The organism is Pseudoxanthomonas sp. J35 (assembly GCF_000513995.1).
Taxonomy (GTDB): domain Bacteria; phylum Pseudomonadota; class Gammaproteobacteria; order Xanthomonadales; family Xanthomonadaceae; genus Pseudoxanthomonas.
Genome location: NZ_AZVB01000009.1, coordinates 1 through 55,468, shown reverse-complemented (window position 1 = coordinate 55,468; position 55,468 = coordinate 1). Strand labels below are relative to the sequence as shown.

Here is a 55,468-nt window from a genome sequence, read left to right as displayed (position 1 = left end):
CCCGTACACGATTCCAACCTCCAGCTCGGCGTGATCGGCAACGGCAGCTTCGGCGCACTGGTCGACGAACGCGGATGCGTGGTGTGGTCGTGCCTGCCGGCCTTCGACGGCGACCCGGCCTTCTGCAGACTGCTGACGCCGGTGCAGGAGGGCGGCGACTACGGCATCGAGCTGGAGGATTTTTCCCGTTCCGAACAGGCCTACGTGCCCAACACCGCGATCCTGCGTACGGTGCTGCACGACAGCCATGGCGGCTCGGTGGAGATCCTCGATTTCGCCCCGCGCTGGCGCCAGAACAGCCGCTTCTACCGGCCGGTCTCGATCATCCGCCGGCTCACCCCGCTGTCCGGCAACCCGCGCATCCGCGTGCGGGTGCGGCCGCTGGCCGACTGGGGCGCGCGCGTGCCCGAACGGACCTGGGGCAGCAACCACATCCGCTGGCTGCTGCCGGAATTCACCCTGCGCCTGACCACCGACATGCCGGTGCGCTTCGTGCGCGACGGCCTGCCGTTCGTGCTCACCCACCCCGTGCACCTGGTGATGGGTCCGGACGAGCCGCTGGCTCGCTCGATCTCCGGCTACGTCACCGAGGCGCTGGCCCAGACCACCGAGTACTGGCGCGAATGGGTGCGCTACCTGTCCATCCCGCTGGACTGGCAGGAAGCGGTGATCCGCAGCGCCATCACCCTCAAGCTGTGCCAGTACGAGGACAGCGGCGCGATCATCGCGGCGATGACCACCTCCATCCCGGAGGCGCCGGGTTCCTCGCGCAACTGGGACTACCGCTACTGCTGGCTGCGCGACGCGGCCTTCGTGGTGCGCGCGCTCAACCGCCTGGGCGCGACGCGGACCATGGAGGAGTTCCTGCGCTACATCTTCAACATCGCCACCCACGACGGCCACCTGCAACCGCTGTACGGCATCGGCTTCGAGGAACGCCTGGAGGAGCACGAGGTGCCCTCGCTGCTCGGCTACCGCGGCATGGGCCCGGTGCGGCGCGGCAACCTGGCGTGGATGCAGAAGCAGCACGACGTCTACGGCAGCGTGGTGCTGGCCTCGACCCAGCTGTTCTTCGACCAGCGCCTGGCCGACCCGGGCGACATCAACACGTTCTCCCGCCTGGAACCGCTGGGCGAGCGCGCCTTCGCCCTGTACGACGTGCCCGATTCGGGCCTGTGGGAGTTCCGCAACCGCGCCGAGGTCCATACCTACACCGCGGCGATGTGCTGGGTCGCCTGCGACCGCCTGGCCAAGATCGCGCTGCGGCTGGGTCTGGAGGACCGCGCGGCATACTGGCGGGAACGCGCCGACATCATCCACGCCGCCACCGTGGAGCGCGCCTGGCGCCCGCAGAGCAACCACTTCAGCGCCTCGTTCCAGAGCGACTACCTGGACGCCTCGCTGCTGCTGCTGGCCAAGTTCGGCTTCCTCGAGGCGAAGGACCCGCGCTACGTAGCCACGGTCGAGGCCATCGGCCGCGAGCTGCGCCACGGCGACGGCATGTTCCGCTACGTCGCACCGGACGACTTCGGCACGCCGGAGACCAGCTTCACCATCTGCACCTTCTGGTACATCGACGCGCTGGCGGCGATCGGCCGCAAGGACGAGGCGCGCGAACTGTTCGAGCGGGTGCTGGCGCGGCGCAACCACCTGGGCCTGCTTTCGGAGGACATGGCCTTCGAGGACGGCGAAGGCTGGGGCAACTTCCCACAGACCTACTCGCACGTGGGCCTGATCATCGCCGCGATGCGCCTGTCGCGCTCCTGGCAGGAGGCTTCATGAGCCGGCTGGTGGTGGTGTCCAACCGCGTCGCCCTGCCCGGCCAGAGCATGGCCGGCGGCCTGGCGGTGGCGCTGCAGGCCGCGCTGCGCGAGCGCGGCGGGCTGTGGTTCGGCTGGAACGGCAAGGCCGTGCGCGGGCCCGGCGGCAACCTGGAGGAGCAGGCCGAAGGCAACATCCGCTATGCCACCGTCGACCTCGGTCGCGCCGACCTGGACGCCTACTACAACGGCTTCTCCAACCGCACGCTGTGGCCGCTGCTGCACTTCCGCCTGGACCTGGTCGACTACGACCGCGCCACCCGCGAGGGCTACCGCCGGGTCAACGCCATGTTCGCCGACCGGCTGGCGCCGATGCTGCGCGATGACGACACGGTCTGGGTGCACGACTACCACCTGATCCCGCTGGCGTCGCTGCTGCGCGAGCGCGGGATTGGTTGCCGGATCGGCTTCTTCCTGCACGTGCCGATGCCCTCGGCCGACCTGCTGATGGCCATGCCCGACCACCAGCGGCTGTTCTCCGGGCTGTACGCCTACGACCTGCTCGGCTTCCAGACCCGCCGCGACAACGACCGCTTCCAGTCGTACGTGCGCCTGTACGGCGGCGGCGAGGTGGTCGGCAAGGACCTGCTGCAGGCGCCGGGCGGACACCGCTTCCGCACCGGCGTGTTCCCGATCAGCATCGATACCGCGCACATCGCGGCGCAGGCCGCCGCCGCGGTCAACAAACCGGCCGTGCGAGGGCTGCGTACCAGCCTGGAGGACCGCCTGCTGGCGATAGGCGTGGACCGCCTCGACTACTCCAAGGGTCTGCCCGAGCGCTTCCACGGCTTCGAGCGCTACCTGCAGCGCCATCCCGACCAGAAGGGCAGCCTGACCTACCTGCAGCTGGCGCCGGTGTCGCGCGGCGAGGTCAACGAATACCAGCTGCTGCGCAACCAGCTCGAGCAGATCGCCGGCCACATCAACGGCGCCCACGCCGAGCCGGACTGGACCCCGCTGCGCTACGTCAACCGCAACTTCCCGCATGCCACCCTCACCGGCTTCTACCGCAGCGCGCGGGTCGGCCTGGTCACGCCGCTGCGCGACGGGATGAACCTGGTGGCCAAGGAATACGTCGCTTCGCAGGACCCGGAGAACCCGGGCGTGCTGGTGCTGTCGCTGCTGGCCGGCGCCGCCGACGAACTGCGCGAGGCGCTGCTGGTCAACCCGCACGACCTGGACGGCGTGGCCGACGCGATCGCCTCGGCGGCGACGATGCCGCTGGCGCGGCGCAAGGAACGCTGGCACGCGATGATGGAACACCTGCGGAAGCACGATATCAACGCGTGGCGCAAGGACTACCTGGCCGCGCTGGAATCGGCCTGACAGGTTCCCCTCAGGCGGGATGTGGATGATGGGCGTCCGCGCGCACCGGTCGGTGCCACGCCCCCCCCCCCGCGGCACGCCGGTACGCGCCTCCATCCGCAAAGAGGCTCCCCCGCATGCAACGCCACTCCACCCTGCTCCTCCTCGCCGCCCTTGTCCCGCTGGGCATCCACGCCCAGGAACTGGCCGAATCCCCCAACGGCTGGACCGGCACCGGCGAGCTCGGCCTGGCCATGACACGCGGCAACTCGCGCTCGGAAAGCCTCAACACCCGCCTGCGCTTCGCCCGCGAGGACGAGCAGTGGAAGAACAGCTTCGGCCTGTCGGCGCTGCGCTCGCGCGCCGAGGTCAGCGGCGACTTCGACGGCGACGGCGTCGAGGAACGCCGCTACGAGACCAGCGCCAACCGCTACGACCTGGCCGGTTCCACCGCCTACCGCTTCAACGAGCGCAACCACCTCTCGGGCAATGCCCGCTACGAACACGACGACTTCTCGTCATTCGACTACCAGGGCACCGTCGCGCTGGGCTACGGCCGCCGCTTCATCGACAGCGAGCGCACCCGGTTCAGCGGCGAGATCGGTCCCGGCTACCGCCGCGCGCGCACCTCGGTCGACCGCGAACTCCAGAGCAGCCTGATCGGCCGCGCCATGCTCGAGCTCCGCCACCAGCTCACCGGCAACACCGAGCTGTCCAACACCCTGCTGGTGGAATCGGGCAAGGACAACACCTTCGCCCAGAACGACCTGGGCGTGTCGGTGGCGATGAACGAGCGCTTCGCGCTGAAGGCCGGCCTGCAGGCGCGGCACAACACCGAGGTCGAGGACCCGGCGACCCGCCGCACCGACACGCTGACCACGGTGAACCTGGTCTACACCTTCCGCTGAAGCCGCCCCTGCCTGCGCCGGCTTCGGCACGCCCCGGCCGGCACGCGCAGCGCGCGCGTCAGCCGCGTGCGCCTTTCGCGGCGCCCGGCGCGATGAACACCAGCGTGGCCATGCGCCCGGTGCGCTGGTCGCGACGGTGCGAATAGAAGCGCGCCGGATCGGAGATCGTGCACAGGCCGCCGCCGTGGATGGCCCGCGGCGCCAGGCCCGCGGCCTGCAGCCGTCGCCGCGCCAGCGCGTACAGGTCCACCTTCCAGTGGCCCGGGCGCGTGGCCACGAAGGCCGATGCCGCTGCTTCGTCGGGACCGACGAAGGCGTCGCGCACTTCCGCGCCGATCTCGTAGGCCTGCGGCCCCGCGGCCGGGCCCAGCCAGGCCTGCAGCCGTGCCGGCGGCGTGCGCATCGCCGCCACCGTCGCTTCCAGCACCCCGCCGGCCAGCCCGCGCCAGCCGGCATGGGCCGCGCCGACCTCCCTGCCGTCGGCCGCGGCGAACACGACCGGCAGGCAGTCGGCGGTGAGGATGGCCAGGACCACGCCTGGGGCGGAGGTCACCGACGCATCGGCTTGCGGTTCCGCGGCCTCGGCGGCCTCGGGCCGCGCCGGCGTATCGAAACCCAGTACGCCGGTGCCGTGCACCTGGCGCAGCCAGTGCGGCGTCGACGGCAGGCCGGCCCGGCGCACCAGTTCGGCGCGGTTGGCCATCGCGGCGGCCGGATCGTCGCCGCTGCGCGTGCCCAGGTTGAACGTCGCGAACGGTGCCGCCGACACGCCCGCGCCGTGGCGCAGGGTGGTGAAGGCGACCACGCCCGGCGGCGACGGCCAGTCCGCCGGCAGCAGGGCCGGATCGGTGGCAAGGTCGTGCGTCGAAGCGGAACCGGCCATGGCCTCGCCCAGGGCGCTCAGCGCCGCTGGCTCTCTTCCCAGGCGCGGGTGTCCTCGCGCAGGACCTGCAGCAGCTGGACCATGTCCGCCGGCAGCGGCGCCGACACCCGCACCGGCTCGCCGATCACCGGGTGGGCGAACTCGAGGACCTCGGCATGCAGCGCCTGGCGCCGGAAGCCGCGCAGCCCGGCGGCCAGCTCCTCGCTGGCGCCGCGAGGCAGTTTCAGCGGGCCGCCGTACAGCGGGTCGCCCACGATCGGGTGGCGCAGGTGCTGCATGTGCACGCGGATCTGGTGCGTGCGCCCGGTCTCCAGGCGGCATTCCAGCGCGGTGTGGGCGCGGAAGCGCTCGCGCAGGCGGAAGTGGGTCACCGCCTCGCGGCCGTCCTCGCGCACGGCCATGCGCAGGCGGTCGCGCGGATGGCGGTCGATCGGCGCGTCGGCGGTGCCGCCGGACACCAGCGAGCCGACCACCACGGCCAGGTACTGGCGGTGCACCTCGCGCGCGGCCAGCTGCGCGACCAGGGCGGTATGCGCCTGCAGGGTGCGCGCGACCACCATGACGCCGCTGGTGTCCTTGTCCAGGCGGTGGACGATGCCGGCGCGCGGCAGCACCGCCAGCCCCGGGTCGCGGTGCAGCAGCGCGTTGACCAGGGTCCCGGCCGGGTTGCCGGCGCCGGGGTGGACGACCAGCCCGGCCGGCTTGTCCAGCACGAACAGGTGCTCGTCCTCGTACAGGATGTCCAGCGGGATGTCCTCGGCCACCGCCTCGGTCTGGACCTCGGCCACCGCGGCCAGGCTGACCGTCTCGCCGCCCTTGACCGGGTCGCGCGGGCGCGCCGCCTGCCCGTCCAGCAGGGCGTCGCCGGACTTGATCCAGGCCGCCAGGCGCGAGCGCGAGTATTCGGGGAAAAGTTCGGCCAGGACCGCGTCGAAGCGGCGGCCGGCGGCCTCGTCGGGAACGATGGCCTGGCGGGGGGCGGGGGTCGGCTGGGGCATGTGAAAGTCGCTGCGGGGGACGGCCGGCGGCTGGAGTCAGTCGCCGGACAGGCCACTAGGCTATCATCGGCCTTCCGTTTATACGTGCCGCAGCCTCCGATGGCCCACCGCTCCCGCTCCATCTTCCCCGCCCCGCTGCGCCTGGCCGCCCTGCTGCTGGCCGTGGTCATCGTCGCCACCGGCTGCGGCCGCAACAGCAAGAAGGACGCCGACGAGGGCCTGCCGGTCACCGAGCTGTACGACAAGGGCCACTCGCAGATGCAGCGCGGCGACTGGGCCGGCGCCGAGAAGACCTTCAAGCGCCTGGTCGCGCAGTACCCGTACGGGCCGCACACCGAGCAGGCGCTGATGGAAACCGCCTACGCCCAGTTCAAGGCCGGCAAGCACGAGGACGCGGTCTCGACCATCGACCGCTTCATCCGCACCTACCCGACCCACCGCAACATCGCCTACTTCTACTACCTGCGCGGCCTGTCCAACTCCAACCGCGACGCGGTGTTCCTGCAGCGCGTCTGGTCGCTGGACCCGGCCCGCCGCGACCTGGCCTCGCCGCAGCAGGCCTACGACGACTTCTCGCGCGTGGTGCAGCGCTACCCGAACAGCCGCTACGCCACCGACGCGCGCCAGCGCATGGTCCAGCTGCGCAACATGTTCGCCCGCCACGAGCTGGACACGGCGCTGTACTACATGCGCCGCGGCGCCTGGCTGTCGGCGATCGCCCGCGCCCAGTACATCCTCGAGACCTACCCGCAGAGCGAGTTCCAGAACGACGCCGTCGCGGTGCTGGCCGTGTCCTACCGCGAACTGGACAACGCAACCCTGGCCGCCGACGCCGAGCGCGTGCTGCGCCTGAACGACCCGTCGCACCCGGCCCTGCAGGGCAAGTGGCCCGACTACCCGTGGGCGATCCGCCGCCTCAACCCGTTCGCCGGCGAGAAGTCGCCGACCGGCGAGCGCAACGCGCAGCGCCAGTAAGCGCCACGCCGCAGCAGGCACGAAGGGCGCGCCGCGAGGCGCGCCCTTTCCGTTTCCGGTGTCCGAAGCAGGACGGCCGGCCGACGGGCGACCGGCCGGGCCGTCAGTGGCGGAAGCCGTTGCTGATCGGATAGCGGCGCTCGCGTCCGAACGCGCGCCGCGAGACCTTCGGCCCCGGCGCGGCCTGGTGGCGCTTCCATTCGCTGGTCCGCACCAGGCGCAGCACCCGGTCCACCACCTCCGGCGCATAGCCGGCGGCGACGATCTCCCCGCGCGACTGTTCCTGGTCCACGTAGCGGTAGAGGATGCCGTCGAGCACGTCATAGGCCGGCAGCGAGTCCTGGTCCAACTGGTTGGCGCGCAACTCGGCCGAGGGCGGCCGCGAGATCACCGCCGGCGGGATCACCGGCGCCCCGCCGACCGTGTTGCGCCACTTGGCCAGGCCGAACACCTCGGTCTTGTACAGGTCCTTCAGCGGCGCGTAGCCGCCGCACATGTCGCCGTAGATGGTGGCGTAACCGACCGCGTACTCGCTCTTGTTGCCGGTGGTCAGCAGCAGCCCGCCGAACTTGTTCGACAGCGCCATCAGGATCGCGCCGCGGCTGCGCGACTGCAGGTTCTCCTCGGTGGTGTCGACCCCGTGGCCGGCGAACAGCGGTTCCAGCGCCTGCAGGAAGCCCTGGAACGCCGGCTCGATCGCCACCGTCTCCAGCCTCACTCCCAGCGCCGCGCACTGCTCGGCGGCCAGGTCGTTGGACAGGTCGGCGGTATAGCGCGAAGGCAGGCGCACCGCGGTGACGTTCTCCGCGCCCAGCGCGTCCACCGCCAGCGCCAGCACCAGCGCCGAGTCGATGCCGCCGGACAGGCCCAGCCAGGCGCGCGAGAAACCGTTCTTGCGGAAGTAGTCCTGGATGCCGCGCACGATGGCGCGCCAGGCCAGCGCGTCCATGCTCTCGTCGCCGTCGTCCATCCACTGCACCGGGACGAAGCGGCGTCCGGCGGTGTCGTAGTCGACCAGCAGCCACTGGTCGGTGAAGGCGGCCGCGGCCGGGTGCACGGTGCCGTCGCCGTCGGCGACCACCGAGGCCCCGTCGAACACCACCGAGTCCTGGCCACCGACCAGGTTGAGGTAGGCCAGCGCCGCGCCGGTCTCGCGGGTGCGTTCGGCCAGCAGCGCATCGCGCTGGGCGTGCTTGCCGCGCTCGAACGGCGAGGCGTTGGGCACCAGGACCAGCTGCGCGCCGGCCTTCACCGTGTCGGCCAGCGGCTCGGGGAACCACAGGTCCTCGCACACCACCACGCCCACCGGCACGCCTTCCACTTCGAACACGCAGGGGCCGCCGTCCGGATCGACCTCGAAGTAGCGGCGCTCGTCGAACACCGCGTAGTTGGGCAGCTCGCGCTTGCGGTAGGTCACCTCGATGCGACCGTCGCGCAGCACGCTGGCGGAGTTGTACAGCACCGGGCCGGCCGACTCCGGCCAGCCCACCACCGCGACGATGCCGTGCACGCCGGCGGCGATGCGCTGCAGCGCCGCCTCGCATTCGGCCAGGAACGACGGCCGCAGCAGCAGGTCCTCCGGCGGGTAGCCGCTGAGCGCCAGCTCCGGGAACAGGACGATGTCGGCGCCGTACTCGTCGCGCGCGTCGACGATCATCTCGGCGATCCGCTCCGCGTTGCCGGCCACCGCGCCGACCGGGAAGTCGAACTGGGCCAGGGCGATGCGCAGGGAATCCTTCATGGCGACTACCGTTCGTGGGGGCGCGGCCATGATACCGGTCGGCCCGGAGGCGGCGCAGTGAACGGTCCTTGATGCCACGCGCCGCCACCCCACCACACTGCACGACAGGGTTAGCGGGACCTGGGCCTAGATGCCGAACCGGAGCATCAGCCCCGACAGGAGCAGCACGTAGAGGTTGTGGAAGCCGTGCATCGAGGCCGAGACCAGGAACGCCCTGCCCCTCCTGATGCGCGCGGCCATCGGCAGCGAGAAGGCAAGGAACGGGAGGAGGGAAATCACCCCCCATCCCCACCACACCACGGCGTGCAGGCCGGCCATCACCAAGGCGCTCGCCAGGGCGGCAGCGAGGGGTTTGAGACCAAGCGACAGCAGGCCGAACAGGCCGAGGAGCAGAAGCGTCTCCAGTAGTGGCACCACGACCACATCGAGGGCAAAGTCGAGGGCCGGACTGGTCCAGAGACGATCCACCAGGTCTTCCGGAATCTCCACACCGGAAAGATACAGAACCCCGGAGACGAGCAGGCCGGCGAGGAAAGTCGCCAGACTCCAGGCCGGAATCGATGGAAAAGGGAACCTGTAATGCCTGAGGAAGCGTACTGCCTCGTCCAGCATATGCACTCCCGATCTTCTTGCAGGTGACGGGCGGGACCCCAACCCCGCCCGCCGTCGCGTACAAGCCAAGCTCATGCCCCGTATACGTTGGAAACGATCGACGGGTCCCCTTGTTCGAACGAGTTTCCCGAGTTGTCTCCGGTCAGGATGTATCTCACCACTGCGCCGCCCACGAGGCGGACAAACGTGCCCAGGCCTCCCTCGACACCGTGGGTCTCATCGGATTCAAGTTCGCGCATTTCCATTGCCTCCTCAGGGTACTTGGCGCGATGCCCTGCGCACCGGGGCCGGAACGCAAGTGTCCCGCGCACCACAATCCCAACGCATGGCTCGCTGGACGTCTATCGGGAAAGTCCGATAACCACTTCGGAAAGGGCCGCGCGAAGGTCAAAAGAAAAGGCCGCCCGGAGGCGGCCTTTCCGTGTGACGCGGTCGGCTGGGTCAGCCGCCCAGGCGGGCCTTCATGGCCGCGCCCAGGTCGCCCGGCGAACGGACGGTGGTGATGCCCGCCGCTTCCATCGCCGCGAACTTGCCCTCGGCCGTGCCCTGGCCGCCCGACGCGATCGCGCCGGCGTGGCCCATGCGCTTGCCCGGAGGGGCCGAAGCGCCGGCGATGAAGCCGACGACCGGCTTCCTGACGTGGTTCTTGATGTACTCGGCGCCTTCTTCCTCGGCGCTGCCGCCGATCTCGCCGACCATGATGATGCCCTCGGTCTGCGGGTCCTCGTTGAACAGCTTGAGGCAGTCGACGAAGTTCAGGCCGTTGATCGGGTCGCCGCCAATACCAATACAGGTCGACTGGCCCAGGCCCGCGTCGGTGGTCTGCTTGACCGCTTCATAGGTCAGCGTGCCCGAACGCGAGACGATGCCGATCTTGCCCGGCTTGTGGATGTGGCCCGGCATGATGCCGATCTTGCACTCGCCCGGGGTGATGATGCCGGGGCAGTTCGGGCCGATCAGGACCACGTCGTCGTAGCCCTTCAGCACGTTCTTCACGCGCAGCATGTCCAGCACCGGGATGCCCTCGGTGATGGCGACGATGACCTTGATGCCGGCCGCGGCCGCTTCCAGGATCGCGTCGGCCGCGAACGGCGGCGGGACGTAGATGACCGAAGCGTCGGCGCCGGTCTCGGCGACCGCGTCGGCGACGGTGTTGAAAACCGGCAGGCCGATGTGTTCCTGGCCGCCCTTGCCCGGGGTGACGCCGCCGACGACCTTGGTCCCGTATTCGACCATCTGCTCGGCGTGGAAGGTGCCCTGCTGGCCGGTGAAGCCCTGCACGATCACCTTCGTATTCTTGTTAACCAGAACGGACATGTTCTTTAGTCCTTAGTAGTTCGTATTGGACGCCGGCTCCGGAGACCGGACATCGGCTGCGCCGATGCCCCGCAGCGTGCCTCCAGATCCCCTATCCCGCCGCTTCGCGGCGGGCCACCCCCTCGACTCAAGGGGGATGGGGTCGGGATTCACGCCATCCGGTCGCCGTCGGGGATCAGGCGGCGACGGCGGCGACGGCCTTCTTGGCGCCGTCGTTGATGTCGTCGGCGGGGATGATGGCCAGGCCGCTTTCCTTCAGCAGCTTCTTGCCCTCTTCCACGTTCGTGCCTTCCAGGCGCACGACCACCGGCACCTTCACGCCCACCTCCTTGACCGCGGCGATGATGCCCTCGGCGATCATGTCGCAGCGGACGATGCCGCCGAAGATGTTCACGAAGATCGCCTTCACCTTGTCCGAGGACAGGATCAGCTTGAACGCGGTGGTGACGCGTTCCTTGGTGGCGCCGCCGCCGACGTCGAGGAAGTTCGCCGGCTCGCCGCCGTTGAGCTTGATCACGTCCATGGTCGCCATCGCCAGGCCGGCGCCGTTGACCATGCAGCCGATGTTGCCGTCCATGGTGACGTAGTTGAGGTCGTGCTGGCTGGCCAGGACCTCGGTCTCGTCCTCCTGGCTCTTGTCGCGCATGGCGACCAGGTCCGGATGGCGGAAGCTGGCGTTGTCGTCGGAGTTGACCTTGCCGTCGAGCGCGTACAGGTCGCCGTTGTCGAGGATGGCCAGCGGGTTCAGTTCGACCAGCGACAGGTCCTTCTCGTTGAACAGCCGGTACAGGCCGGTCATGATCTTGACCAGCTGGTTGACCTGCTTGGCGTTCAGGCCCAGGGCGAAGCCGATGTTGCGCGCATGGTACGGCTGCAGGCCCTCGACGAAGTTCACGTTGAGGGTGTGGATCAGGTGCGGGGTCTCGGCGGCGACCTTCTCGATCTCCACGCCCCCCTCGGACGAGGCGATGTAGGTGATCGACTTGCTGCCGCGGTCCACCAGCACCGACAGGTACAGTTCCTTGGCGATCTCGCCGGCCTCGGTCACCAGCACCTGGTTGACCGGCAGGGCCACGCCGCCGGACTGGTAGGTGGCCATCTTCGTGCCGAGCATGCCGATGGCGGCGTTGAACACGTCGTCGGTGGTCTTGCAGAACTTGACGCCGCCGGCCTTGCCGCGACCGCCCGCATGGATCTGCGCCTTGACCATCCACGGGCCGCTGCCCAGGGCCTTGGCCGCATCGACCGCTTCAGCCGGGGTGGACGCGACTTGCCCGGCCGGGACCGGAATGCCGTAGCCGGCAAACAGTTGTTTCGCCTGGTACTCGTGGAAATTCATGCTTCACCAGTGGAGGAGAGGGACGCCGCCACGCTGGTCCGGCCGGGGCCTTGCGGCCAGGGGGGGGCTGGCGGGCGGGGGCGATATTGTCGCCGACAAGGCCTCGGCGGTGCAAAACGCCCCCGGGAATCCCCGGCTCCCCCGCCCCGCCTGAGCCTATACTGGCCCCGGCCGGGACCGGGGAGATCAGGGCTTGCCGAACGCTTCGCTCATAGATCGCATCGAGTCGATTCCGCGGCGGGAACTCTATTTCTTCGGCCTGTACCGGACCCTGGAAGCCGGGATCATCGCCGCCCTCGTATTCAGCCCGATGGCGGAACTCATTGGTGCTCCACGCAACCCCGGGCTGGCCTCGACGGTGGCCGTGGCCTACCTGGTCGTGGCGGTGGTCCTGCTGGTGCTGGGGCGCAACGAGCGCTGGTTCGCCCAGCTGGTGTTCGGCGGGGCCTGCATCGACATCCTCGCCGCCTCCCTGGCCACCCACGCCCTGCCCACGGTGGCCGCCGGCATCGCGATGATGCTGCTGTTCAACGTGGCCGCCGCCTCCATGCTGCTGCCGCTGCGCCAGGGCCTGGTGGTGGCGCTGCTGGCCAGCGCGGCGCTGGTCGGCGAATACATCCTCAGCAGCCTGGTCGACGGCGGCGCGCCGCGCACCCTGGCCGAGCTGAGCATGTTCGTCACCAGCTACCTGGCCCTGGCCTGGCTGGGCTACCGGATCGGCCAGCGCGCCCGGTCCAGCCAGCAGCTGGCCGAGAAGCGCACCGCCGAAGTCGCCAACCTCGTGGAGATCAACGAGCTGGTGATCCGGCGCATGCGCACCGGCGTGCTGGTGGTCGATGCCGACAACCGGATCACCCTGGCCAACGAGGCCGCCGCGCTGCTGCTGGGCGAAGGCAGCCAGGCCGCGAGCATGGACCTCAACCAGATCGCGCCGGAACTGGCCCGCCGCCTGCAGCGCTGGCGCAACGGCTGGCAGGTGGACGAGACGCCGATGCAGCTGCAGCCGGACCAGCCGGAAGTGCAGCCGCGCTTCGCCCGGCTGCTGGCCGACAGCGACCTGACCCTGGTGTTCCTGGACGACACCACCGTGGTCTCGCGCCGCGCCGAATCGCTGACCCTCGCCGCGCTGGGCCGCTTCTCGGCCAGCCTCGCCCACGAGATCCGCAACCCGCTGGCGGCGATCAACTACGCCGCCCAGTTGCTGGAGGAGTCGCGCAACATCGACGAGGCCGACCGCCGCCTGCTGCAGATCATCCACCAGCAGTGCCAGCGCACCAACGGCATCGTCGAGAGTGTGCTCGGGCTGGCGCGGCGCGAGCGCGCCAACCCGGAGAACCTGGACCTGTGCGCCTTCGTGCGCCGCTTCGTCGACGACTACCGGCTGACCCTGTCGATCGAGACCGACAGCCTGGAGGCGGTGGTCCCGGCGCAGCCGGTGCCGGCCATGGTCGACCCGCGCCACCTGCAGCAGCTGCTGACCGCGCTGGTCCACAACGCGCTCAAGTACGGACGGCTGATGGACGAACCGGCGCGGGTGCGCCTGCGGGTGTTCCAGGACGGCCGCAACGCCTTCGTCGACGTGCTCGACCGCGGCCCAGGCATCGCCGAGGGCGTGGCCGCGCAGCTGTTCCGGCCGTTCTTCACCACCTCCGAGCACGGCACCGGCCTGGGCCTGTACATCGCCCGCGAGCTGTGCCGGGCCAACCAGGCCACGCTCGAGTACGTGCCGGTCCCCGGCGGCGGCGCCTGCTTCCGGGTCGCCATGCAGGGCCCCAATACCATCCTGCCGCCATGACCGGGCCTTCGCGGGCTTGGCCGCGGCGGCCCTGGTCGGCTATCGTTCAGGCATGACGCCCAATCGCAGTGCCCTCATCGTCGATGACGAGCGCGATATCCGCGAACTGCTGGTACTGACGCTCGGGCGGATGGGGTTGCGGGTCGACACCGCGGCCAACCTGACCGAGGCGCGCGAGCTGCTTTCCGGCAACCGCTACGACCTCTGCTTCACCGACATGCGCCTGCCCGACGGCAATGGCATCGAGCTGGTCGGGGAGATCGCCCGCCACCACCCGCAGACGCCGGTGGCGATGATCACCGCCTTCGGCAACATGGACCTGGCGGTGGAAGCGCTGAAGGCCGGCGCCTTCGACTTCGTCAGCAAGCCGGTCGACATCAACGTGCTTCGCGGCCTGGTCCGCCACGCGCTGGAACTCAACAACGCCGAGCGGCCGAAGCCGCCGCCGACCCCGCCGGAGCAGGCCAGCCGCCTGCGCGGCGAGTCGCCGGCGATGGCCACCTTGCGCGCGACCATCGCCAAGGTCGCCCGCAGCCAGGCCCCGGTCTACATCCTCGGCGAGTCCGGCGTGGGCAAGGAGCTGGTCGCCCGCACCATCCACGAGCAGGGGGCGCGCGCGGCCGGGCCGTTCGTGCCGGTCAACTGCGGCGCGATCCCGGCCGAGCTGATGGAAAGCGAGTTCTTCGGCCACAAGAAGGGCAGCTTCACCGGCGCCCATGCCGACAAGCCCGGCCTGTTCCAGGCCGCCAGCGGCGGCACCCTGTTCCTGGACGAAGTCGCCGAGCTGCCGCTGCCGATGCAGGTCAAGCTGCTGCGCGCGATCCAGGAGAAGTCGGTGCGCCCGGTCGGTGCCTCCAGCGAGGTGCCGGTGGACGTGCGCATCCTCTCGGCCACGCACAAGGACCTGTCCGGCCTGGTCGCCGACGGCCGCTTCCGCCACGACCTCTATTACCGGATCAACGTGATCGAGCTGCGCGTGCCGCCCCTGCGCGAACGCACCGCCGACCTGCCGCAGCTGGCCGACGCGATCCTGCAACGCCTGTCCGCCGGGCAGGGCCGCCCCAGCCCCGAACTGACCCCGGCCGCGCTGGCCGCGCTGGCCGGGTACGCCTTCCCGGGCAACGTGCGCGAGCTGGAGAACATCCTCGAGCGCGCCCTGGCCCTGGCCGAGGGCGACAGCATCGACGCACCCGACCTGCACCTCCCGCAGCCGGCGCCGCGCACCGCCGCCGCGACGACCAGCGGCAACCCCGCCGCACCGGTGCAGGCCGAGGCGGTGATCGACCTGGATCCGGGCACCGGCGCCCTGCCCTCCTACATCGAGCAGCTGGAGCGGGCGGCGATCCAGAAGGCGCTGGAAGAGAACCGCTGGAACAAGACCCGCACCGCGGCGCAGCTGGGCATCACCTTCCGTGCCCTGCGCTACAAGCTCAAGAAACTGGGCATGGACTGAGGCGGCCGCGCGCCGCCTTCCCGCACCGGACGGCCCATCGGCTGCGCCACCGCCCCGCCAGCAGTGATAATGGCGCATGACCTCGAACCACACGCCCAAGAAGTCGCTGGGCCAGAACTTCCTGCACGACCGCAGCTACATCGAGCGGATCGTCCAGGCCATCGACCCGCAACCCGGCGACCGGGTGGTCGAGATCGGCCCCGGCCAGGGCGCCCTGACCTTGCCGCTGCTGCGCCGCCACGGCGCGCTGACCGTGATCGAGTTCGACCGCGACCTGGTCGGGCCGCTGGCGGCGATGGCCGAAGGCGTCGGCGAGCTGGCCATCGTCCACCGCGACGTGCTGCAGGTGGACCTGACCGCGCTGGCCGGCGGCGAACGGATCAAGCTGGCCGGCAACCTGCCCTACAACATCTCCTCGCCGATCCTGTTCCATGCCCTGGAGCACGCCGCGGCGATCCGCGACATGGTCTTCATGCTGCAGAAGGAAGTGGTCGACCGCATGGGCGCCGGCCCGGGCAGCAAGGTCTACGGGCGGCTGAGCGTGATGCTGCAGGCCTACTGCACGGTCACGCCGCTGTTCGTGGTGCCGCCCGGTGCGTTCCGCCCGGCGCCGAAGGTGGACTCGGCGGTGGTGCGGCTGGTGCCGCGCGATCCGGCCACCATCGCCATCCGCGACCGCGAGCGCTTCGCCAACGTGGTCCGCGCCGCGTTCGGCCAGCGCCGCAAGACCCTGCGCAACGCGCTGAACGGCGTCTGCGACGCGGCGCAGTTCGACGCCGCCGGTGTCTCCGCCGACGCCCGCGCCGAGCAGATCGACGTGGCCGCCTTCATCCGCCTGGCCAACGCCGGCGCCTGAAACCGCGCCTGCGTCACGCCGCCGGGGCCCTCGCCTCGGCCATCACGCGCTTTTTGCTTACACTGTCGGCCATGCAGCAACCGGTGCCGCCCTACTCGATCGACGTGGAAGTGGAACCGCGCTTCCTCGCGGAGCAGTCCGCGCCGGAAGCCGGCCGCTACGTCTTCGCCTACACGATCCGCATCCACAACCGCGGCCGGGTCGCCGCGCGCCTGCTGGCGCGCCACTGGCAGATCACCGACGGCAACGGCCGCACCGAGGAAGTGCACGGCGACGGCGTGGTCGGCGAACAGCCGTGGCTGGAGCCCGGCGAGGACTACGAATACACCTCCGGCGTGGTGCTGGAGACCGGCGAAGGCGCGATGCAGGGACGCTACGACATGCTCGCCGCAGACGGCACCCGCTTCGACGCGCCCATCGCTCCGTTCCTGCTCACCATCCCGCGCACCCTGCACTGAGGCCACACGATGAGCATCTGGGCCATCGGCGACCTGCAGGGCTGCTACGACGCCACCCAGCGCCTGCTGGAAAAGATCCGCTTCGATCCGGCCGCCGACACGCTGTGGTTCTGCGGCGACCTGGTCAACCGCGGCGGCCAGTCGCTGGAAACGCTGCGCCTGGTCCATTCGCTGCGCGAGCGCAGCGTGGTGGTGCTGGGCAACCACGACCTGTCGCTGCTGGCGATCGGCGAACGCACCCCGGCCGAGCGGCGCAAGGTCAACCCGGACCTGCAGCGGGTGGTGTTCGCCGACGACAGCACCGAGCTGCTGGGCTGGCTGCGCCGGCAGAAGCTGCTGCACGCCGACCGCGAACTGGGCTGGATGATGATCCACGCCGGCCTTGCGCCACAGTGGACCACCCAGCAGGCCGAACAGTACGCCGCCGAAGTCGAGCGCCAGCTGCGCGGCGACGGCTACCGCGGGCTGCTGCGCAACATGTACGGCGACAAGCCGAACTGGTCGCCGGGCCTGCGCGGCCACGACCGCTGGCGCTCGATCATCAACTGGCTCACCCGCGCGCGCTACTGCACGCCGCGCGGGCGCATCGCCATCGACGAGAAGGGCCCACCGGGCACCCAGGCGGCGGGCCTGTATCCCTGGTACGAGGCACCGGGCCGCGCCGGGCGCGACCTGAAGATCGTCTGCGGCCACTGGTCGACCCTGGGCCTGACCATCACCCAGGGCGTGCACGCGATCGACACCGGTGCGGTCTGGGGCGGGCGCCTGACCGCCCTGCAGCTCGACAGCGAGGAACTGCGCGTGCTGCAGGTGCCGGGCCGCGACGTGGCCGCGCTGCCGCCGCACCTGCGCAAGGACAAGGACTGAGGCGGGGCTAGCGGTCGCCGCCGGCGACCCGGTGGTATTCGACGAACTCGAACGCATGCGCATGCCGCGCGTCGGCCGGATGCGCCTCGCGCCACACAGCCTGCCACTGCGCCGGGTCCCATGCCGGGAACCAGGTGTCGGCCGCCTCGACGCGGGTATCGACGTGGGTGAGCTGCAGCACGTCGGCGTGCGGCAGGGTAAGCGCGTAGACCTTGCCGCCGCCGATCACGCACAGCTCGTCCGCGCCTTCGGCGGCGGCGGCCACGATCGCCTCGTCCAGCGAGGCCACCGCGCGCATGCCTTCGAACGGCACGGCGCCACTGGAAGTCAGTACCAGGTTGGTCCGCCCCGGCAGGGCGCGGCCCAGCGACTGGGCGGTGCGCCGGCCCATCAGCACCGGCCGGCCCAGGGTCAGCGCCTTGAAGCGCTTGAGGTCGTCGGGCAGCCGCCACGGCAGGTCGTTGCCGCGGCCGATCGCGCGGTCGCGGTCCAGCGCGGCGACGAGGACCAGGCGCATCGCGCTCAGACCGCCACCGGCGCCTTGATCGCCGGCGCCGGGTCGTAGCCTTCGATGGCGATGTCGTCGAAGCCGAAGGCGAACAGGTCGCCCACTTCCGGGTTGAGCCGCAGCCGCGGCAACGCACGCGGCGTGCGCGACAGCTGCTCGCGCGCCTGCTCGTAGTGGTTCGAATACAGGTGCGCATCGCCCAGGGTGTGGACGAAGTCGCCCGGTTGCAGCCCGGTCACCTGCGCGACCATGTGGGTCAGCAGCGCATAGCTGGCGATGTTGAACGGCACGCCGAGGAAGATGTCGCCGCTGCGCTGGTACAGCTGGCAGCTCAGCTTCCCGCCGGCCACGTAGAACTGGAACATGGTGTGGCACGGCATGAGCGCCATCTTCGGCAGGTCGGCCACGTTCCAGGCGCTGACCACCAGCCGGCGCGAATCCGGGTTGCGGCGGATCTCGTCGACCACCCAGCGGATCTGGTCGATCTCGCTGCCGTCGCTGCCGGTCCAGCGCCGCCACTGCTTGCCGTACACCGGGCCCAGCTCGCCGTCCTCGTCGGCCCACTCGTCCCAGATGCTGACCTTGTTGTCCTTCAGGTAGGCGATGTTGGTCTCGCCCTTCAGGAACCACAGCAGCTCGTGGATGATCGAGCGCAGGTGCAGCTTCTTGGTAGTGACCAGCGGGAAACCTTCGGCCAGGTCGAAGCGCATCTGCCAGCCGAACACGCTGCGCGTGCCTGTGCCGGTGCGGTCGGACTTCTCGGTGCCGTGCTCGAGCACGTGCCCGAGCAGATCCAGATACTGCCTCATCGTGCCTCCTCCACCACCGGCTGCGACTGCAGCACCGGCGCGCCGCGCGACCGCCACAGCAGGAACAGGCCCAGCGCGACCAGCGGCAGGCTCAGCACCTGGCCCATGGTCAGCCAGCCGAAGGCCAGGTAGCCCAGCTGCGCATCCGGCACGCGCACGAACTCCACCGCGAAACGGAACAGCCCGTACAGCAGCGCGAACATCCCCGACACCGCGTAGCGCGGCCGCGGCGTGGACGAGAACCACCACAGCACGCAGAACATCACCAGCCCCTCCAGCACGGCCTGGTACAGCTGCGAAGGATGGCGCGCGTACGCGTCCAGCGCCCCGGCCTCGAACTGCGCGCGCAGCATCGCCGGCTCCATCCCCTGCAGCTCGCGCGGCAACCCGCTGGGGAACACGACGCCCCAGCCGGCCTCGGTGTACTTGCCCCACAACTCGCCGCCGATGTAGTTGCCGATGCGGCCGAAGCCCAGCCCCGGCGGCACCAGTGGCGCGACGAAGTCCATGGTGTCGAAGAAGTGCAGCCGGTGCCTGCGGGACCACAGCCACGAGGCCAGCAGCACGCCGAGCAGGCCGCCGTGGAAGCTCATGCCGCCGTCCCAGACGCGGACGATCATCAGCGGATCGCGGACCAGCTCGCCCAGGCCGTAGAACAGCACCCAGCCCAGGCGTCCGCCCAGGATCACGCCGAGCATCGAATAGAACAGCAGGTCGGCGAAGGCGTCGCCGTCGACGCCCGGCAGGCGCCCGGCGCGGATCCGCAGCCGGCCCAGCCACCAGGCCACCAGGAAGCCGACCGCGTACATCAGTCCGTACCAGTGCACGCGCAGCGGGCCCAGCGAGAACGCGATCGGGTCGATCTGGTGCAGGACGATCATGGTGCCGGGTTCCGGGTCATCGTGGCCTATTGTGCCCGACCCGGCCGCTGCGGCGCGCCGGCCTCACAGCAGCACCGGGCGGTCGGGAAGTTCGTCGCGGTTTTCCGCGCCGGCCGGAAAGTGCGCGGCCAGCAGCGTGGAGATGCGGTGGATGCCGTCGATCACCGCCGCTTCGGCGTCGCCGGCACGCAGCCCGGCCTCCACCGCTTCGCACACCGCCTGCCATTCCCGGGCGACGACGCAGTCGTGCAGGCCGCGGTCGGCGACGATCTCGATGGCGTGGTCGGCCAGCAGCAGGTACAGCAGCACGCCATTGCTGTCGCGCGTGTCCCAGACCCGCAGCCGGGCGAAGACCTCGTGCGCGCGCTCGCGCGGCGTACCGCCGCGCCACAGCTCGCCCGGCGGCAGCCCGGCCTCGACCGCGAACACCACCTCGCCGTCGTGCCGGCGCTCGCCCTCGGCGATCGCCGCGGCGATGCGCTCCAGGCTGGCGGCCGGGAAGCGCCGCGCCGCCGGGGGCGCGGACAGGTGGCGGAGCCAGCGCATCACCAGCGCCCCGACGCGCCGCCGCCGCCGGAGCGACCGCCGCCGCCCGACCAGCCGCCGGCACCACCGAAACCGCCGGAGCGGCGACCACCGCCCATGCCGCGCCCCGCCCCGCGGCCAATGCCGCCCATGCTCCCCATCCCGCCGAAGCCGCCGCCCCAGTCGCCCCAGTCGCTGCCGCCCCGGCCGACGTAGCGGCCGCCGCCGAAGCTGACCATGCCCACCAGCGCGCCGAGCACCGCGCCGGCCAGCCCGGCCAGCACGATCGACGACACCGCCCAGGCCGCTGCGCCCGCGGCGATGGCGCTGAGCAGGCCCCGCAGGCCCAGCGGCAGGCGGCCGAGCAGGCCGCGCGCGACCTGGGCGACGACGAAGGCGACGAACAGCGCCGGCAGGAACAGGGCGCCGCCCGGCGAAGGCCGCGGCGTGTTGCGGCTGACCGGCGCCGGCAACGGTTCGCCATCGACCAGCTTCACCAGCACCGCGGTGGCGTCCTCGATGCCGCCGTCGTAGTCGCCGTCGCGGAACTTCGGCACCAGGTACTCCTGGATCACCCGGTTGGCCACCGCGTCGGGGATCGCGCCCTCCAGGCCGTAGCCGGTCTCGATGCGCACCGCGCGGTCGTCCCTGGCCACCAGCAGCAGCACGCCGTCGTCGACGCCCGCGCGCCCCGGTTTCCAGGCCTCGAACACGCGCACCGCGTACTGCTCGATGCTCTCCGGCCGGGTCGACGCCACGACGAGCACCTGCAGCTGGCTGCCCTTGCGCTGCTGCAGCGCGCGCGCCTGCGCATCGAGGCGCTGCACGGTGGCAGGGTCCAGGGTGCCGGTGGTGTCGACCACGGGCGCGTCCAGCGGCGGGATCGCCGCGGCCGGCGCCTGCGCGAACGCAGGCGCGCTGGCCAGCAGCAGCCACAGCCCGCACAGGCGAAACAGCAGCGGTGCGTGCATCGGGACGGGCGGGCTCAGTTGCCCGGCACGGGCGGCTGCGGCTGCGCCGGCGCGGGCGGCGCCGTGCCGAAGTCGACCGTGGGCGCGCGCGTGATCTGCGCCTCGTTCTCCACGCTGAAGTTCGGCTTGGCCGCGTAGCCAAACACCTTGGCGGTGACCAGCTGCGGGAACGAACGGATGTAGGTGTTGTAGTCCTGCACCGCGGCGATGTAGCGGCCGCGGGCGACGGTGATCCGGTTCTCGGTGCCTTCCAGCTGCGCCTGCAGGTCGCGGAAGGACTGGTCGGCCTTCAACGTCGGGTAGTTCTCGCTGACGACCAGCAGCCGCGACAGGGCCGAGGACAGTTCGCCCTGCGCGGCCTGGAAACGCTGCAGGGACTCGGGATCGTCGGCGTTGACCTGGACCTGGCCGACGCGGGCGCGCGCCTCGGTGACTTCGGCCAGCACCTGGCTCTCGTGCGCGGCGTAGCCCTTGACCGTGTTGACCAGGTTCGGCACCAGGTCGGCGCGGCGCTGGTACTGGTTGAGCACCTCGGACCAGGCGGCCTTGGTCGCCTCGTCCTTCTGCTGGATGTCGTTGTAGCCGCAGCCGGAGAGCAGCACGGCGGCGGCGAGCATGGCCAGGACGGCCAAGGACCTGCGGACGATTCCCTGCATGGCATTGCTCCTGCGCGGCGGACCGCCGCTCCGGGGCATTCCAGCACCGGCCCGGAAGCCACGCAAGCGAGCTGCCGGGCCCGTCTCCACGCCGGGTTCAGGCGGCGATCACCACTCGCCGGCGCCCGGCACGCGCTTCTGCGCGGCGCGGCGGCGCATCAGCAGGTTGAGGACCTCCACCAGCACCGAGAACGCCATGGCGAAGTAGATGTACGGCTTGGGCACGTGCACGTCGAAGCCGTCCAGGATCAGCACCACGCCGATCAGCAGGATGAAGGCCAGCGCCAGCATCTTGATGGTCGGGTTGGCGTCGATGAAGCGGCCCAGCGGGTTGGCCGCCAGCAGCATGATCGCTACCGCCGCCAGGATCGCCACGATCATCACCGGGATGTGCTCGGCGATGCCGACCGCGGTGATCACCGAGTCCAGTGAGAACACGATGTCGATCACCGCGATCTGCGCGATCACGATCCAGAACACCTGCGAGCTCTTGGTGGTGCGCGGGTCCTCGTCCTCGCCGCCGGAGATCATCTCGCGGATCTCCATGATGCCCTTCACCAGCAGGAAAGCGCCGCCGATGACCAGCACCAGGTCGCGCACCGAGATGCCCATGCCGGCGACGGAGAACAGGTCGGTCTGCATCCGCGCCAGGAACGCCAGCGAGACCAGCAGGCAGATGCGGGTGATGCAGGCCACGGCGATGCCGAACTTGCGCGCGAAGGCGCGCTGCTCCGGCGGCAGGCGGCTGACCGCGATCGAGATGAACACCAGGTTGTCGATGCCCAGGACGATCTCCAGGGCACTGAGGGTCACCAGGGTCAGCCAGACGTTCGGGTCGGCCAGGAATTCCAGATTCATCGGGGGGTCAATCCTTCACAGCGGGGTTCAGAGCACGCGCGGGACCAGTACCAGGCCCCACACCAGCAGCACGTTCATCATCAGCACGAACACCGCGGCCGAGCCCATGTCCTTGGCCCGGCCGGCGAGTTCGTGGTGTTCGGCGCCGTAGCGCTCGATCACCGCCTCGATCGCCGAGTTCAGCAGCTCGGCCGACAGCACCAGCAGCATCGAGCCGACCAGCAGCGCGCGTTCGATCCCGTCCCGTCCCAGCCACAGCGCCAGCGGCGCCAGGACCACGAACAGGTAGACCTCCAGGCGGAACGAGGACTCGTGGCGCCAGGCCGCGGCCAGGCCCTTCAAGGACCACTTCAGCGCCTTGAACATCCTGCCCGGACCACGCGGCAGGTGCCCGGTGATGTCAGCCATGGGCCGCGCTCCGCGCACCCGCCGGGGCGTTTTCGGGGAACCGCTGCTGCTGGCTGGGCCAGGCTTGGGGCTGGGACGGCATGCGCGGGTTCGAGGAAACGGAAGCCGCAATTTTGCCACATCCCCTCCGTCGCCACCCTGACAACCCGGCGTCCGGCCGGCCGTCAGCGCGGCGCGCCGGGCGGCTGGTACAGGCTCAGCACGGTGCCGTCGGGGTCCAGGAAGTCCAGGGTCAGGCCGCCGTCGGGAGCCTCGCTCACCGGCACCACGATCTCCATGCCCTGTCCGGCCAGGCGTTCGGCGCAGCGGTCGATGCCGCCATCCAGGCCGAACACCAGCACCGGCGATTCGCCGGCGCGGGCCGGGCGTTGGATGAACACCAGGGTCACCGCGCCGGCGGTGGCCGTGGCGTAGGGGCCCTCGTGGCCTTCGGCGGGCGGGTGACCGCCAGCCCCAGGGTGTCGCGGTAGAAGGCCACGCTGCGGGCGAGGCTGGAAACGAACAGGACCACGGTATCGAGGCGGGACTGCGCGAGCATCGGGACTCTCCCTGGAGGGAACTGGGGACCGGCGCCGGGGCGCCGGACCGGGCGGCCGCATGCCGCCCTGGCCCTGTGTCAGTTGCCGCCGGAGGCGCGGGCGTGACCGCCGCGCAGCACCAGCAGGTGGCCGTCCGGATCGTGCGTGGCCAGGGTGCCCGCGCCCAGTGCCTGGCGCAGCCGCCGGCGCAGGCGGGCGCCGTGGTGGGTCTCCAGCCGGGCCGGCGGCGCGGCGGCGAGGGCTTGTGCCTCCTCGCGCAGGTCCGGCTCCAGCGCGGCCAGGGCGCGCCGCAAGCGCGCGATCCGCTGGCGCAGCGCCGCCGCGTCGAGGCCGAGGACCCAACGGATCTCGGCCGGCTGCAGGCCGTGCAGGGCCAGCACCGCCAGCTGCCGCGAGGCCGGCGACTGGGTACGCAGGAAGCTGGCGTGGCCCGGAAGCGGCGGGGCGCACGCCGTGGCAGCCATGGCACCGGTCTCTGCCGCCAGCGCCTCCCGGCGGCGCCGCCGCCCGTCGCGGCGGAACCGCAGCGCGGCCTGCCGGCGCAGCACCCCGGCCAGCCAGGCGGCGTCCCCGCGCAGACCCAGGCGGCCGTTCTCCACCGCCACCAGCAAGGTGTCCTGGACCAGGTCGCGGGCGTCCTCGGCGTTGCCGGCCGGGCGCCGGGCGTGGGCAAGCAGGGCGCTGTAGGCCTGCCGGTCCACGGTGGGTGGCCTAGCGCCTGGCGCGCAGCGCCTGCTGCTCGGCCAGGGTCAGGGCGACGTTGTCGCGCAGGTAGGCCGGCTCGATCCGTTCCGGGACCACCGCTTCGCCGCGTGCGAACGCGGCCGCGGCCAGCCGGGCCAGCTCGCCCGCGCGCGGCAGCGCCGCGGCATCGATCGGGGCCACGGCGTCGCCGAGGCGCCGGGCCAGCGCCCCGCCGGCGGCGGCGAAGCCGGTGCCCACGCCCTGCCACGGGCCGGCAAGGCCGGCTGGCAGCTCCACGGCCTCGGGCGGCAGCACCCGCTCGGCATCCAGCGCGAACAGCGCCGCGCCTTCGCGCCGGAACGCGGCGGCATAGACCTCGCCCATGCGCGCGTCGATCGCGGCCAGGATGTGCTCCGGGCCGTCCGCGGGCGCGCCGGCGGCGAGTACCTGCAGGGTCGACAGCGCCACCACCGGCCGCTCCAGCGCCAGCGCCACGCCCTGCGCCAGGGCGATGGCCAGGCGCACGCCGGTGAAGGCACCGGGGCCGCGGCCCACGGCGATGGCGTCCAGCTGCGCGCGCGCCACCCCGGCCTCGGCCAGCAGCGCCCCGGCCCAGGGCAGGGCCAGCTCGGCGTGGCGGCGCGGGGCGATGTCGAAGCGCTCGCGCACCTCCCCGTCCAGGTACAGGGCGACCGAACAGGCTTCGGTGGAGGTCTCGAAGGCGAGCAGCTTCATGGCGGGCGGATCACGGCTTGGAGCGGAAGGGTAAACGATGCGGTCCCGGCGGCGCGGATCACGCCCCCGCGAAGAAGGCCTGCACGTCCTCGATGCGGCGGGTCACCGCGAACTTCGGCAGCGAGTGCATGAACACACGGCCGTAGGGCTTGCCGGTGATGCGCGGGTCGCACAGCACCAGCACGCCGCGGTCGGACTCGGTGCGGATCAGCCGGCCCACGCCCTGCTTGAGCGCGATCACCGCCTGCGGCAGCTGCTCGTCGCGGAACGGATTGCCGCCACGGCGGCGCACCGCTTCCAGGCGCGCTTCGAACACCGGGTCGTCCGGCGCGGCGAACGGCAGCTTGTCGATCACCACCACGCTCAGCGCGTCGCCGGCCACGTCCACGCCTTCGCGGAAGGTGGCCGAGCCCAGCAGCACGCCGTTGCCGGATTCGCGGAAGCGACGCAGCAGCTCGGCCTTCGGCGACTCGCCCTGCACGAACAGCGGCCACGGCCCGCCGCGCAGCGCCTCGGCCGCCTCGCGCAGCGCGCGGTGCGAGGCGAACAGCAGGAACGCGCGGCCGCCGGAAGCCTCCAGCACCGGCCGCACCGCGGCCATCATCGCGCCGCCGAACTCGCGGCTGTTCGGTTCGGGCAGGTTGCGCGGCAGGTAGCACAGCGCCTGGCGCTGCCAGTCGAACGGGCTGGGCTCCAGCAGCGTGTCCGGATCGAACAGGCCGAGCTTGCGCGAGACATGGGTGAACCCGCCACCCACCGCCAGCGTGGCCGAGGTGAAGATCCACGCCGCCTGCGAACGCTCGCGGTGCGCGCGCAGCGGCGCGGACACGTCCAGCGGCGTGCGCTGGCAGCGGAAGCCGCGCGCGCTCAGTTCGTACCAGTAGACCTCCCCGCCGCGGGCGGTGACGCGGGCCAGCGCGGTGGCATCCAGCGGCGTGCCGTCGTCGCCCAGCGCCGCCAGCGTGGCCTGCTCTTCCTCCTCCGGCGCCTCGTCGTCGAAGGCATCGGACGCATCGCCGCCGTCGCGCCAGCGGCCCAGCCGTTCGCCGAGGTCGCGCGCCCGCGCCACGCAGGCATCGAAGCCCGGCGAGGTCTGCGCCAGCGGCTCCATCGCATGCTCCAGCGCAGCCAGTGCGTCGGCCAGCACGTCGAAGGCATCGACCACCGCCGGCAGGGTCAGCGCGCGATAGCGGGTGCCGCGCGGCGGCAGCGCTTCCATCGCCGCGCGCAGGCTGCGCAGCGCCTGCTCCAGCTCGCGCACCGGCGCCTGCACCACGGCCAGCGCGCCGGTGGTCTGCTTGCATTCGGCCAGGCAGTCGCGACCCAGTTCCTGGAGCTGGCGCATGCCAAAGCCTTCGCCGAAGAAGCTGGCGGCCAGCTCCGGCAGCTGGTGCGCTTCGTCGATCACGAAGGCCTGCGCCCCGGGCAGGATCTCGCCGAAGCCCTCCTGCTTGAGCGCCAGGTCGGCCAGCAGCAGGTGGTGGTTGACCACCACCAGGTCGGCCGCCTGCGCGCGCTGGCGCGCGGCGACCACGAAGCAGTCCTCGTAGAACGGGCATTCGCTGCCGAGGCAGTTGTCGACCGTGGAGGTGACCAGCGGCAGCAGCGGCGAATCGTCCGGCAGGCTTTCCAGCTCGGCCATGTCGCCGGCACGGGTGCGCCCGGACCAGGCGACGATGCGCTGGAACTGGCTGGCCTGCTCGGGCGTGGCGAAGCGCGCGTCGCCCTTGGCCTGGTTGAGCCGGTAGTGGCACAGGTAGTTGGCGCGGCCCTTGAGCAGGGCGCTGCGCAGGCCCACGCCCAGCGCCTCGCGCACGCGCGGCAGGTCGCGGTGGTAGAGCTGGTCCTGCAGCGCGCGGGTGCCGGTGCTGACGATGGTCTTCAGCCCCGACAGCAGCGCCGGGACCAGATACGCGTAGGTCTTGCCGGTGCCGGTGCCGGCTTCGGCCAGCAGCACTTCGCGCTGCTCGATCGCCTCGGCGACCGCGGCGGTCAGGCGCTGCTGCGCGGGACGGGCGACAAAACCGTCGAGGCGCGAGGCGAGCGCGCCGCCTTCGCTGAGCGCTTCGCGGCTGGCATGGGCAAGGCGTGACATCGGTGCACGCGCGATGGAGGAACCGGGACCGTGACGCGCGCCCCGCGGACCGCCGCTGCGTCCTACATCCGCTTGATGCCCGGCACCGTGCAGGTGCCGATCTGGACGCGCGCGGAAGCGGCGTTCTCGGCCTGCCCGCGCGCCAGCGCGGCCTGCTCGATCGTGGCCCAGTGGCGGCGGCATAGCGGGCCGACCCTGGAGCCGCCCGCATAGGCGCGGCGCGCCAGCTGCTCGGCGGTGGCGTAGTCGGCCTGCAGCAGGGCGATCTCGGCGCGTTCCTGCAGCACCGCCGGATCGTCGGGCACCAGCTGCAGCGCATGGTCCAGCGCCTTCGCCGCGGCGGCGGCATCGCCGGCGGCGCGCGCACGGGCGGCGTGCTCGCGCAGGTCGCCGACCTGCGGATCGCCCAGCGGCTGCACGTCCACCTCGGTGTCGTCGACGCCACCGGCGGCCTCGACCACGGCCAGGCGTTCCAGGGGGGTCGGCCCGGCCGGCAGCGGCGGCGCGGTCGACACCGGCGCGCATGCGGACAGCCACAGGCCCATCGCGGCAATCGCCGCGCAACGGAAGCGGAAGTTCATGCCGGCATTATGGCGCAGGCGGCGTGGCCGGTTGCGAAGGCGGCGGCTCGGCGGGGCGGTCGCGCCCGAACAGGCGCCGCCAGAAACCGCCTTCGCGCTGCCCCTGCCCCTGCTCCTGGCCGGGCTGCGCCTGGCCTTCGCCGCCGACCGCGGGGTCGTAGTACGCCGGCGCGCAGGGCAGGTACCCCGGCGCGGTGCCGGCCACGAACGGCAGGCGGCGCGCACCGGGGCAGTCGGCGTCGGTGATCGCGCTGCCCTGCGGGTGCACCCACTGCCAGTCCAGCCCCTTGCCGGGCACGCGCAGCGGCGAGCTGGGCAGGCGCGCGAACAGCCCCGACCACACCCGCATCGCGCCGGTGGCGCCGTACAGGCCGGTCTGCGCGTTCTGGTCGTTGCCCATCCACACCACCGCCAGGTGGTCGCCGGTGTAGCCGGCGAACCAGCTGTCGCGGCCGTCGTTGCTGGTGCCGGTCTTGCCGGCCGGCTGCAGGCGGCCCAGGCCGTCCGACAGCAGGCGCCGGCCGGTGCCTTCGCTGACCGCGTGCTGCAGGGCCACGGTGACCAGGTTGGCGGCGATCGAATCGCCTTCCTGCGCCGGTGCCGGCGCGGTGTCGTAGCGCTTGAGCAGCCTGCCTTCGGGATCGAGCACGCCGCGCACCGCGCGCAGCGGCTGGACCTGCCCGCCGGAGGCCAGGAACTGGTACAGCTGCGCCATGCCGTACGGGCTCTGGTCGGTGGAGCCGAGGATCAGCGCCGGGTTCGGCTCGGCCTTGAGCCCGGCCAGCACGCGGATCAGCTGGGCGACGCGCTCCGGACCGACCTGCATGCCGATCCGCACCGTGGCCTGGTTGTAGGAATGGGCCAGCGCGTCGACCACGCGCACGGTGCCGTGGCTGGTTCGGTCGGAGTTGTCCGGCGACCAGGTGCGGCCGCGCGACAGCTGCACGGTCACCGGGGTGTCCTCGACCCAGCTGGCCAGCGACCAGCGCTGCGGCTGCGCCAGCGCCAGCAGGTAGACGTAGGGCTTGAGCAGCGAACCGACCGGGCGCCTGGCCTCGACCGCGCGGTTGAAACCGTGGTCGGCCACGTCGCGGCCGCCGACCACCGCCAGCACGTCGCCGCCGTGCACGTCGGTGACCACCACGCCGGCCTGCAGCGGCGGACGCTTGCCGGTCTGCAGCGCCTCGATGGCGCGCACGACGGCGCCTTCGGCATAGGCCTGCGCGGACGGCGACATCCCGGTGAGCACGGTCAGGCCGGCGCCCTGCAGCGCGCTTTCCGGGTAGTCGTTGGCCAGCTGGCGGCGGACCAGGTCGATGTAGGCCGGGAAGCGGTTGGCCGCGGCCACGCCGGGATTCGCGGTCACCCCCAGGGGGGCCTTGCGCGCGCGTTCGTACTCGGCGTCGTCGATCAGGCCGGTGGCGTGGACCATCGACAGGGCGACGTTGCGCCGTTCCAGCGCGCGCTCCGGGTGCTTGCGCGGGTCGTAGTAGGACGGGCCCTTGACCAGGCCCAGCAGCAGCGCCACCTGCTCGGTGCTCAGCTCGCCCAGGTCGCGTCCGAACCAGAACTCGGCGCCGGAGGCGACGCCGTGGATGGCCTGGTTGCCGCGCTGGCCCAGGTAGACCTGGTTGAGGTAGGTCTCCAGGATCGTACGCTTGTCGTAGCGCGCCTCCAGGATCAGCGCGTACAGGATCTCGTTGAACTTGCGGGTCCAGGTCTGTTCCTTGCCGATGCCCAGCAGGCCGCTGCGGGCCAGCTGCTGGGTCAGGGTGCTGGCGCCCTGGCGCTTCTCGCCTGCGAGCAGGTTGACCCAGGCCGCGCGCGCCATGCCCGACAGGTCCACGCCATGGTGGTGGGCGAAGTCGCGGTCCTCGACCGCCTGCAGGCCGGTCACCAGCAGTTCCGGCATCTCCTCGATGCGGACCAGGCGCCGCTCTTCCTGGCGCTGGCCGTAAAGGGTGGCGATGCGCGCCGGGTCGAGCCGGGCCGCCTTCAGCGACTTGCGGGTAGCCGCGTCGCGCAGCGCGCTGACCCGCCCGCCGGACAGGGTGACCTCGATCCGCCGCGCCGGCACCACGCCGTCGACGTCGGTGTAGCCGCGGCTGGCGATGGTGAAGCGGCCGCCGTCGGCGTGGTAGCTGCCGGGACGCTCGCCGGCCTCGTCCTCCTGGTAGCCCGCCGCGGCCAGCTCGGTCTTCAGCGTGCCCGCGTCCATCGCCAGCTGCGGCTTGAGCTCGAGCGGGCGGGCATAGACGCGCGTGGGAATCTGCCACTGCAGGGCGGCGAAGCGCTCGCTGACCTGGTGGTTCAGGTACAGGACGTAGGGGATCAGGAAGCCGGCGGCCAGCGCCGCAGCGGCGAGGACCGCGGTCAGCAGGTGGCGACGCCAGGCCGGCGCGGGCGCGTCGGGGGAGTCCTCGAAATCGTCGATGTCTTCCGGCTCGTGGCGTCGGGGCACGGGGATGCGAGAATGCTGCAGTCGGCCGAGTCTAGCGCACGCACCCGTCCGTGCCGCGCCTCCGCCGCCCCCCCTTCAGTCGGAGTTGCGAAGCGGAATGCCGTCCACGCCACGGTCCCCCGACCGGCTCGCCGTCCCCCGTTACTGGCTGGCCCACCTGCGCGGCCTGCTGCGCCGCGGCCTGTCGAGCCTGCGCAGCCGCGGCTGGCGCGCCACCTGGCAGCGCCTGCTGGTCCACCTGCGCCCGCCCCCGCCGCCGCCGCGAACCCCGCTGTACCTGCCGGAACCGGCGCCGTTCGCCCCGTTCGCGGCGCCGGCCCCGGCCGCCGGCACGACGCCGCGGGCCAGCATCGTCATCCCTGTCTACAACCACTGCGAGGCCACCCTCGCCTGCCTGCGCGCCCTCGCCGCGCATCCGCCGGCCGCCGCCTGCGAGGTGATCGTGGTCGACGACGGCAGCAGCGACGACACCGCCACGTGGATGTCCCAGGTCGAAGGCCTGCGCTACCACCCGCGCGCATCGAATGGCGGTTTCATCGCCGCCTGCAATGACGGTGCCTCGCTGGCGCGCGGCGAATACCTGGTGTTCCTCAACAACGACACCCTCCCGCAGCCGGGCTGGCTGGACGCGCTGCTGGCGACCTTCGCGCATCCGCGCACCGGCATGGCGGTGGCGCAGCTGCTGTACCCGGACGGGCGCCTGCAGGAAGCCGGCGGCGTGGTGTTCGCCGACGGCAGCGCGTGGAGCTACGGCCGCTTCGAATCGGCCGACGACCCGCGCTACGCCTACCTGCGCGACTGCGACTACGGCTCCGGCGCGGCGCTGGCGCTGCCGCGGGAGCTGTTCGTGCGCGCCGGCGGCTTCGACACGCGATACGCGCCGGCCTATTACGAGGACACCGACCTGGCCTTCGCCGTGCGCGCGCTCGGGCATGCGGTGCGCTACCAGCCGGCCGCGCGCGTGGTCCACGACGAAGGCACCACCGCCGGCACCGACACCGGCAGCGGGGTGAAGGCCTACCAGGTGCGCAACCGCGGCGTGTTCGCCGCCAGGTGGGCCGAGGCGCTGCAGGCGCATCCGCCGCCGGGCAGCGTGCCCGGCCCGGCCCTGCTGCACGCGCGGCAGCGGCGCGTGCTGGTGGTCGACGAGGGCGTGCCGCATCCGGACCGCGACTCGGCTTCGCTGCGCCAGTTCAACCTGCTGCGCATGCTGCGCGACGCCGGCGCGCACGTCGCCTTCCTCCCCACCGGCCTGGCCCACGAAGGCGCGGCCACCGTCGCGTTGCAGCAGCTAGGCGTGGAGACCTGGTACGCGCCATTCGCCGGCAGCGCGGCGAGCTGGCTGCGCGCCAACGCTTCGCGCTTCGACGTCATCGTGGTGACCCGCCACCACCTCGCCTCGGCCCTGCTGCCATTGCTGCGCAGGCACGCGCCAGGCGCGCGGCTGGTGTTCGACACCATCGACCTGCATTACGTGCGCGAACGCCGCGGCGCGCAGCTGGCCGGCGACGCGACGGCGCTGCGCACGGCCGATGCCACGCGCGCGTCGGAACTGGCGGCGATGGCGATGGCGGACCTCACCCTGGTGGTCAGCGACGAGGAGCGCACGCAGCTGGCGGTCGACGCGCCGGGCGTGCGCGTGGAAGTGCTGTCCAACCTGCACGAGGTCGCCGGCCCCGGTGCGCCCTTCGAGTCGCGCCGCGACCTGGTTTTCGTCGGCGGCTTCCGCCATCCGCCGAACGTGGACGCGGTGCTGTGGTTCGGGCGCGAGGTGTTCCCCCGCATCCGCCTGCGCCTGCCGGACGTGCGCTTCCACTGCATCGGCGCGGGCCCGACCGCGGAAATCCGCGCCCTGGCGGACATCCCGGGGATCGAGGTGCACGGCCACGTGCCGGACCTCGATCCGTACATGGACCAGGTGCGGATCGCGGTGGCGCCGCTGCGCTTCGGCGCCGGGGTGAAGGGCAAGGTCAACCTGAGCATGGCGCACGGGCAGCCCGTCGTCGCCACCTCGTGCGCGGTGGAAGGCATGCACCTGCACGACGGCGTGGACGTGGCCGTCGCCGATACGCCGGAAGACTTCGCCGAGGCGGTGGTGTCGCTGTACGGCGACCGCGAGCGCTGGGAACGCCAGGCCGCCGCGGGCCTGGACAACGTGGCCCGGCACTTCTCGCTGGACGCGGCGCGGGCCACGGTGCAGCGGGTGTTCTTCGCAGGTTGAGGCCGCGCAGGCTACAGCGGCGTCGCCTGCTGCGCCTGGTCCATCCGCGCGTCGAATTCGGCCAGCCCCGGCGTGGCCGGGTCCAGCCCGCGCGCCGAGGACAGCGCGCGCGCGGCCACGTCGACCTCGCCTGCACGCAGGCGCTCCTCGCCCACCGCCAGCCAGCGCTGGGCCAGGCGCTGGCGTTCCGTGGCCAGGGCCGGATCCGACGGCGCCAGCGCCTGCCAGGCATCCAGGCAGCGCTGCCCCAGGCGCAGGCGGTTGTCGCGCAACGCGGCATCGACGCATTGCGCCGCCGCCCGGCGCATCCGCTTCGCCGCGGCGCGCACGTCCGGATCGGCCGGCGCCAGCGCCTGCGCGGCATGCAGGTGGTCGTAGGCGCTGGCGCCGGGCGGATCGGTCCAGTCGCCGCGCTCCAGCGCCGCATCGAAGGCCCCCAGCGAACGGCGCACCGCGCCGCGCGTGGCGCGCGCCGAGCCCTGCCCCGGCGGCATCCGCGAACGTGCCTGCCACGCCTGTTCGACCGCGCGCGCGGCGGCCTCGACCGCGGCGTTCTCCGGGGCCAGCGCGCGGGCCTGGCCGAGCAGGCTGGCGGCCGCCTCGAAGCGGAACCCGGCCGCCTCGCGCCGGGCCTGCGCCGCCAGCGCCACCGCGGTATCGCGCGCGCCATCCTGCACCACCGGGTTCTCGGGCGCCAGCGGCTGCAACCGCAGGAAGACACCCGCGGCCTGTTCCAGGCGTCCGCGGCGCAGCGCCTCGCCGGCGGCGCGGACCTGCGCGGCCAGCGCCTGGGCATAGGCGTCCTGCAGGTCCGGCAAGGCAATGTAGCCGGGGTCGTAACGCCGCGCCAGCGCCAGCCGTTGCGCGGCGCCGGCCAGGTCGCCGTCGCGCAGCGCCGCGCGCACCGGCTGCAGCAGCAGGGCCAGGGCATCCTCGCGGCCTTCCAGGGCCATGCCGTCGTCGGGCTGCAGCTCCAGCCAGCGCGCGTACAGCGGCAACGCCGCTTCGACGTCGCCGGCGGCCAGCGCGGCGCCGGCGCGCTGGCGCAGCGCGTCCAGGTCGGTGGCGGCGGCCTCGGCCCGGTGCAGCCAGGCGGCCACCGGCTCGACCTGGTTGCGCGGCAGCTGCAGCTCGCGGGCCAGTGTGACCCAGCGCCGCGCCTCGTCCAGATTCCCGGCACGGATCGCGGCGTTGGCGCGCAGCAGGGCGGCACCCCCGACCCGCAGCAGGCCGTCGCGGGCCTCGCCGCGGTCGTTGTCCAGGGCCAGCGCGGCCTCGAACTTCTGCCGCGCGCCGGGACGCTCCTCGGGGCCGTCCAGCCAGCCGGCGGCGAGCGCCGCGTCGGCTTCGGCCAGCAGCCGGTCCAGCCGCGCCTGCGGCCAGAGGCGTTCGGCCAGGGGCTGTCGCACGACGAACAGCAGCGCCGCGCACACCACCAGCGCGCCGAGCAGGCCCTGCCAGTGCCGCCGCCAGGCGGCGGCCATCGCCGGGAATCCGCGCGGGCCTTCGCGTAACCGCATGTGCGCCATCGGGAGGCTGGCCATGGGCGGAGCCTGCTCCCGGCCCCGTGCAGGCGCCGTCAGCCGGCGGTCACGGAAACGCGAACGGCCCGCGCGAGGCGGGCCGTCCGGGGAAGCAGGCAGCGCGGTGGCGCGGCGTCAGTCGTCGCCCTTGGACATGTCCTCGTCGGCGACCACTTCGGCGGCGGCCCATTCCAGGGCTTCGCGCTCGGCACGCTCGCGCTCGGCCTTCTCGACCTCGTCGATCAGGGCGTTGTCGATGGTGCGGGCAGCGATCTCGCGCAGCGCCAGCACGGTCGGCTTGTCGTCGCTCTCGCTGTTGTCCAGGGTGGCCGGCACGCCATTGGCCAGCTGGCGGGCGCGCTTGGCGGCCATCATGACCAGTTCGAAGCGGTTGTTGACCACTTCCAGGCAATCTTCGACGGTGATACGGGCCATAGGGGTTCCAGGCGACTGCGGTCGCCGCTCGTGAAAGGGGGATCGGGCGCGGAGTGTACGCCCTGGCCGGCCGTCCGGGCAAGCCTTCCGGCTGAACGGACCTTTGCAATCAAACGCTTAGGCCGCAGGCAGGGGCCGAGTCCGACCTTGCACGGCGGGCTCAGGCCTCCGGCGCCAGCAGCGCCTCGATCAGCGCGGCATGGCGCTGCTGCTGCTGGGCGCAGCGCAGGCGGCTGGCGGTGAACACCGCGCAGGCCTCGTCCACCGCGGTTTCGAAGACCTCGTTGACGATCACGTAGTCGAAGTCGCTGTAATGCGACATCTCCTCGCGGGCGGCGGCCAGGCGGCGGGCGATGACCTCCTCGGTGTCCTGGCCGCGGGCGCGCATGCGCTGCTCCAGCGCCTCGCGCGACGGCGGCAGGATGAACAGGCTGACCGCGTCCGGCACCTTCTGCCGCACCTGCAGCGCGCCCTGCCAGTCGATCTCCAGCAGCACGTCGTGGCCGGCGGCCAGCTGCGGCTCCACCGACTGCCGCGCCGTGCCCTTCCAGTCGCCGTGCACGCGGGCGTACTCGAAGAAGTCGCCGGCGTCGATCATGCGCTGGAACTCCTCCTCGGACACGAAGTGGTAGTGCTGCGCGTGGCGTTCGCCCGGACGCGGCCCGCGCGAGGTGAACGAGATCGACAGGCGGATCTGCGGATCGCGGGCCAGCACCGCGTTGACGATGCTCGACTTGCCCGCCCCGGAAGGCGCGGCCACGACGAACAGGGTGCCCCGCATCGGGCCGGGATTCGGGATTGGGGATTGGGGACTGGTCACAGCATCACCCTCGCCCACCCGCGCCCCTGCCGTTGCCGTTGCCGTTGCTTTCTCGAATCCCGAATCCCGAATCACGAATCACCAATCCCGGCTGTCATTCAATGTTCTGCGCCTGCTCGCGCACCTGGTCGATCAGCACCTTCAGCTCGACCGCGGCGGCCGAGGTGCGCGCGTCCACCGACTTGGAGCCGAGGGTATTCGCCTCGCGGTTGAATTCCTGGAGCAGGAAGTCGAGGCGGCGGCCGACCGGCTCGCGCTGGGCGAGGACCCGGCGGATCTCGGCGATGTGGCTGCCGAGGCGGTCCAGCTCCTCGTCCACGTCCAGCTTCTGCAGCCACAGCACCAGTTCCTGCTCGGCGCGGCCGGGCTCGACCGGGTGCGGCAGGTCGGCCAGGCGCGCGGCCAGCTTGGCGCGCTGGCCTTCGCGGATCGCCGGGATCAGTTCGCGCACCTGCGCGGCGATGCGCTCGATGCCGTCGACGCGTTCGACGATCGCCGCGGCCAGCTTGGCGCCCTCGCGCTCGCGCGCGGCGACGAAGCCGTCGAGCACCTCGTCCAGCAGCGACAACGCCTCGGCCTGCAGGGCCTCGCTGTCGGCGGCCTGCACCTGCATCACGCCGGGCACCTGCAGCAGCTGGGTGAATTCGACCCGCAGGCCGGGAAACTGGCCGTCGAGCTTCGCCGCCAGCTCGCCAAGCTGGCCGAGCAGCGCTTCGTTCACCACCAGCGAGGCGGCCGACTCCGGCGCGCGCAGGCGCAGCGCCAGGTCGAGCTTGCCGCGCTGGATGCGGGCGGCGACCCGCTCGCGCAGCAGCGGTTCCAGCGCGCGCAGCTCGTCGGACAGGCGCAGGCCGGTCTCGAGGAAGCGATGGTTGACCGAGCGCAGCTCGCAGGCCAGCACGCCCCAGGGAGTAGCGCGTTCGCCGCTGGCGAAGGCGGTCATGCTGCGGATCATGCGGGGTCCTTGTGTCACGGGGCGCAGGCGCGCGGGCGCTGCGGCAAGGCGCGAATGGTAATCTAGCCGGCCCGCCACGGCACCCCGGGCCGCCTGCCCGCGACCGCCCGCGCGCCCGTTGCGCCCCCCCGTACTTCCCGACCGGAACCCCCGAATGACCGTAGTCCGTCCCAGTGGCCGCGCGCCCGACCAGCTGCGCGAAGTGCGCATCCAGCGCGGCTTCACCCGCCACGCCGAAGGCTCGGTGCTGGTGAGCTTCGGCGATACCCGCGTGCTGTGCACCGCCAGCATCGACAACAAGGTGCCGGCGTTCCTGCGTGGCAAGGGCGAGGGCTGGGTGACCGCCGAGTACGGCATGCTGCCGCGCTCCACCCATACCCGCTCCGACCGCGAGGCCTCGCGCGGCAAGCAGGGCGGCCGCACCCTGGAGATCCAGCGCCTGATCGGCCGCACCCTGCGCGCCTGCGTCGACCGCGGCGCCCTCGGCGAGCGCACCATCACCCTGGACTGCGACGTGCTTCAGGCCGACGGCGGCACCCGCACCGCGGCGATCACCGGCGCCTACGTGGCCCTGGTCGACGCGGTGCGCTGGCTGCAGGGCCGTGGCGAGATCAAGCGCGACCCGGTGTTCGGCGCGGTCGCCGCGGTCTCGGTCGGCGTGTACAAGGGCGTGCCGGTGCTGGACCTGGACTACGCCGAGGACAGCGACTGCGACACCGACATGAACGTGGTGATGAACGACGGCGGCGGCTTCATCGAGCTGCAGGGCACGGCCGAGGGCCATGCCTTCCGCCGCGACGAACTGGATGCGCTGCTGGCGCTGGCCGAGAGCGGCATCGGCCAGCTGCTGGAGCTGCAGCGCCAGGCCCTGGCCGGCTGAGGGCGCGGCCGATGAAGCTGGTCCTGGCCTCCTCCAACCGCGGCAAGCTCGAGGAGCTGCACCACCTGCTGGGCGGCAGCGGCATCGAGCTGCTCGCGCAATCCGACCTGGGCGTCGAGGACGCCGAGGAAACCGGGCTGACCTTCATCGAGAATGCGCTGCTCAAGGCGCGCCACGCCAGCCGCGTGACCGGATTGCCGGCGCTGGCCGACGATTCGGGCCTGTGCGTGGACGCGCTCGGCGGCGCACCGGGCCTGTACTCGGCGCGCTACGCCGGTGAGCCGGCCGATCCGCAGCGCAACATCGACAAGCTGCTGGCCGCGCTGGATGGCATCGACGACGCGCGCCGCGGCGCCCACTTCCAGTGCGTGCTGGTGGTGCTGCGCCATGCCGGGGACCCGCAGCCGCTGCTGGTCGAGGGCCAGTGGCGCGGCCGCATCACCCGTGAGCGCCGCGGCGAAGGCGGCCATGGCTACGATCCGGTGTTCCTCGACCCGGAGCACGGGCAGACCGCGGCGGAAATGCCGATGGCGCTGAAGAACCGCATCAGCCACCGCGGCAAGGCGCTGGAACAGCTGCGCGCGCGCCTGCCCGAAGTACTCGGCTGAGCGCCCGGCGCGAGCCAACCATGCCCGACCTGATCCCGCCGCCGCTGTCGCTGTACGTGCACCTGCCCTGGTGCGTGCGCAAATGCCCGTACTGCGACTTCAACTCCCACGGCGCCAGGGGCGAACTGCCGTTCGACGACTACGTCGCCGCGCTGGTGCGCGACCTCGAGCACGACCTGCCGCTGGTCTGGGGCCGCACCGTGCACAGCGTGTTCTTCGGCGGCGGCACGCCGAGCCTGTTCCCGGCCGCGGCGATCGAGTCGATCCTGTCGGCCGCCTCCGCGCGCCTGCGCTTCGCGCCCGATGCCGAGATCACCCTGGAAGCCAATCCCGGCACCGCCGAGCACGACCGCTTCGAGGACTACCGCGCCGCCGGGGTCAACCGGATCAGCTTCGGCATCCAGAGCTTCGACGACGGCTGCCTGCAGCGCCTGGGCCGGATCCACGACAGCGCCGAGGCCGAGGCGGCGGTGAAGCTGGCCCAGGACGCCGGCTTCGACAACCTCAACCTGGACCTGATGTACGCCCTGCCCGGCCAGGACCTGGCCATGGCCGAGCGCGACCTGGAGCGCGCCTTCGCCCTGCAGCCGGCGCATATCAGCCACTACCAGCTGACTCTGGAACCGAACACGGTGTTCTACGCCCGGCCGCCGCAGGGCATCCCGGACGACGACCTCGCCTGGGACATCCAGGAACGTTGCCAGGCCCTGCTGGCCGACGCCGGCTACGGCCACTACGAGACCAGCGCCTACGCCCGCCCGGGCCGGCAGTGCGCGCACAACCTCAACTACTGGCGTTACGGCGACTACCTGGGGATCGGCGCCGGCGCCCACGGCAAGATTACCCTGGGCGCCGAACAGGCGATCCTGCGCCGCTGGAAGCACAAGCACCCGGCCACCTGGATGGCCGCCGCCGGCAGCGACCAGGCGATCGGTGGCGACGACCGCATCGCCCCGGAGCAGCGCCCGTTCGAATACATGCTCAACGCCCTGCGCCTGCACGAGGGCTTCGACCTGGCCGATTTCGAGGTGCGGACCGGGCTGTCCCGGGACAGCATCGCGCCGGCGCTGGAAACGGCACGGCAACGGGAATGGCTGTCGATCGAGGCCAACCGGGTGGCGCCGACCGTGCTGGGACGCCGCTTCGCCAACGACGTCATCGCCCTGTTCCTCTGAGCCCGGGACCCGCTTGCTCCGTTCGGTGGCCGCACCGGGGCAAACGTGCTAAATACCGCGCCACAGGGGGTACCACGGATGCCTGCGACTGATCGGCCTGTTTCCAACGCCGGGGCGCGCCTGCGAACGCTCGCGGGTGCACCGCTGCCGCCGCGCGTCCGCCACGTCCTGGAGGCGGTGAACACCCACGCCGGGCAGGCGCTGACCACCTCGCTCAACCTGGCCCTCGCCGAGTTCGAACGGCAGCTGTTCAAGCAGGCCGACCGCGCGCGCAGCAGCCAGGACCAGTCCGAGCACTTCGCCGAACTGCAGCACCTGCGCAAGCACCGCGCCGACCTGGTACCGCGCTTCCTCGCCGGCCTGGAGGCGGAACTGGCCTGCCTGCGCGATCCGCAGGAACCGGCCGCCGCGCCGGCGACGGCGCCGTCGCTGCAGTTCCAGCACCTGACCCTGGTCGAGGACACCGACCTGGACCGCGACATCGTCCTCAACGAGATCGCGCGCCGCGAGGCGCAGCGCGGCGGCACCCCGCTGCTGCTGCTCGGCCAGCGCTTCGCCGTGCTCGCCGCGCGCCCGGCCTACGATCCGGAAACCCTGCCGATCGGTCCGCATGCGCTGTGCCGGATCCTGCGCGAGTCCGGCGAGGCGCTGGAACTGAGTCTGGATTCGCAGCTGCTGCTGTACCGGGTGTTCGAACGCCAGGTGATGGAGCGCTACGGCGAACTGGTCGAGCGGCTCAACGTGCTGCTGGCCCACGAGGACATCCTCCCCGGGCTGGCCTACATGCCCTACCGCCCGCGCACCGCGGGCGCCAGCCGCGTGCCGCCGCCGGGTACCGGCACGCCGGGCCAGCGCCCGCTGACCGGCTGGCACGGCCAGGCGGCGCCTTCGGCCTGGAGCGGCGCGCTGATGGCCGGGCTGGCCGCGCGCCACGGCGGCGATACCGGCGAAGCCGGATCGCCGGCGGCCACGGGAGCCGGCGCAGGCGGCGCCGCGACCGCCACCGCCGTGGCGCCGGACGAAGCGGGCGCGCACGCCGGCGCCCCCGCCACCGTCGAACTGCCCGAGACGCTGTTCGCGGCGCTGCAGGAACTGCTTTCCGAACGCCGGGCCGCCAGCGGCCAGGCGCCCGCCGCGGCGCCCGCCGGCAACATCCTGCAGTTGGACGCGGTGGTCAACGCGCTGGGCGCGATGCAGGCGGCGCCGCCGCCGAAGCGCGCGCCGGGCCGGCCGCGCCGCACCCTCGACGACCTGCGCCAGGCGATGCTGGCGCGCGCCCGCGAGCAGCATGGCCCGCAGGCCGGGCTGTCGCAGGAGCACAACGACACCTTCGACCTGCTGGGCATGCTGTACCGCGAGATCGGCCGCGAGGTGCACGAGGACGCGCCGGCCCAGGACCTGCTCGAACGCCTGCAGGTCCCGGTGATGCGCGCGGCGGTGCAGGACCGCAGCTTCTTCGTCCGCGACCAGCACCCGGCGCGCGAACTGCTCAACTCGGTGGCCGAGTCCGGCGCGACCTGGCTGGCGGAAGAGGACAACGACCCGCAGCTGGTCCTGCAGCTGGAGCAGGCGGTCGACCGCGTGGTCGAGGAGTACGACGGCGACGAGACCGTGTTCGAGCGCGCCAACCGCGAGGTGCAGGAACACTACCGCGCGCAGGCGCGCAAGGCCGAGATCGCCGAACGCCGCCAGGTCGAGGCCGCGCGCGGCCGCGACCGCCTGGAAACGGCCAAGCGCGCCGCCTCGGTGGCGATCGCCACGCGCCTGGAAGGGCGCAATCCGCCGCAGTTCGTGCGCGCGCTGATCAACCAGGCCTGGGCCGACGCGCTGACCCTGACCGCGCTGCGCCACGGCGAGGACTCGCCGGAATGGCACGAGCGCGACGCGGCCACCGAGCGCATCCTGGAGGTGACCTGCACGCCCGACGCGGCGCCGGATCCGGAGCTGGCCGCGCAGATCGACACCGCCCTGCGCCAGGTCGGCTACCACGAGGACGAGGCCAGCGCGATCGCGCGACGCCTGGCGCGCAGCGACGACGACGAGGCCACCTCGCGCACCGAGCTGACCGCCCGGCTCAAGGCGCGCGCGCGCCTGGGCGAGGGCGAAGGCGAGACCAAGAAGCCGAAGCTGCCGCCGCGCACCGCCGAGGAGCAGTCCTGCTACGAGTACCTGCGCACGCTGCCGTTCGGCACCTGGTTCGAGTTCGTGCACAACCAGCAGGGTCACGTGCACCGCGAACGTCTGTCCTGGTACAGCCCGGTCAGCGACAACGCCCTGTTCGTGAACGCGCGCGGCCACAAGGTCGGCGAACACTCGATGGATTCACTTGCGCGGCTGGTGGCCCGCGGCCAGGCGCGGGTGGTCACCGAGGACCGCGGCCGCCTGATCGACCGGGCCTGGCAGGCCACCTTGCGCGCGCTGCGCGGCCTGGCCGGGATGGGCAACGAAACCACCGGGGGGGCCCGCGCATGATCCACGACACCCGCCGCGCGCCGCGCCGCCACGTCACCACGGTGGTGCCGGTGATCGACACCATGACCGACCAGGTCGTCGGCCAGCTGGGCAACCTCTCCGAGACCGGCATGCTGTTGATCGCCACGGCGCCGCTGGTCGAAGACGCGCTGTACCAGCTGCGCTTCCACCTCGGCGGGCGGCCGCAGCCGCTCAACGTCGGCGTGCACCTGCTGTGGAAGGTCGACGCCAACACCCCCGGCCAGAGCTGGTGCGGCTTCCGCTTCCTGACCATCGCCGACGAACAGCGCCGCCATATCCGCGAATGGGTGCGCGCCGGCGACGAGGCCACGGTGCGCTGATCCTCCCGCGCCGCCCGCGGCGGCGCAGCGTCCCGCGTCGCTGGCCGCGGCACCATGACCGCCGGCCCGTCCCGGTACAGGCCGGATGGGGCAAACTTGCCCCTTTCCGCACCTGCTTCCCGCCATGGACGCCGCCAATCCCGCCCTGCTCTACCCCCAACACCTGGCCGTGCTGAAGGCCCGCGCCGACGAGGCGCTCGCGCGCAGCGGCCACGACCACCTGCTGGTCCCCAGCGGCCGGCGCCACTACCAGCTGTTCGACGACCGCGACTATCCGTTCGCGGTGAACCCGCACTTCAAGCACTGGCTGCCGCTGACCACGGTCACCGACAGCTGGCTGGTGTACACGCCCGGGCAGCGGCCGAAGGTCATCTACCTGCAGCCGTTCGACTACTGGCACGTGGTGCCCGAGGCGCCCGCCGGCTGGTGGGTGGAGCACTGCGAGGTGCACGTGATCCGCACCCCGGAGGAGGCGCTGCCGCTGCTGCCGCCGGCGGCGCGCTGCGCGATCCTCGGCGAGGCCAACAGCACCCTGGGCGACTACGCGCCGAACAACCCGGCCGCGGCGCTGGACTACCTGCACTACCAGCGTTCGTACAAGACCCCGTACGAGCTGGCGCTGATGCGCCTGGCCCAGCGCCGCGCCGCGCACGCGCACCGCGCCGCCGAGCGCGCGTTCCGCGCCGGCGCCAGCGAGTTCGAGATCCACATGGCCTACTGCGCCGCCGCGCAGCAGGACGCGACCGAGGTCCCCTACCAGAACATCGTCGCCCTCAACACCCACGGCGCGGTGCTGCACTACACCGAGCTGGACCGCGACCCGCCGGCCGAATCGCTGAGCTTCCTGATCGACGCCGGCGCCAGCCATTGCGGCTACGCGGCCGACATCACCCGCACCTATGCGGCCGACCGCGGCAGCGAGTTCCAGGCGATGATCGAGGCGGTCGACGCCGCCCAGCAGGACATGTGCGCGGCGGTGCGCGCCGGCGCCGACTACCGCCAGCTGCACCTGGACGCGCATCTGGTGCTGATGGGCATCCTGCGCGACTTCGGCGTGCTCAAGGTCTCGCCGGAGGCGGCGCTGGCCACCGGCGTGAGCGCGGCGTTCTTCCCGCACGGCCTGGGCCACCCGATCGGCCTGCAGGTGCACGACGTGGCCGGCTTCGCCGCCAGCGACCGCGGCGGCACCATCCCGCGCCCGGAGGGGCACCCCTACCTGCGCATGACCCGCGTACTGGAGCCGGGCATGGTCGTGACCATCGAGCCGGGCATCTACTTCATCGACATGCTGCTGGACGAGGTGAAGAAGAACGGCCACGCCGACAGCGTCGACTGGGCGCGCGTGGACCATTTCCGCCCGTACGGCGGCATCCGCATCGAGGACGACGTGGTGTGCACCGACGGCGCGCCGGAGAACCTGACCCGGCCGGCCTTCGCCTGAGCGGCGACGGTGGAAGGCCCCCGCGCCCACGGGGGCCAGGCGTCCCGGCGCGCGGCGCGCCGGGGCGATCCCGGCCTCAGACCGGGATCAGCGTGTTGATCACGTGCTCGAGGTACTCCTCGAACTCCTCGTGGGTCATCTTCGGCTGGTGCGGGCGCAGCTGCAGGAAGCCGACGTACGCCGCATAGGTCAGGCGCGCGCGGTTCACCGCCTCGGTGCGGCCCAGACCGGCCTGGCGGAAAGACGCGGTGAGGTAGTCCAGGCGCCGCTGCGACACGCGCTGGATCACCGGGCCCACCGCCGGATGCTCGAGCGCCTTGAGCAGTTCACTGTAGATCGCGTGCGGCTTGGTCTCGTGGCCGACCAGCTGGAACAGGCGGCGCAGGCGTTCACGCGGATCGGGAACCTCTTCCAGGCTGCCGAAGACCTGTTCCTGCTCGACCTCTTCCCAGCGTTCCAGCGCCGCCTGCAGCAGCGCGTCACGCGACGGGAAGTGCCAGTAGAAGCTGCCCTTGGTGACGCCGAGTCGGCGGGCGAGCGGTTCGACCGCCACGGCGGCGACGCCCTGCTCGGCGATCACGTCGAGGGCCACCTGGGCCCAGTCGGCAGCACTGAGGCGACTGCTGCGCGCGGGAGCGGAAGGCATCGGGGCGGCGGGGCTCGTGTTCATTCCCCGATTTAACCATACGCAGTAGTGCGTTGCAGTACGCGGTTTCTCGGGAAACTGCAGCCAATCACGAACCATACGGCCGATGCTGCACCGCCATACGCCTTCGTATTGACTTTCCGTCGACGCGGTCCATACCATCAGGTATGGATTTGGCTGCCACTACCGTCCCCACGGTCGTCGACCTGCGCCTTGAAGGCGCGGGACTGGCGCTGGCTGCCACCCGCTGCCACGCCGCCGGGCAGGGCCACGAGGCCCCCGCCGTGGTGTACGCGCACGGCTTCGGCCAGACCCGCGGCGCCTGGTCGGCCACCGCCGCCACGCTCGCCGCGCATGGCCTCCCTGGCCTGGCCTACGACGCCCGCGGCCATGGCGGCTCGGACCGCAATGCACCGGGCGAGCCCTACACGGGGCACCAGTTCACCGACGACCTGATCGTGCTGGCCGGCGAACTGCCGCAGCCGCCGGTGCTGGTCGCCGCCTCGATGGGCGGGCTGTTCGGCCTGCTCGCCGAGGCGCGCTGGCCCGGCCTGTTCCGGGCGATGGTGCTGGTCGACATCACCCCGCGCTGGGAAGCGGCCGGGGTCGAGCGCGTGCTCGGCTTCATGACCGCCTTCCCGCACGGCTTCGCCTCGCTGGACGAGGCTGCCGACGCGATCGCCGCCTACCTGCCGCACCGCCGCGGCCGCAAGTCGCCGGGAACCCTGCGCGAACTGCTGCGCCAGGGCGGAGACGGCCGCTGGCGCTGGCACTGGGACCCGCGCCTGGTCGACGAGCTGGCGCGCGACGCCGAACGCCACCAGGACGACATCGCCGCGGCCACCCGCGCGGTGCGCTGCCCGCTGCTGCTGGTCAGCGGCGGCCGCAGCGACCTGGTGTCCGCGCAGACCATCGGGCATTTCCTCGAACTGGCGCCGCACGCGCGCCATGTGCAGCTCGCCGATGCCACGCATATGCTGGCCGGCGACGACAACGACCGCTTTACCGCCACCGTGCTGGAATATCTGGCGGAACTGGACCGGAGCGAAAGTTCCGGGACTTCCACCGCAGACCGGGCTCCAGCGCCCGTCACCGGAGCAGACCCATGAGCATCGCCGCGCCAATCCTGGCATTCATACTGATCAGCGCATTCGCCGCATACCACCGCTGGCGCCTCGCCGCGTGGGCAGCCCTCCTCGCCACCGCCCTGGTCGCCTGCTGGCTGCTCGGCGCCAACCAGACCGCCACCGCGGTCGTGGCCATCGTCGCAGCGGTCATCGCCGTGCCGCTGCTGCTGCCGTTCATCCGCAAGCCGCTGCTGGTGGCGCCGCTGCTGGACGTGTTCCGCAAGATCCTGCCGCCGCTGTCGCAGACCGAGCGCATCGCCCTGGAGACCGGTTCGGTCGGCTTCGAGGGCGAACTGTTCACCGGCGATCCGGACTGGCAGAAGCTGCTGGACTATCCCAAGCCGCAGCTCACCGCCGAAGAGCAGGCCTTCCTCGACGGCCCGGTCGAGGAGCTGTGCAGGATGATCAACGACTGGGAGATCACCCACGTCCACGCGGACCTGCCGCCGGAGCTGTGGGACTTCATCAAGAAGAACAAGTTCTTCGGCATGATCATCCCGAAGGAGTACGGCGGCCTGGGCTTCTCGGCCCTCGCCCACCACAAGGTCATCCAGAAGATCGCCTCGGTCTCCTCGGTGGTCAGCTCCACCGTCGGTGTGCCCAACTCGCTGGGCCCGGGCGAGCTGCTCAACCACTACGGCACCAGGGAGCAGAAGGAGTACTACCTGCCGCGCCTGGCCGTCGGCCAGGAAGTGCCCTGCTTCGGCCTGACCGGCCCGTTCGCCGGCTCCGACGCGACCTCGATCCCGGACTACGGCATCGTCTGCAAGGGAGAGTGGAATGGCGCCAACGTGCTCGGCGTGCGCCTGACCTTCGACAAGCGCTACATCACCCTGGCCCCGGTCGCGACCCTGATCGGCCTGGCCTTCCGCATGTACGACCCGGACGGCCTGCTGGGCGACACCAAGGACATCGGCATCACCCTGGCGCTGCTGCCGCGTGACACCGCCGGCGTGGAGATCGGCCGCCGCCACTTCCCGCTGAACTCCCCGTTCCAGAACGGCCCGATCCGCGGCAAGGACGTGTTCATCCCGCTGAGCCAGTTGATCGGCGGCGCCGAGATGGCCGGCAAGGGCTGGAACATGCTCAACGAGTGCCTGGCCGTGGGCCGCTCGATCACCCTGCCCTCCACCGCTTCCGGCGGTGCCAAGTTCGGCGCCCGCGTGACCGGCGCCTACGCCCGCATCCGCAAGCAGTTCGGCCTGTCGGTCGGCCGCTTCGAGGGCGTCGAGGAAGCGCTGGCCCGCATCGGCGGCAAGGCCTACACCGCCAGCGCGCTGGCCCAGGCCACCGCCGCGGCTGTGGACCGCGGCGACGTGCCGTCGGTGCCGTCGGCGATCGCCAAGTACCACTGCACCACCATGGGCCGCGAAGTGATCACCGACGTGATGGACGTGATCGGCGGCAAGGGCATCATCCTCGGCCCGCGCAACTTCGCCGGCCGCGCCTGGCAGGCTGCGCCGATCGGCGTGACCGTGGAAGGCGCCAACATCATGACCCGCAGCCTGCTGATCTTCGGCCAGGGCGCGATCCTGTGCCATCCGTGGGTGATGAAGGAAATGAAGGCGGCGCAGGACAAGGACCGCAAGGCCGCCGTCGAATCCTTCGATGAGAGCCTGGCCGGCCACGTCCGCTACGGCATCTCCAACGCCGTGCGTTCGTTCTGGATGGGCCTGACCGGCTCCAGGTTCGGCAGCGTCCCGGGCGACGACTACACCCGTCCGTTCTTCCGCAAGCTCGACCGGTACTCGGCCAACCTGGCGTTGATGACCGACCTGTCGATGCTGCTGCTGGGCGGCAAGCTGAAGTTCAAGGAATCGCTGTCCGGCCGCCTGGGCGACGTGCTGAGCCACCTGTACATGGCCGGCGCGGTGCTCAAGCGCTACCACGACGAGGGCTGCCCGGAAGCGGACAAGCCGCTGCTGGCGTGGAGCATGTACAACAGCTTCTACGTGATCGAGAAGGCACTGTCCGACGCGCTGCGCAACTTCCCGATCCGCCCGGTGGGCTGGCTGCTGTGGGCGCTGGTGTTCCCGCTGGGCCGTCGCGCCGAGGCCCCCGGCGACCGCCTGAACCACCGCGTGGCCTCGCTGCTGATGTCGCCGAACGAAGCGCGCGACCGCCTGGGCCAGGGCGTGTTCCTGACCCCGTGCGAGAACAACCCGGGTGGCCGCATCGACAGCTACCTGGCCAAGGCCGTGGCCGCCGAGCCGGTCGAGCGCAAGTTCCTCAAGGCGCTCAAGACCAAGGGCATCGAGGCGCTGGACTTCCCGGCGCAGCTGGACGAGGCCGTGGGCGAGGGCGTGATCACCGCCGAAGAGCGCAAGCAGCTGGAAGAACTGCGCCAGATCACCCTCGAGGCGATCACCGTGGACGACTTCGACGCCCACGAGCTGCGCGCGGCCAGCTACTACGACCAGCACAAGCCGGGTACCCGCGAAGCGGCCTGATCCGCCGCGACACCGGCAGAGCGACACCAACGACGGCGGGCCCCCGGGCCCGCCGTCCGCATATCCGGACCCACGCAACAGGAGCGAACCGATGTCCAACCGCCTGCTCGACACCTGGCGCCGCATGCAGCGCTGGCCGGCCGGAGGCTGGCTGTTCTCGCGCGCGGTCTGCTTCAAGGCGCCCTACTTCGCCACCATCGCCCCGCGCATCACCGTGCTCGAACCGGGCCGCTGCGAGGCGACGATCGGGCACCGCCGCAAGGTCACCAACCACCTCGGCACGGTCCACGCCATCGCGCTGTGCAACCTGGCCGAACTGGTCGCCGGGGTGATGACCGACGCCACCGTGCCGGCTTCGATGCGCTGGATCCCGCGCGGGATGACGGTGGAGTACCTGAAGAAGGCCGTGGGCAGCATCCATGCCACCGCCACCCCGGAAGGCGCGCTGGTCGAGGCCGGCGAGGCCTACGAGCTGCCGGTGGCGGTGGAGGCGCGCAACCCGGCCGGCGAGGTGGTGTTCCGCGCGCGGGTGATGATGTGGATCTCGCCGAAGCCGGCGCGACCGGCCGTCGCGTCCCGCCGGTAACGGGCGGGAGGCTGCCCGTTCAGGCGGCCGCGTCGGCCGCCGGCACCGCCGCGCCGCGCTCGTCGGGCAGCTTCTTCTCCTGGCGCAGCAGCCGCAACGCGGAGAAGGTCATCGCGGCGGCGACCAGCGCGCCGGCGCCGAACACCGCGCTGGAACCGATCAGCGACAGCGGCTTGTGCAGCCAGACGAAGCTCAGGTCGGCGCCGCGGTAGATCACCGTATCGATGGCCGCGCCGGCCTTGTAGCGCCACTCGCGGCCGACCCGGGTATAGATCGTCTCGCGCGCCGGCTTGGCCAGGGAGAACTCGCTGGCGCGGGTCACCACCTGCACCACCGCCACGATCAGCGGCAGCGGCGAGGCGGCCAGCACCGAGAAGCCGACGATGATCGCGCAGCCGGGGATCAGCAGCGCCGGGGCGATGCCGAAGCGCGACATCAGGCCGCGGGTGACCAGCAGCTGCACCACCAGGGTCAGCGCGTTCACCGCCAGGTCCAGGGTCGCGTAGAACGCGGTGGCCGCGGCCGGGTCGCTGTAGGCGCGGCGCACGATCGCCGCCTGCTCGTTGTACAGCAGCGTGCCCACGCCGACGCCGCCGACCACCATCAGCGCCATCCAGCGCAGCAGCGGCTCGCGCAGGACCAGCTTGAGCCCGGCCAGCACCTCGCCGCCCATCGGCACCTCGCCGCTGGCCACGCCGCGCGCCTGCTCGCGGGCCACCGCCCACAGCCGCAGCCGCAGCAGGCAGACCACGCACATGGCCAGGAACCCGGCCGACACCAGCATCAGGTTGGCGATGCCGACCCGCTCGACCAGGCTGCGGGTGAGGATCGGCCCGAGGAAGGCGCCCAGGGTGCCGGCCGCGCCGATGTAGCCGTAGTAGGCGCGCGCCTCGGCGTTGCTGAAAACGTCGGCCATGAAACTCCAGAACACGGCCACCGCGAACAGGTTGAACACCGTGATCCAGAGGAAGAAGGCCATGCCCCGCCCCGGCACGCCGCTGTCGAACAGCACGTAGAAGCCCAGCAGGGTGGCGATGAAGAAGCCGTACACCACCGGCAGGAACACCCGCCGCGGGAAGCGGCTGACCAGCCAGCCGTACACCGGCTGCAGCGCCAGCATGATCAGGAAGGTGCAGGTGAACAGTACCTGCAGGGTGAACTCGCGCAGGGCGATGCCGCGTTCGGCGAAGAAGCCGATCATCGCCGGCGGGAAGATCGCCTCCACGTCGGCCGAGGCGCCCATCGCCTCGCGCACCGGGCGCAGCACGTAGTAGCCGCTGAGCAGGCAGAAGAAGTACACGAACGCCCAGACCAGCGGCGGCGATTCGGACATCGCCGAGCGGAGACGGCCGAGGCGGCTGGGCGCCGTGTCTGCAGGGGTCATGGGCGTTCCCGGGGTGTAGAACCGGCCGGCCCACACGGTCCGTCCTTGGCTCGAAGTATACGATGCAGCGCAACATCGCCAGAGCGCCCCGCGCCGTACGCCCGGGGGCCTTGCGTGCATGCGCCGCCTGCCCACAGCATCCCGGTGCCGCGATGGCGGCGGACGACGGGGGATCCATGTACGACTTCATCGTGATCGGAGCCGGATCGGCCGGCTGCGTGCTGGCCGCACGGCTGAGCAAGGACCCGGCCTGCCGGGTGCTGCTGCTGGAAGCCGGGCCGCGCGACTGGAACCCGATGATCCACATGCCCGCCGGCCTCGGCCGCCTGGCCAACAACCGCACGGTGAACTGGAACTACAGCACCGAGCCGGAGCCGCAGCTGCACGGGCGCCGCCTGTGGTGGCCGCGCGGCAAGGTGCTCGGCGGCTGCAGCTCGATCAACGCGATGTGCTACACCCGCGGCGTCCCCGGCGACTACGACGAATGGGAGCGGGCCGGCGCGGCCGGCTGGAGTTGGGACGCGCTGCTGCCGTACTTCCTGCGCGCCGAAGACAACGCGCGCGGCGCCTCGCCGCTGCACGGCACCGGCGGCCCGCTGCGGGTCTCCGACCTGCGTCACCGCAACCCGCTCTCGGAAGCCTTCGTCGAGGCCGGCGTGCAGGCCGGCTGGGGCCGCAACGACGACTTCAACGGCCCACGCCAGGACGGCTTCGGCTTCTACCAGGTGACCCAGCGCGACGGCGCGCGTTGCTCGGCCGCGGTCGCCTACCTGGCGCCGGCGCGCGCGCGGCCGAACCTGCACGTGGCCACCGGCGCGCTGGTGCGGCGGATCGTGGTCGAACACGGCCGCGCCACCGCGGTCGAGTACGCCACCGGGCGCCGCCTGCACCGCGCCGGGGCCGCCGGCGAGATCCTGCTCAGCGCCGGCGCGATCAACTCGCCGCAGCTGCTGATGCTCTCCGGCATCGGCCCGGCGGCGCAGCTGCGCGGCCACGGCATCCAGGTGCACGCCGACCTGCCGGGCGTCGGCGCCAACCTGCAGGACCACCTGGACATCTGCACCCTGTACCACTGCCCGCCCGGCCTCAGCTACGACCGCGCCAGCGAGCTGAAGATCGCCTTCGACTACTTCCTGCGCGGGCGCCGCGGCGCCGGCAGCAGCAACATCGCCGAGGCCGGCGGCTTCGTCCGCTCCGCGCTGGCGCCGGACGACCGCCCCGACGTGCAGTTCCACTTCGTCCCGGCGATGCTCGACGACCACGGCCGCAACCGCCTGCAAGGCGACGGCATGACCGTGCACGCCTGCTTCCTGCGCCCGCGCAGCCGCGGCCGCATCGCCCTGCGCGACGCCGATCCACGCAGCGCGCCGCGGATCGAGGCCAACTACCTGAGCGACCCTGGAGGCTTCGACCTGCGCATGATGGCCGAGTGCGCGAAGCTGTCACGCGAGTTGCTGGCGCAACCGGCGTTCGACCGCTACCGCGGCGCGCCGATCCACCCGGCGCGCGAGGACCTGGACGACGCCGGCCTGGCCGAGTTCGTCCGCGCCAAGGCCGAGACCATCTACCACCCGGTCGGCACCTGCCGCATGGGCGTGGACGACCACGCCGTGGTCGATCCGCAGCTGCGCGTGCGCGGTGTGGACGGACTGCGCGTGGTCGACGCCTCGGTGATGCCGACCCTGGTCGGCGGCAACACCAACGCGCCGGTGATCGCGATGGCCGAACGCGCGGCGGACATCGTGCGCGGGCGCGTGCCGGCCATCGCCTCGGACCCGGCCTCGCCGCCGCAGCTCGCCGTACCTGCCGCGTAGACGGCGGCCGTCGCATCCACCGCCGGCGCGGTGGACGCCCGCGGGCTCCTACGCCCGCTCCAGCATCGCCGGCAGCGGGCAGTGCAGCAGCGCGCACACCGTGCGCAGCAGCTCGGCCTCGGCCACGCTGACCCGGCGGTCGTGCGAGACCGCGTCGACCAGCGCTTCCACCAGCACCTGCTTGGCAGGCGGCGCCAGCGCGTCCAGCGGCTCCCACACCGCGTCCAGCGCGCGCACGCCCTCGGCCGGCGGCGTGTACGGCAGGTGGTCGCGCGGCAGCACCCGCTGCAGGCCGGCCAGGTAGGCGCGCTGCGCGTCCATCGGCTTGCCCGGATGCCCGGCCTCGGCGACCGCCGCCAGCAGGGTGGCGAATTCCTGGCGCACGCCCGGCGCCTTGCTGCGGCCGAAGCGGGCGTGGCGCGACGGATCCAGCGCCTCGCGCACCTGCACCTGCAGCAGCTTGGACAGGCAGTACTCGAACACCGACACGCGGCCGTCGGCATGGACCATCGCCTCGATCGCGTCGAGGAAGGCGTCCAGCTCCGGCCGCGGGCGCTGGCGCAGTACCGGGAAGGCCAGCGAAGCCAGCGGCAGGCGCAGCGAGGGGTGCAGGCCGCGCAGGTGGAGGTCGCGCAGGTCGAAGGCCTGCTGCGCCAGTTCGGCGCCGCAGCGCGCGGCGATCTCGGTGCGCTGGCGCGCGGCCACGGCCGGGTCGGCGTCCAGCAGCATGCCCAGCAGCAGCGGCATCGCCGCGCCGCGCTGGCGCGCCAGCTCGCGCAGTTCGGGCGGCAGGCCCTCCACCAGGTCGTGGGCACGCTGGTAGTCGTCCTCGGCCGGCGTCGCGACCTGGCCGGCGACCATCGGCGGGGTGACGACCAGCTGGGCGTCGGCCGGCGGCAGCGGCGGCGGACCGCCGGCCTGGGCGTCGCGCGCGGCCAGGCCCAGCGCCACGTCCTCGGCCAGGCCGTCGGGCGGCGCCATCTTCCAGCGCGCCTGCAGCTGCTGCAGCTGGCTGGCGTCGAAGGTCGGCTCGAGGCGGCGGATCCGCTCGACCAGCGGCGGATGGGTGGCGAACAGCCCGGACAGCGCCGCGCCCGGGCCGAACAGCATGTGGCTGACCTCCTCGGCGTCGGCGCGGTCCTGCAGCGCCGATCCGGACTGCAGCCCGCCGATCTTCTTCAGCGCGCCGGCCAGGCCGCGGGTCTGGCGGGTGAACTGCACCGCCGAGGCATCGGCCAGGTACTCGCGCTGGCGGCTGACGCCGGCCTTGATCATGCGCCCGAAGAACACGCCGATGCTGCCGACCACCATCGCCACCAGCGCCGCCACCAGCAGCGGGGTGGCGTCGCGCGAGCGGCCCAGGCGCCCGTAGACCAGGATGCGCTGGCCGATCAGGCTGAGCATGAGGATGCCGAACAGCAGGCCGATCAGGCGGATGTTCAGGCGCATGTCGCCGTTGAGCACATGGCTGAACTCGTGCGCGATCACGCCCTGCAGCTCGTCGCGGTTGAGCCGGTCCAGCGCGCCGCGGGTCACCGCGATGGCCGCGTCGGAAGTGCCGTAGCCGGCGGCGAAGGCGTTGATGCCGGCCTCGTTCTCCAGCACGAACAGCGCCGGCACCGGCACGCCGGAAGCGATCGCGATCTCCTCCACCACGTTGCGCAGGCGGCGCAGCGACGGGTCGCGGGTGTCCTCCGGGACGAAGGTGCCGCCCATCTGCGCCGCGACCACCGCGCCGCCGCCGCGCAGCGAGGCGATCCGGTACAGCGATCCCAGCCCGATCACCGCCAGCGTGGCGAAGGTCGCCGCCACGGTCGCGCCGACGCTGCCGGTCAGCACCAGCGTGACCAGGTCCACCGCCAGCACGATCGCCACCACCGCCGCCGCGAACAGCAGCACCAGCCGCCCCGAGCCGCGGCGCGCCGCGGCCTGATGCTCGAAGAAGTTCATCGCCCCCTGCCCCACGTCCCGGTTGGTCGGCCGTCCGTGCCGGTCAGAACTGGACCTTCGGCGCCTCGCGCACCTGCGTCTTGTCCGCCGGGATCTCCAGCAGCGCCGCCGGGGCGAAGTTGAACATGCCGGCGACCACGCTCGACGGGAAGACCTCGCGCTTGTTGTTGTAGGCCATCACCGCGTCGTTGTAGGCCTGGCGCGCGAACGCCACCCGGTTCTCGGTCGAGGACAGCTCCTCGGTGAGCTGCATCATGTTCTGGTTGGCCTTCAGGTCCGGATAGGCCTCGGCCACCGCCAGCAGGCGGCCGAGCACGCCGTTGAGCTGGCCCTGGCTGGAGGCCAGTTCCGCCATCGCCGACGCGTCGCCCGGGTGCGCCTTGGCCGCGGCCAGGCCGGCCTGCGCCGCCGAACGCGCGGCGACCACCGCCTCGAGGGTCTCGCGCTCATGGGCCATGTAGGCGCGCGCGGTCTCCACCAGGTTGGGGATCAGGTCGAAGCGCCGCTGCAGCTGCACGTCGATCTGGGCGAAGGCGTTCTTCCACGCGTTGCGGCTGGTGACCAGGCCGTTGTAGACCCCCACCGCCCACAGGGCGAGGACCACGACGAGACCCAAAAACACCAACAGGATCAACATAGTGCCCATTCATCTTCTCCTGGTTTGTACATTCCCCGGAAACCGGCGCTAGAATCGGTTGCAGCGGTAGCTTACAGGCATCAAATACATGAAAGACGGGCGCGTGGGGCCGGACCGGCCGCGGGGAATCCGACCGCTGACCTTGGGTGCGCTCGCCCTGATGCTCGCCATGGCGCTGCCGTCGACCGCGCGCACGCCTACCCTTGCGCCGGGGGCGCTGCCGCCGCCGGCCCAGCCGCTTCCGTATCGCACCTACGACGCCACCGCCCGCAAGCCGCTGGCGGCGGATTTCGATGTCGCCCTGTTCGAGGCGATGGCCGAACAGCTGGTCCAGGGCCAGCGCGTGCCAGGCCTGGCGATGGCGATCGTGCACGAGGGCCGCATCCTCAGCGCGCGCGGCTACGGCGTCACCGACGTGGTCCGCCCGCAGCCGGTCGACGCGCACACCGTGTTCCGCCTGGCCTCGCTGTCCAAGGCCTTCGCCGGGACCATGGCCGGCCTGCTGGTCAACGACGGCAGCCTGCGCTGGGACAGCCGCGTGGCCGACTACGTGCCCGGCTTCCAGCTGCAGGATCCGCAGCTCACCCGCCAGGTGACGGTCGCCGACCTGCTCAGCCACCGCGTCGGCCTGAAGGCGCACAACGCCTTCGACCGCGACATCGAGGGCAACGCCGAGTACTACACGGTCTCGCAGAAGCTCGGCAGCGCCGAGCTGGCCTGCGCGCCGGGCGAGTGCTACGCCTACCAGAACGTCGCCTTCAGCCTGATCGGCGACGTGGTCTTCGCCGCCTCCGGCAATTTCTACGAACAGGAAGTCCAGCGGCGCGTGTTCAAGCCGCTGGGCATGAACGACGCCAGCCTCGGCCTGGCCGGGATCGAATCCAGCCCGCGCTGGGCGCGCCCGCACGTGCGCAGCCGCAACGGCTGGGTCTCGCTGAGGCCCAAGCCCACCTACTACCGCCTGCCGCCGGCGGCCGGCGTCAACGCCAGCATCAGCGACATGGCGCAGTGGCTGCTCGCCCATACCGGCCATCGCCCGGACGTGCTGCCGGCGCCGCTGCTGGCCACGCTGCACGCGCCGGTGGTGTCGACCCCGGGCGAGCTGCGTTCCGGCTGGCGCCGCGACCGCGTGCAGGCGGCCAGCTACGCGCTTGGCTGGCGCGTGTTCGACTACGCCGGCGAGGAGCTGGTGTTCCATGCCGGCGCGGTGCAGGGCTACCGCGGCATGACCGCGATGCTGCCGGGCCGCGACCTGGGCATCGCCATCCTCTGGAACAGCGAGAGCTCGCTGCCCAGCGGCCTGCTGCCGACCATCCTCGACCGCGCCCTCGGCCTGCCGCCGGAACGCTGGCTGGACGTGGACGTGGAGTTCGGCGCCGACAACCTGATGGTCGAGCGCAGCACCGAACAGCCGGAAGCCCCGGCCAAGCGCGGCAGCTCCGGCACCACGGCGACCGCTTCGCCGCGCTGACCAGCCAGGCCGCGGGCGCCCTGCCCGCGGACGTTCTTCGCGATCGCTCCTGCACGAACCCCTGGCGGCCGCCCGGTGAAGGGTCGCCAGCGTGCGTCCCGGCGAAACCGGCATGCCGCCCCGGACCCGTCCGCCACGCCGCCGGCGCGTCGCCACAAAAAAGGTTCTTCTCCCAAGTGAGGGAGAGAGGCGCACGGCCGACCCGGCAGACTTGCTGGTGTCGAAGCAACAAACTGGGGCCGGCCGTGGCCGAGTTGGATTGTATGTTCCCGCTGGGAGGCTGGGCGGGATATGGCGTGAGCCGCTGGCATCGCGAGCCGCGCGGCGGCCAACGCTGGCTGGTGATCGAGCTTGATCCGCAGGAGGGCGTGCGGCGTTGCTGCAGCGGCTGCGGCCAGCCCGTGGCGGCGATCCACGACCGCGCGGTGCGGCGGATCCGCGACCTGCCGGTGTTCGAGGAGTCGGTGGAGCTGCGGGTGCAACGGCTGCGCCTG

51 protein-coding genes (1 of these 51 cut by a window edge) are annotated in these 55,468 nt (G+C 72.0%); 22 read left to right on the top strand and 29 right to left on the bottom strand.

Annotated elements, in window-relative coordinates; translation table 11 throughout:
- The 3 genes from PSEJ35_RS0107255 to PSEJ35_RS0107245 all read left to right on the top strand — a co-directional run.
- Positions 1 to 1,782, top strand: the 3' portion of a protein-coding gene (locus tag PSEJ35_RS0107255; protein WP_028917204.1) for a glycoside hydrolase family 15 protein. 9 nt of this gene lie to the left of the window's left edge; the window shows 1,782 of its 1,791 coding nt (coding positions 10-1,791); its start codon lies beyond the left edge, outside the window; its stop codon occupies positions 1,780 to 1,782.
- Complete coding sequence (gene otsA, locus PSEJ35_RS0107250; protein ID WP_028917203.1) at positions 1,779 to 3,146, top strand: alpha,alpha-trehalose-phosphate synthase (UDP-forming); 1,368 nt, start codon at positions 1,779 to 1,781, stop codon at positions 3,144 to 3,146. The genes PSEJ35_RS0107255 and otsA overlap by 4 nt, the downstream gene beginning before the upstream one ends.
- 116 nt (positions 3,147 to 3,262) lie before the next feature.
- Positions 3,263 to 4,033, top strand: coding sequence for a DUF481 domain-containing protein (locus tag PSEJ35_RS0107245; RefSeq protein ID WP_028917202.1), 771 nt, complete (start codon positions 3,263 to 3,265; stop codon positions 4,031 to 4,033).
- Between the two features lie 58 nt (positions 4,034 to 4,091).
- Here PSEJ35_RS0107245 and pgeF read toward each other — a convergent pair whose 3' ends face one another.
- A complete protein-coding gene (gene pgeF, locus PSEJ35_RS0107240) occupies positions 4,092 to 4,916 on the bottom strand; it encodes a peptidoglycan editing factor PgeF (RefSeq protein WP_051412568.1) in 825 nt (274 codons plus the stop codon).
- A 17-nt stretch (positions 4,917 to 4,933) separates the two neighbouring features.
- Positions 4,934 to 5,914, bottom strand: a complete 981-nt coding sequence (rluD, locus tag PSEJ35_RS0107235; protein WP_028917200.1) for a 23S rRNA pseudouridine(1911/1915/1917) synthase RluD — start codon at positions 5,912 to 5,914, stop codon at positions 4,934 to 4,936.
- Between the two features lie 99 nt (positions 5,915 to 6,013).
- Between rluD and PSEJ35_RS0107230 the strand changes: the two genes are divergently transcribed.
- Entirely contained in the window at positions 6,014 to 6,889 is an 876-nt protein-coding gene (locus PSEJ35_RS0107230; RefSeq protein ID WP_028917199.1) for an outer membrane protein assembly factor BamD, read from the top strand.
- Positions 6,890 to 6,992: 103 nt separating this feature from the next.
- On the opposite strand, the gene PSEJ35_RS0107225 is transcribed toward PSEJ35_RS0107230, so the two are convergent.
- The 4 genes from PSEJ35_RS0107225 to sucC all read right to left on the bottom strand — a co-directional run bounded on the left by PSEJ35_RS0107225 (position 6,993) and on the right by sucC (position 11,898).
- Positions 6,993 to 8,630, bottom strand: a complete 1,638-nt coding sequence (locus PSEJ35_RS0107225) for an NAD+ synthase (protein ID WP_028917198.1) — start codon at positions 8,628 to 8,630, stop codon at positions 6,993 to 6,995.
- A gap of 126 nt (positions 8,631 to 8,756) precedes the next feature.
- On the bottom strand, positions 8,757 to 9,242 hold the full coding sequence (locus tag PSEJ35_RS0107220; RefSeq protein WP_028917197.1) for a hypothetical protein: 486 nt from the start codon (positions 9,240 to 9,242) through the stop codon (positions 8,757 to 8,759).
- 441 nt (positions 9,243 to 9,683) lie between these two features.
- Positions 9,684 to 10,559, bottom strand: a complete 876-nt coding sequence (sucD, locus tag PSEJ35_RS0107215; protein WP_028917196.1) for a succinate--CoA ligase subunit alpha — start codon at positions 10,557 to 10,559, stop codon at positions 9,684 to 9,686.
- 175 nt (positions 10,560 to 10,734) lie between these two features.
- Entirely contained in the window at positions 10,735 to 11,898 is a 1,164-nt protein-coding gene (gene sucC / locus PSEJ35_RS0107210; protein WP_028917195.1) for an ADP-forming succinate--CoA ligase subunit beta, read from the bottom strand.
- Between the two features lie 193 nt (positions 11,899 to 12,091).
- Between sucC and PSEJ35_RS0107205 the strand changes: the two genes are divergently transcribed.
- From PSEJ35_RS0107205 to PSEJ35_RS0107185, 5 genes are all read left to right on the top strand, one after another.
- Positions 12,092 to 13,693: a HAMP domain-containing sensor histidine kinase gene (locus PSEJ35_RS0107205; protein ID WP_028917194.1), complete on the top strand. Its 1,602-nt coding sequence runs from the start codon at positions 12,092 to 12,094 to the stop codon at positions 13,691 to 13,693.
- 52 nt (positions 13,694 to 13,745) lie between these two features.
- Positions 13,746 to 15,146: a sigma-54 dependent transcriptional regulator gene (locus tag PSEJ35_RS0107200; protein ID WP_028917193.1), complete on the top strand. Its 1,401-nt coding sequence runs from the start codon at positions 13,746 to 13,748 to the stop codon at positions 15,144 to 15,146.
- A gap of 76 nt (positions 15,147 to 15,222) precedes the next feature.
- The gene (rsmA, locus tag PSEJ35_RS0107195; protein WP_028917192.1) at positions 15,223 to 16,002 is read left to right on the top strand and encodes a 16S rRNA (adenine(1518)-N(6)/adenine(1519)-N(6))-dimethyltransferase RsmA; all 780 of its coding nucleotides are present in this window, start codon (positions 15,223 to 15,225) and stop codon (positions 16,000 to 16,002) included.
- 71 nt (positions 16,003 to 16,073) lie between these two features.
- The gene (apaG, locus tag PSEJ35_RS0107190) at positions 16,074 to 16,460 is read left to right on the top strand and encodes a Co2+/Mg2+ efflux protein ApaG (RefSeq protein ID WP_024867782.1); all 387 of its coding nucleotides are present in this window, start codon (positions 16,074 to 16,076) and stop codon (positions 16,458 to 16,460) included.
- A gap of 9 nt (positions 16,461 to 16,469) precedes the next feature.
- Positions 16,470 to 17,327 (top strand): symmetrical bis(5'-nucleosyl)-tetraphosphatase, encoded by an 858-nt coding sequence (locus PSEJ35_RS0107185; RefSeq protein WP_028917191.1) that lies wholly within the window; start codon positions 16,470 to 16,472, stop codon positions 17,325 to 17,327.
- A 7-nt stretch (positions 17,328 to 17,334) separates the two neighbouring features.
- Here PSEJ35_RS0107185 and PSEJ35_RS0107180 read toward each other — a convergent pair whose 3' ends face one another.
- The 15 genes from PSEJ35_RS0107180 to mrcB form a co-directional block, all read right to left on the bottom strand.
- Entirely contained in the window at positions 17,335 to 17,844 is a 510-nt protein-coding gene (locus PSEJ35_RS0107180) for a dihydrofolate reductase (RefSeq protein WP_028917190.1), read from the bottom strand.
- Positions 17,845 to 17,849: 5 nt separating this feature from the next.
- Complete coding sequence (locus PSEJ35_RS0107175; protein WP_028917189.1) at positions 17,850 to 18,644, bottom strand: thymidylate synthase; 795 nt, start codon at positions 18,642 to 18,644, stop codon at positions 17,850 to 17,852.
- Complete coding sequence (lgt, locus tag PSEJ35_RS0107170; protein WP_028917188.1) at positions 18,641 to 19,525, bottom strand: prolipoprotein diacylglyceryl transferase; 885 nt, start codon at positions 19,523 to 19,525, stop codon at positions 18,641 to 18,643. The genes PSEJ35_RS0107175 and lgt overlap by 4 nt, the downstream gene beginning before the upstream one ends.
- Positions 19,526 to 19,588: 63 nt before the next feature.
- Positions 19,589 to 20,071, bottom strand: coding sequence for a TPM domain-containing protein (locus PSEJ35_RS0107165; protein ID WP_028917187.1), 483 nt, complete (start codon positions 20,069 to 20,071; stop codon positions 19,589 to 19,591).
- Positions 20,071 to 21,021, bottom strand: a complete 951-nt coding sequence (locus PSEJ35_RS0107160; protein ID WP_028917186.1) for a TPM domain-containing protein — start codon at positions 21,019 to 21,021, stop codon at positions 20,071 to 20,073. Before PSEJ35_RS0107160 ends, PSEJ35_RS0107165 begins: the two co-directional genes overlap by 1 nt.
- 14 nt (positions 21,022 to 21,035) lie before the next feature.
- Positions 21,036 to 21,677, bottom strand: a complete 642-nt coding sequence (locus PSEJ35_RS0107155; RefSeq protein ID WP_028917185.1) for a LemA family protein — start codon at positions 21,675 to 21,677, stop codon at positions 21,036 to 21,038.
- Between the two features lie 108 nt (positions 21,678 to 21,785).
- Positions 21,786 to 22,535 (bottom strand): TerC family protein, encoded by a 750-nt coding sequence (locus PSEJ35_RS0107150; protein ID WP_028917184.1) that lies wholly within the window; start codon positions 22,533 to 22,535, stop codon positions 21,786 to 21,788.
- A gap of 27 nt (positions 22,536 to 22,562) precedes the next feature.
- Positions 22,563 to 22,943 (bottom strand): diacylglycerol kinase, encoded by a 381-nt coding sequence (locus PSEJ35_RS0107145; protein WP_028917183.1) that lies wholly within the window; start codon positions 22,941 to 22,943, stop codon positions 22,563 to 22,565.
- Between the two features lie 164 nt (positions 22,944 to 23,107).
- Complete coding sequence (locus tag PSEJ35_RS16940; protein WP_156924758.1) at positions 23,108 to 23,323, bottom strand: hypothetical protein; 216 nt, start codon at positions 23,321 to 23,323, stop codon at positions 23,108 to 23,110.
- Positions 23,324 to 23,328: 5 nt separating this feature from the next.
- Positions 23,329 to 23,481 carry a VOC family protein gene (locus PSEJ35_RS17205; RefSeq protein ID WP_156924757.1) on the bottom strand — a complete coding sequence of 51 codons (153 nt, stop codon included), beginning with the start codon at positions 23,479 to 23,481 and terminating at the stop codon, positions 23,329 to 23,331.
- Positions 23,482 to 23,559: 78 nt separating this feature from the next.
- Complete coding sequence (locus PSEJ35_RS16615; protein ID WP_028917182.1) at positions 23,560 to 24,183, bottom strand: hypothetical protein; 624 nt, start codon at positions 24,181 to 24,183, stop codon at positions 23,560 to 23,562.
- A 10-nt stretch (positions 24,184 to 24,193) separates the two neighbouring features.
- Positions 24,194 to 24,901: a tRNA (adenosine(37)-N6)-threonylcarbamoyltransferase complex dimerization subunit type 1 TsaB gene (gene tsaB, locus PSEJ35_RS0107130; RefSeq protein WP_028917181.1), complete on the bottom strand. Its 708-nt coding sequence runs from the start codon at positions 24,899 to 24,901 to the stop codon at positions 24,194 to 24,196.
- Between the two features lie 58 nt (positions 24,902 to 24,959).
- On the bottom strand, positions 24,960 to 26,996 hold the full coding sequence (locus PSEJ35_RS0107125) for an ATP-dependent DNA helicase (protein WP_028917180.1): 2,037 nt from the start codon (positions 26,994 to 26,996) through the stop codon (positions 24,960 to 24,962).
- Between the two features lie 62 nt (positions 26,997 to 27,058).
- On the bottom strand, positions 27,059 to 27,541 hold the full coding sequence (locus PSEJ35_RS0107120) for a hypothetical protein (protein WP_232207603.1): 483 nt from the start codon (positions 27,539 to 27,541) through the stop codon (positions 27,059 to 27,061).
- A gap of 43 nt (positions 27,542 to 27,584) precedes the next feature.
- Positions 27,585 to 30,038: a penicillin-binding protein 1B gene (mrcB, locus tag PSEJ35_RS0107115; RefSeq protein WP_028917178.1), complete on the bottom strand. Its 2,454-nt coding sequence runs from the start codon at positions 30,036 to 30,038 to the stop codon at positions 27,585 to 27,587.
- A gap of 97 nt (positions 30,039 to 30,135) precedes the next feature.
- Between mrcB and PSEJ35_RS0107110 the strand changes: the two genes are divergently transcribed.
- Positions 30,136 to 32,259 carry a glycosyltransferase gene (locus PSEJ35_RS0107110; RefSeq protein WP_037082697.1) on the top strand — a complete coding sequence of 708 codons (2,124 nt, stop codon included), beginning with the start codon at positions 30,136 to 30,138 and terminating at the stop codon, positions 32,257 to 32,259.
- An 11-nt stretch (positions 32,260 to 32,270) separates the two neighbouring features.
- Here PSEJ35_RS0107110 and PSEJ35_RS17800 read toward each other — a convergent pair whose 3' ends face one another.
- The 4 genes from PSEJ35_RS17800 to PSEJ35_RS0107090 form a co-directional block, all read right to left on the bottom strand.
- The gene (locus tag PSEJ35_RS17800; RefSeq protein WP_051412567.1) at positions 32,271 to 33,803 is read right to left on the bottom strand and encodes a hypothetical protein; all 1,533 of its coding nucleotides are present in this window, start codon (positions 33,801 to 33,803) and stop codon (positions 32,271 to 32,273) included.
- 114 nt (positions 33,804 to 33,917) lie between these two features.
- Positions 33,918 to 34,217 (bottom strand): DNA-directed RNA polymerase subunit omega, encoded by a 300-nt coding sequence (gene rpoZ / locus PSEJ35_RS0107100; RefSeq protein WP_028917175.1) that lies wholly within the window; start codon positions 34,215 to 34,217, stop codon positions 33,918 to 33,920.
- A 160-nt stretch (positions 34,218 to 34,377) separates the two neighbouring features.
- The gene (gene gmk / locus PSEJ35_RS0107095) at positions 34,378 to 34,998 is read right to left on the bottom strand and encodes a guanylate kinase (RefSeq protein ID WP_028917174.1); all 621 of its coding nucleotides are present in this window, start codon (positions 34,996 to 34,998) and stop codon (positions 34,378 to 34,380) included.
- Positions 34,999 to 35,131: 133 nt separating this feature from the next.
- Positions 35,132 to 35,992, bottom strand: coding sequence for a YicC/YloC family endoribonuclease (locus tag PSEJ35_RS0107090; protein ID WP_028917173.1), 861 nt, complete (start codon positions 35,990 to 35,992; stop codon positions 35,132 to 35,134).
- A 154-nt stretch (positions 35,993 to 36,146) separates the two neighbouring features.
- Here PSEJ35_RS0107090 and rph point away from each other — a divergent pair, with 154 nt between their 5' ends.
- The 6 genes from rph to pepQ all read left to right on the top strand — a co-directional run bounded on the left by rph (position 36,147) and on the right by pepQ (position 42,909).
- Positions 36,147 to 36,872 carry a ribonuclease PH gene (gene rph / locus PSEJ35_RS0107085; protein ID WP_028917172.1) on the top strand — a complete coding sequence of 242 codons (726 nt, stop codon included), beginning with the start codon at positions 36,147 to 36,149 and terminating at the stop codon, positions 36,870 to 36,872.
- An 11-nt stretch (positions 36,873 to 36,883) separates the two neighbouring features.
- Positions 36,884 to 37,480 (top strand): RdgB/HAM1 family non-canonical purine NTP pyrophosphatase, encoded by a 597-nt coding sequence (gene rdgB / locus PSEJ35_RS0107080; RefSeq protein ID WP_028917171.1) that lies wholly within the window; start codon positions 36,884 to 36,886, stop codon positions 37,478 to 37,480.
- Positions 37,481 to 37,500: 20 nt separating this feature from the next.
- The gene (gene hemW / locus PSEJ35_RS0107075; protein WP_028917170.1) at positions 37,501 to 38,655 is read left to right on the top strand and encodes a radical SAM family heme chaperone HemW; all 1,155 of its coding nucleotides are present in this window, start codon (positions 37,501 to 37,503) and stop codon (positions 38,653 to 38,655) included.
- A gap of 78 nt (positions 38,656 to 38,733) precedes the next feature.
- Positions 38,734 to 41,127, top strand: a complete 2,394-nt coding sequence (locus PSEJ35_RS15680; RefSeq protein ID WP_051412566.1) for a DUF1631 domain-containing protein — start codon at positions 38,734 to 38,736, stop codon at positions 41,125 to 41,127.
- Positions 41,124 to 41,468: a PilZ domain-containing protein gene (locus PSEJ35_RS0107065; protein WP_028917169.1), complete on the top strand. Its 345-nt coding sequence runs from the start codon at positions 41,124 to 41,126 to the stop codon at positions 41,466 to 41,468. The genes PSEJ35_RS15680 and PSEJ35_RS0107065 overlap by 4 nt, the downstream gene beginning before the upstream one ends.
- Positions 41,469 to 41,592: 124 nt before the next feature.
- A complete protein-coding gene (pepQ, locus tag PSEJ35_RS0107060; RefSeq protein WP_028917168.1) occupies positions 41,593 to 42,909 on the top strand; it encodes a Xaa-Pro dipeptidase in 1,317 nt (438 codons plus the stop codon).
- Positions 42,910 to 42,985: 76 nt separating this feature from the next.
- Here the strand turns inward: pepQ and PSEJ35_RS0107055 are convergent, their stop codons facing one another.
- Positions 42,986 to 43,579, bottom strand: a complete 594-nt coding sequence (locus PSEJ35_RS0107055; RefSeq protein WP_028917167.1) for a TetR/AcrR family transcriptional regulator — start codon at positions 43,577 to 43,579, stop codon at positions 42,986 to 42,988.
- Between the two features lie 143 nt (positions 43,580 to 43,722).
- Between PSEJ35_RS0107055 and PSEJ35_RS0107050 the strand changes: the two genes are divergently transcribed.
- The 3 genes from PSEJ35_RS0107050 to PSEJ35_RS0107040 all read left to right on the top strand — a co-directional run bounded on the left by PSEJ35_RS0107050 (position 43,723) and on the right by PSEJ35_RS0107040 (position 47,718).
- Positions 43,723 to 44,664, top strand: a complete 942-nt coding sequence (locus PSEJ35_RS0107050; protein WP_037082693.1) for an alpha/beta hydrolase — start codon at positions 43,723 to 43,725, stop codon at positions 44,662 to 44,664.
- Positions 44,661 to 47,132, top strand: coding sequence for an acyl-CoA dehydrogenase (locus PSEJ35_RS0107045; RefSeq protein WP_028917165.1), 2,472 nt, complete (start codon positions 44,661 to 44,663; stop codon positions 47,130 to 47,132). The genes PSEJ35_RS0107050 and PSEJ35_RS0107045 overlap by 4 nt, the downstream gene beginning before the upstream one ends.
- Before the next feature lie 91 nt (positions 47,133 to 47,223).
- On the top strand, positions 47,224 to 47,718 hold the full coding sequence (locus PSEJ35_RS0107040; protein WP_028917164.1) for a hotdog fold domain-containing protein: 495 nt from the start codon (positions 47,224 to 47,226) through the stop codon (positions 47,716 to 47,718).
- A gap of 19 nt (positions 47,719 to 47,737) precedes the next feature.
- On the opposite strand, the gene PSEJ35_RS0107035 is transcribed toward PSEJ35_RS0107040, so the two are convergent.
- The gene (locus PSEJ35_RS0107035; protein ID WP_028917163.1) at positions 47,738 to 49,102 is read right to left on the bottom strand and encodes an MFS transporter; all 1,365 of its coding nucleotides are present in this window, start codon (positions 49,100 to 49,102) and stop codon (positions 47,738 to 47,740) included.
- A 176-nt stretch (positions 49,103 to 49,278) separates the two neighbouring features.
- Here PSEJ35_RS0107035 and PSEJ35_RS15675 point away from each other — a divergent pair, with 176 nt between their 5' ends.
- Entirely contained in the window at positions 49,279 to 50,916 is a 1,638-nt protein-coding gene (locus tag PSEJ35_RS15675; RefSeq protein WP_051412579.1) for a choline dehydrogenase, read from the top strand.
- A gap of 48 nt (positions 50,917 to 50,964) precedes the next feature.
- Here PSEJ35_RS15675 and PSEJ35_RS0107025 read toward each other — a convergent pair whose 3' ends face one another.
- Both PSEJ35_RS0107025 and PSEJ35_RS0107020 read right to left on the bottom strand, forming a co-directional pair.
- Positions 50,965 to 52,866 (bottom strand): M48 family metallopeptidase, encoded by a 1,902-nt coding sequence (locus tag PSEJ35_RS0107025; protein WP_028917162.1) that lies wholly within the window; start codon positions 52,864 to 52,866, stop codon positions 50,965 to 50,967.
- 43 nt (positions 52,867 to 52,909) lie between these two features.
- A complete protein-coding gene (locus PSEJ35_RS0107020; protein WP_028917161.1) occupies positions 52,910 to 53,512 on the bottom strand; it encodes a LemA family protein in 603 nt (200 codons plus the stop codon).
- Between the two features lie 160 nt (positions 53,513 to 53,672).
- Here PSEJ35_RS0107020 and PSEJ35_RS0107015 point away from each other — a divergent pair, with 160 nt between their 5' ends.
- Entirely contained in the window at positions 53,673 to 54,974 is a 1,302-nt protein-coding gene (locus PSEJ35_RS0107015; protein ID WP_232207602.1) for a serine hydrolase domain-containing protein, read from the top strand.
- Positions 54,975 to 55,270: 296 nt separating this feature from the next.
- A partial coding sequence (locus tag PSEJ35_RS0107010; RefSeq protein ID WP_198014166.1) for a transposase family protein occupies positions 55,271 to 55,468 on the top strand: 198 nt, incomplete at its 3' end.

What these genes read in the sequence shown, in the direction of transcription:
- otsA (WP_028917203.1), top strand. Translation starts at nt 1,779, where the DNA reads ATGAGCCGGCTGGTGGTGGTGTCCAACCGCGTCGCCCTGCCCGGCCAG.
- PSEJ35_RS0107245 (WP_028917202.1), top strand. Translation starts at nt 3,263, where the DNA reads ATGCAACGCCACTCCACCCTGCTCCTCCTCGCCGCCCTTGTCCCGCTG.
- pgeF (WP_051412568.1), bottom strand. Translation starts at nt 4,916, where the DNA reads ATGGCCGGTTCCGCTTCGACGCACGACCTTGCCACCGATCCGGCCCTG.
- rluD (WP_028917200.1), bottom strand. Translation starts at nt 5,914, where the DNA reads ATGCCCCAGCCGACCCCCGCCCCCCGCCAGGCCATCGTTCCCGACGAG.
- PSEJ35_RS0107230 (WP_028917199.1), top strand. Translation starts at nt 6,014, where the DNA reads ATGGCCCACCGCTCCCGCTCCATCTTCCCCGCCCCGCTGCGCCTGGCC.
- PSEJ35_RS0107225 (WP_028917198.1), bottom strand. Translation starts at nt 8,630, where the DNA reads ATGAAGGATTCCCTGCGCATCGCCCTGGCCCAGTTCGACTTCCCGGTC.
- PSEJ35_RS0107220 (WP_028917197.1), bottom strand. Translation starts at nt 9,242, where the DNA reads ATGCTGGACGAGGCAGTACGCTTCCTCAGGCATTACAGGTTCCCTTTT.
- sucD (WP_028917196.1), bottom strand. Translation starts at nt 10,559, where the DNA reads ATGTCCGTTCTGGTTAACAAGAATACGAAGGTGATCGTGCAGGGCTTC.
- sucC (WP_028917195.1), bottom strand. Translation starts at nt 11,898, where the DNA reads ATGAATTTCCACGAGTACCAGGCGAAACAACTGTTTGCCGGCTACGGC.
- PSEJ35_RS0107200 (WP_028917193.1), top strand. Translation starts at nt 13,746, where the DNA reads ATGACGCCCAATCGCAGTGCCCTCATCGTCGATGACGAGCGCGATATC.
- rsmA (WP_028917192.1), top strand. Translation starts at nt 15,223, where the DNA reads ATGACCTCGAACCACACGCCCAAGAAGTCGCTGGGCCAGAACTTCCTG.
- apaG (WP_024867782.1), top strand. Translation starts at nt 16,074, where the DNA reads ATGCAGCAACCGGTGCCGCCCTACTCGATCGACGTGGAAGTGGAACCG.
- PSEJ35_RS0107185 (WP_028917191.1), top strand. Translation starts at nt 16,470, where the DNA reads ATGAGCATCTGGGCCATCGGCGACCTGCAGGGCTGCTACGACGCCACC.
- PSEJ35_RS0107180 (WP_028917190.1), bottom strand. Translation starts at nt 17,844, where the DNA reads ATGCGCCTGGTCCTCGTCGCCGCGCTGGACCGCGACCGCGCGATCGGC.
- PSEJ35_RS0107175 (WP_028917189.1), bottom strand. Translation starts at nt 18,644, where the DNA reads ATGAGGCAGTATCTGGATCTGCTCGGGCACGTGCTCGAGCACGGCACC.
- lgt (WP_028917188.1), bottom strand. Translation starts at nt 19,525, where the DNA reads ATGATCGTCCTGCACCAGATCGACCCGATCGCGTTCTCGCTGGGCCCG.
- PSEJ35_RS0107165 (WP_028917187.1), bottom strand. Translation starts at nt 20,071, where the DNA reads ATGCGCTGGCTCCGCCACCTGTCCGCGCCCCCGGCGGCGCGGCGCTTC.
- PSEJ35_RS0107160 (WP_028917186.1), bottom strand. Translation starts at nt 21,021, where the DNA reads ATGCACGCACCGCTGCTGTTTCGCCTGTGCGGGCTGTGGCTGCTGCTG.
- PSEJ35_RS0107155 (WP_028917185.1), bottom strand. Translation starts at nt 21,677, where the DNA reads ATGCAGGGAATCGTCCGCAGGTCCTTGGCCGTCCTGGCCATGCTCGCC.
- PSEJ35_RS0107150 (WP_028917184.1), bottom strand. Translation starts at nt 22,535, where the DNA reads ATGAATCTGGAATTCCTGGCCGACCCGAACGTCTGGCTGACCCTGGTG.
- PSEJ35_RS0107145 (WP_028917183.1), bottom strand. Translation starts at nt 22,943, where the DNA reads ATGGCTGACATCACCGGGCACCTGCCGCGTGGTCCGGGCAGGATGTTC.
- PSEJ35_RS17205 (WP_156924757.1), bottom strand. Translation starts at nt 23,481, where the DNA reads ATGCTCGCGCAGTCCCGCCTCGATACCGTGGTCCTGTTCGTTTCCAGC.
- tsaB (WP_028917181.1), bottom strand. Translation starts at nt 24,901, where the DNA reads ATGAAGCTGCTCGCCTTCGAGACCTCCACCGAAGCCTGTTCGGTCGCC.
- PSEJ35_RS0107125 (WP_028917180.1), bottom strand. Translation starts at nt 26,996, where the DNA reads ATGTCACGCCTTGCCCATGCCAGCCGCGAAGCGCTCAGCGAAGGCGGC.
- PSEJ35_RS0107120 (WP_232207603.1), bottom strand. Translation starts at nt 27,541, where the DNA reads ATGGGCCTGTGGCTGTCCGCATGCGCGCCGGTGTCGACCGCGCCGCCG.
- PSEJ35_RS0107110 (WP_037082697.1), top strand. Translation starts at nt 30,136, where the DNA reads ATGCCGTCCACGCCACGGTCCCCCGACCGGCTCGCCGTCCCCCGTTAC.
- PSEJ35_RS17800 (WP_051412567.1), bottom strand. Translation starts at nt 33,803, where the DNA reads ATGGCCAGCCTCCCGATGGCGCACATGCGGTTACGCGAAGGCCCGCGC.
- rpoZ (WP_028917175.1), bottom strand. Translation starts at nt 34,217, where the DNA reads ATGGCCCGTATCACCGTCGAAGATTGCCTGGAAGTGGTCAACAACCGC.
- gmk (WP_028917174.1), bottom strand. Translation starts at nt 34,998, where the DNA reads ATGCGGGGCACCCTGTTCGTCGTGGCCGCGCCTTCCGGGGCGGGCAAG.
- PSEJ35_RS0107090 (WP_028917173.1), bottom strand. Translation starts at nt 35,992, where the DNA reads ATGATCCGCAGCATGACCGCCTTCGCCAGCGGCGAACGCGCTACTCCC.
- rph (WP_028917172.1), top strand. Translation starts at nt 36,147, where the DNA reads ATGACCGTAGTCCGTCCCAGTGGCCGCGCGCCCGACCAGCTGCGCGAA.
- rdgB (WP_028917171.1), top strand. Translation starts at nt 36,884, where the DNA reads ATGAAGCTGGTCCTGGCCTCCTCCAACCGCGGCAAGCTCGAGGAGCTG.
- hemW (WP_028917170.1), top strand. Translation starts at nt 37,501, where the DNA reads ATGCCCGACCTGATCCCGCCGCCGCTGTCGCTGTACGTGCACCTGCCC.
- PSEJ35_RS15680 (WP_051412566.1), top strand. Translation starts at nt 38,734, where the DNA reads ATGCCTGCGACTGATCGGCCTGTTTCCAACGCCGGGGCGCGCCTGCGA.
- PSEJ35_RS0107065 (WP_028917169.1), top strand. Translation starts at nt 41,124, where the DNA reads ATGATCCACGACACCCGCCGCGCGCCGCGCCGCCACGTCACCACGGTG.
- pepQ (WP_028917168.1), top strand. Translation starts at nt 41,593, where the DNA reads ATGGACGCCGCCAATCCCGCCCTGCTCTACCCCCAACACCTGGCCGTG.
- PSEJ35_RS0107055 (WP_028917167.1), bottom strand. Translation starts at nt 43,579, where the DNA reads ATGAACACGAGCCCCGCCGCCCCGATGCCTTCCGCTCCCGCGCGCAGC.
- PSEJ35_RS0107050 (WP_037082693.1), top strand. Translation starts at nt 43,723, where the DNA reads ATGGATTTGGCTGCCACTACCGTCCCCACGGTCGTCGACCTGCGCCTT.
- PSEJ35_RS0107045 (WP_028917165.1), top strand. Translation starts at nt 44,661, where the DNA reads ATGAGCATCGCCGCGCCAATCCTGGCATTCATACTGATCAGCGCATTC.
- PSEJ35_RS0107040 (WP_028917164.1), top strand. Translation starts at nt 47,224, where the DNA reads ATGTCCAACCGCCTGCTCGACACCTGGCGCCGCATGCAGCGCTGGCCG.
- PSEJ35_RS0107035 (WP_028917163.1), bottom strand. Translation starts at nt 49,102, where the DNA reads ATGACCCCTGCAGACACGGCGCCCAGCCGCCTCGGCCGTCTCCGCTCG.
- PSEJ35_RS15675 (WP_051412579.1), top strand. Translation starts at nt 49,279, where the DNA reads ATGTACGACTTCATCGTGATCGGAGCCGGATCGGCCGGCTGCGTGCTG.
- PSEJ35_RS0107025 (WP_028917162.1), bottom strand. Translation starts at nt 52,866, where the DNA reads ATGAACTTCTTCGAGCATCAGGCCGCGGCGCGCCGCGGCTCGGGGCGG.
- PSEJ35_RS0107020 (WP_028917161.1), bottom strand. Translation starts at nt 53,512, where the DNA reads ATGGGCACTATGTTGATCCTGTTGGTGTTTTTGGGTCTCGTCGTGGTC.
- PSEJ35_RS0107015 (WP_232207602.1), top strand. Translation starts at nt 53,673, where the DNA reads ATGGCGCTGCCGTCGACCGCGCGCACGCCTACCCTTGCGCCGGGGGCG.